We start from the raw sequence: 55699 nt of genomic DNA, 5'->3' as shown, positions 1-55699 counted from the left end.
TTCAACGGCACGTCTTCAGCGTCCAATTAGGGCGCTATGGCAATAAAATTACGTTAAAACAACAACTTAAGTATTTTCACCCTAATTCGTGCCAGAGATTGACACGACCCCAAACTGTCGCCAGACGCGCTGGCTCGGTTGTAGTCGCTTCCTCAACGGCCCATGTGCGCGATATGCGGGCACCGATACGTCCGGCCAGAGAATTCAAATCGTCGTACCGAATGTCGGCGGCGCCATCATTGAAGTCATCGAAGTTGATGGTTTGCCAGACGAGTTGCGCTTGCGGTTCGATTTGCCACTGGTTGCCGAGATCAAAGGGATAGCCGCCCTCAAGCGAGGCCGCAAAACCGAACCCTTTCACATCCTGATCGGGAAAGCCAAACTCCGTGGCCCTGTTCGAGCTGGTTGTCATGTTGTACCAGGTGCCTTGCAGGACGCCATCGAGATACCAGCCATTGTCTCCAAGACGCGTCCAGTAGCCACCGACGGAATATGCATCGAAATCATTGCGCCCTGCATCGCGCGTTTCGATCAGCCGGTTCTGGGTCACATCCATGCGTCCGTGACCATAAGCGAGATACATGCCGGCATGATCGGTAACGCCGTCTGCTTCGTGTCGATAGAAATCGAGCCCGGCCTGTATCGCGCCAAACCGGTAGTCGTATTCGGGCGCGCCATCGTAAATGCCATTGGTGTCGCCGTTACGGTGCCCCGAATGACCCAGTCCCCGAACCCAGTAGCCGTTGAACTTCGGGTCAGCGCCAATATCCGTGCGGCCTTTAAGTTGTTCCTCTTCGCCGACGCGCTCATGATAGGAGCCTATCAACTGCCTGCCATAAATCGCTCCCATCGAAGGGATCGCGGCATAAAGAGACACTTCAGGACGGTAATCCGGCGTCGGATCCGGGATTGGCGGCACCGGTGGACTTGGTGGGGCCGGAGGATTCGGAGGGGTGGGCGGCACTGGCGTGATTTCCGACCGGAGATACCAGTTCTCTTCGCCAGAAGCGTCAACGCTGCTTCGATAAAGCGAATATTCGTAAGGGCCTGCCACGACCGGTGCGATGAGATGGAACGCTCCGGCGCTGGTCGTTCCGTCGTTAACCGTATCGACAACGAGAATGCCGTTTCCCGTGGTAAGCGCCCCTTGTCCGCCAGCATTGGCGATCAGCAACCGGCTCGAACCGGATGCAGTGCCGCCATCAATAATCAGGCTGTCGGATGGAGAGCCGTCTGTATCAAGATAGGTATTGAGGCCAATCTGGCCCGCATTGCCGGTATAGTTGCCGACAGTCAGTGTCTTGTAAGTACTGCCGTCGGGCGCGCTGAACTGAATGAGACTATCAGTGTTGGTAAGTTCAGTGATGTTCGAGTTGCCAGTGACGTTCCATTTCGAATTATCGGACAAGGACAGGTTTGATGTGCTGCCGGCTTCTGTCTGGGCTGCTCCTGTCAGCTGAGAGTCGGATGCCGTTAAATCGAGACGCGCTTCACTGGCTACTTCGAGAACATTGGAATTTCCGGTGACGGACGACGAGGTCAGATCGAGGTCGAGAAATGCCGTACCGCCAAAGACGCGAATAGCTGTCGCATTGGCTGCTGTTATTTCAGCGCCCGAAATTTGCGCCGTGTTATTGCCTGCTGCGCCATAAAGCGCGCGCGCGCTGGTTCCTACTGTCGAAATCGAACCGCCGGTCATCGTCAGGTTGCTATTGCCACTCAGATAGATGCCAGAAGAAGATGCTCCTGTCGTGCTGACAGATGTGTCAGTCAAGGTGACGGTTGCGGAAGTGCCGGTTTGAATGCCTGTCAGACTGCTCTCGATAGACGAGTTGGTCAGTGAAAGAGTGCCTTGCAAGACGACAGCGCCGCGCTCGGCGCCAGAAATTACCGTCAGTCCGGTACCAGTTATGCTGGAGCCCGGAGCATCGATCCAAAGCGCGAGGCCGCTTCCTGTTTCGACCATACTGTCGATAAGTGTAATCTGACTGTCGGAAAAGGCTGCGACACCCGTCGCGATCAATGCATTGATGGTACTGTTACGCATCTCGATGCGGCCTGTAGTTCCAGCGATAATGCCGTAACCCACATTGTCGATCTGGATATCAGTCCCGTCGGCGGTGACAAGGCTACCGCCAGAGGAGACGATTCCATCGGCACCGCTGCCCGTCGTATGGATTGTTGTGCCGTTGTAGAGATTTATTTGAGAACTCCGCAGGGCCTGTGCGCCGATGGCATTGCCGCCGCCAGTCGTAATCGTGAGGGGTGAAAAGCTCTGAATATTGCCGCCGTTGCGCGACAGCAGCGCAATGCCATCGGTTCCGCCCGTCGTTCCTGTATCAATGGTGCCCGAGGCGGTGACGGTGACACCGTCGGCCAAAACCTGCTGAGCGATAGCTAGACGCGGTGAAAACGACAGCGTGCACAAGAAAGTCGCAGAAGAAAGCAGACTGACCAGCAGCCGACTGACAGACTTGTGTGGCATTACAGATGACAGGTTGAACATTCGCACCTCTCCGTCCCACTCGTCGGAGATTAGCTCATGATTCTTTAGGTGGAAAAAGCTTGTTACAGTAAAGTACGCTCGTTCTGACGCACATAAGATGGATAATTGTCCGGGTAACGGCGATCAACCTTGACTTTTTTCTTTGTTGGAAAGCGATGTATACTCATCAGAAAGAAAGTCGAGGAGCGCGCGAACGGAGGGGAGAAGACCCCGGCGTGACGGAAAAGCGGCGTGGATTATGCCGGTACGCGGCGCCCAACCGGGCAGGACGTCGACGAGTTGTCCGGCTTTCACATCCTCTTCAATCACCATCGTGGGAAACTGGCAAACGCCAATACCTTGAAGGGCGGCCAGTCGTAACGCCACCATGTCATCGGTGATCAGCGAGGGCTTGTAGGGGATTTCAACCGTTGCGCCGTTCGGGCCTTGTAGGTTCCATTCGAAGTTGTTTTTGGACGATCCCCAGGCAAGACTTGGCATATTGGCAAGGTCGGCTGGCGCTGGTCGGTGACCGTCCGTGAAAAATTTCGGACTTGCCACCAGTCGTTGGCGGCTGTCCGCCAATTTGCGGATGATGAGATCGCTATCGTCGAGCGGAGGAAACCGCACCCGAATGGCAAGATCGAAGCCCTCGCGGATGACATCCACCCGTCGATTAGTGCTTTCCAGCTCCACTTTCACTTTGGGATATTTCGCCATAAAACGCGCAATCATTTCTCCGACCTGAAAATAGATCACAGAGGCTGGGCAGCTCACACGCACCGTGCCTTTCGGTTCCACTTGCATGCGGGCAATAACGTCGAGAGCCGCATTGGCCTCCACCATCATGGCAAGGCAATGGCGATAAAACTCCTGACCGAGTTCGGTCACTGCGAACTGTCGGGTCGTTCGTTGGATGAGGCGGACGCGAAGATCTTCTTCCAACAGGCCGATCCGGCGGCTCAGACGAGAACGCGGTAGGCCAAGTTGTCTGGCTGCGGCTGAAAAGCCGCCAAGTTCCACGACTTTCACGAATAGGCGCAAATCATTGAGATCGGTCACGGCTGCTCTTTCATTGTCCTGTTTTCAGGACAGATTAACCCGAAATCCGATCTACAGGCCAGTTTGTTTCATTCCTATCTTGCTCTCAGACGATGAATTCAACGCTGTTCACACAGCAAACGAGTGAAAAGGAGAACCGAAATGAGCAGCCCAGCAAACTTCCATGGTGAGCGTCCGATAATCGATCCGAACGATGCAGTCATGCTTCTGATCGATCATCAAAGCGGTCTGTTTCAGACTGTTGCGGACATGCCAATGCCGGTCCTGCGTAATCATGCAACAGCGCTTGCCCGCATGGCGACGCTGACGAAGATGCCGGTCATCACGACGGCATCTGTGCCGCAGGGCCCCAATGGCCCGCTGATTCCCGAGATTCATGAGAACGCGCCCCATGCTCAATATGTGGCAAGGCGAGGCGAGATCAACGCTTGGGACAATTCCGAGTTCGTCAAGGCAGTTAAGGCGACCGGTCGCAAAACGCTTATTATCGCAGGTACAATTACCAGCGTTTGCATGGCGTTCCCGGCCATCAGCGCGGTTCAGGATGGATATAAAGTATTCGCTGTCGTCGACGCTTCCGGCACCTATTCCAAGATGGCGCAGGAAATCACGTTGGCACGCATTGTTCAGGCCGGAGTCGTGCCGATGGACACGGCCGCGGTGGCGTCGGAACTCCAGAAGACGTGGCATCGCGACGATGCGCAGGAATGGGCGAATGTCTATACGAAGATTTTCCCTCCCTACCAGCTTCTGATCGAGAGCTACATGAAGGCTCAGGACGTCGAAAAGAACAAAGAGCAGCTCGATTCACAGCGCAGCTGATCAGAACGAGAAGGGGCGGTAATCATTGCCGCCCTTTTTGCAATTGAAGCGTCTGGTTTGACTATATTCCTCTACGGCGCCTGCTTCGGATGGGGATTGCTTAAATTGATACGATCATATGAATTGGAGATGCATAATCAAACCATCATGTGATTGACGGTTGATCGCTATTCACGAAATTATAGCCCATCTACATAGCTTATATGCAAGGGAGGTTTGCATGTGGAGGGTTGGAATTGACGTTGGCGGTACTTTTACGGATTTGTTTGCCTGGGAGGAAAAGACCGGCAATCAGGTTACCGCTAAAGTCCTGACAACAAAGCAGGATCGTTCCATCGCAGTCCTTGAATCCATTGAAAAGGCCGGGATTGATATTTCGGATATTTCATATCTGATGCATGGCACAACGACTGCGACCAACGCGCTGATTGAGCGTAGCTATCCCGATGCTGCGTTCATCACGACCGATGGTTTTCGCGATACGATCGAAATAGGGCGCCAGCATCGTCAGTACCTATACGATCCCTACCAGACAAAGCCCAAGCCGGTTATTAAGCGGCGGTACCGGTACACGATCCCGGAGCGCGTGAATGTTCGCGGTGAATCCGAACGTCCGATGGATGTCGGCGCGGCGCGTGAGGTCGCTTCCAGAATTAAAGAGGCGGGCATTCAGTCTGTTGGTATCGGCTTTATCAACTCCTATGTCGATGCGCAGCATGAAGAACAAATGCGCGATATTCTGTTCGAATATTGCCCGGACATTCATGTTGTTCTCTCTGCGGAAACGCGTCCGATTTTCCGCGAACATGGCCGCTTTGTAACGACTGCCGTTCGTGCGGCCTGCATGCCGGTCATGGTCAAATATATGGACGATCTGGAGAACCGCCTTGGTCAACACGGCTTTGGTGGAAAACTCCTGATCCTGAAGAGCAGCGGCGGTGTCATGTCGGCTGGTGCAGCACGCCAGCATCCGGAAGACATGCTGGAATCCGGTCCGGCTGGCGGTGTGGCCTATGCCGGGTATCTTACCAAGCAGAGCGGCTTTGAGCGCATCTTGCACACCGACGTTGGCGGTACGAGCTTCGATGTTTCCATCGTCGAGAATGGCAAAGGTCTGATTACGCGCGATCACGAACTTGAATGGGAAGTGCCGATCGTCGTTCCCATGCTTGACATCCACAGCGTGGGTTCGGGTGGTGGCTCCATCGGCTGGGTTGATCAGGGTGGTTCCTTGCGCGTGGGTCCCAAAAGCGCGGGTTCCGAGCCGGGGCCGGTATGCTATGGCAGGGGCGGTACGCAGCCGACAATCACCGACGCCAATTTGATCCTTGGTCGTCTCGATCCGACGCTGAATGGCAAGTTTGATCTGGACGCAGTGGCTGCTGAAAAGGCTATTTCCGCACTTGCGGAGAAGATCGGACTGTCCACGCTTGCGACTGCCGAGGGCATGATCCGGATCGGTTGCGAATACATGGCTCAAGCCGTCAAAAAAGTTCTCGTTGCTCGTGGTCGTGATCCGCGTGATTTCGTCTATGCGAGCTTCGGTGGCGCAGGTGCGTTGCATGCCTGTATTGTGGCCAAGTCGATGAATATTCCAAAGGTCATCGTTCCGCCACATGCAGGTGTGGCCTCGGCATTTGGCGCAACAGCAATGGATCTGCGTCAGGATATTGAGCAGTTCTATTATTCGCCGGTCAAGGAAGCGGACCTTGGCAAAATCAATGCCATTTTTGCGGATTTGGAAGCGAAAGCCACACAAGCCTTGCTGGATCAGGGTTTCCAGAACAAGAGTGATATCGAACTCATCCGAACGGCCCAGATGCGTTATGTCGGGCAGTCCTATGAGGTGGAAACACCCTTGCCGCAAGGGGTGCTAACGGTCGAACAGTTACCTGATATCGAGAACGATTTCCATGCTGTTCACAAGCAGGAGTTTGGCGTCAGTTCTGAAGACTTTGCGCCGACTTTTGTTTCCTTCGGTGTTACGGCAATTGGCCGGATGGAGGATCCGCCAGCAGTCGAAATCGCGCAGTCTTCAGGCGAAGAGATTCTCAAAGGCCAACGCGATGTCTATTTCGATGGCGAATGGACCAGTTGCAACGTCTATGACGGTGAAGCGCTGGGTGCCCGACACGAGATCACCGGTCCGGCAATCATCGAATATGAGCATGCTTGTACGGTTCTGCCGCCAAAGACGCAGGCGCATGTCAACACGACAGGTTCGCTTGTCATCGACATTGAAATCTGAGGGAGGAGACAGTGATGGATAGCCAAACCACTCAACATGATGTCGATAACGACATTGATCCGATCACCTTTGAAGTCATGCGCAGCATCTTCGAGTTTGCCAGCGACCGCATGGCGACCGTGCTTCAACGATCATCCTTCTCGCCAATTCTGGCGGATATGCTTGATTTCTCCAATGCAATCTACGACGCCGACCTGCAATTGTTGAGCCAGGCTGCAAACTGTCCGGTGCATCTTGCGGCGATGAAGTTCAGCGCGGAGGAAGCCGTCAATAGCATCGGCAAGGAGAATGTTCTCGAAGGCGATGTGCTGGTTCTAAACGACCCGTATCGTGGTGGTACCCACATCAATGACATCACCTTCACCAAGCCGATCTTCTACAAAAAGCAACTGATTGGTTATGGGGTCAGCCGTGGTCATTGGATGGATCTGGGCGGCGGCGGTGCCGGCGATCAGTCTTTCAGTACCCATATTGCTGCTGAGGGTTTGCGCCTGCCGCCGTTGAAAATTTACTCGCAGGGAAAACTCAACGAAGATCTGATTGCGATTATCCTGAACAATACGCGCACGCCGCACTTCATCAAGGGCGATATTCAGGCGCATCTCGGTGCACTGTTGGCTGCCGAACAGGAAATGCAGCGCGCCTGTGATCGCTACGGCGTTGAAATTGTCCAGAAAGCCATGAAGAAAATACAGGCTTATACGGAAAAGATGGTTCGCGAGAGCATTCGCACGATCCCCAATGGTATCTATGAGGCGGAAGACTATGCCGACACAGATGGCATTAGCCAGCAACGTGTGAAGGTTAAGGTCAAGCTGGAAATTGGTGATACGTCGATCAAGGTCGATTTCACGGGAACCGACCCAATCTGCCAGGGTGCGATCAACTCTCCCCGTGCCAATACAATGTCTGCGGCGCTTTATTCCTTGCAGTTCTTCCTGGCGCCTGATGCTCCGCAAAATCAGGGCCTGTTCAACCCGATCGAAGTGGTGCTTCCAGAAGGTTGCTGGCTGAATGCCCAATGGCCAGCGCCGACTATCGGTTGTACCACGCTAACGGCATCCAAAATCACCAGTGCAATCTGGCAGGCCTTGGCAAAGGCCATTCCAGAACGGGTGACCGGGTCTACCTGTTCGGATGCGAACTGGTTCGTTGCAAGCTGCACTGACGGTCAGGGCAAGACGGATGTCTTTTCCGATCTTCCGGCAGGCGGCTGGGGTGGAACGCCTTACTCGGATGGCATGAACGTCACCATGGATCCGCTGGGCAACTGCATGAACATGGCTGCGGAAACGGCTGAACTGTTCTTCCCGATTGCCTATGAAGCTTTTGAGCTGAGAAGCGATTCAGCAGGCGCGGGTCGGTATCGCGGCGGATTGGGCGCCCGGTTCAAAGTGCGCTTCTTTGGCGGCGGCGAACTTGGCATGGAAACATCGCGCACTTTGGCTGGAAGTCCAGGCGCAGCTGGCGGTCTACCAAGCGTTGTGCAACGTGCGAGCCATATAGGAGCTGACGGTTCAGCTGCGGTGATTGGTGGTATCGATGGCGATGGTGTGTGGCATAATCCACTGTTGGCCTCGCATAAATTCGCAGCCGGCGAAACATTCATGTTCGAAAGCACTGGCGGTGGAGGTTGGGGCAACCCCAAGACGCGCGCAGTCAACGATGTGCTGGAAGATGTGCTGGATGAGTATATCACCGTGGACGCCGCCAAGGAACTTTATGGTGTGATCATCGATCCCAAGACGCTGAAGCTCGACGAAGCCGCTACTCTCGCCTTGAGAGCCTAGGCTACCGTATCAACCCGGCGAATAGCATGCGCGGCACCTTTGTGGTGCCGCGCGACGGGAAAACTTCGGCCGAAACCATCCTCCAGACCGGATCTGAGTGAGAAGGCAGAAATCATTATGAAATTCCGGTTCTCAAAGCCGCTTAAACGAAGCTACTGGCAGGAATCCATTGATCCTATCGCCCCTTGCGAGCCGTTGCAGGGGAACGAGCGGGCCGATATCGCGATTGTCGGTGGAGGCTTCGTTGGTCTGTGGACTGCGATTACTATCAAGCAACATGAGCCTGATTGCCGTGTTGTTGTTCTGGAAGCGGACGTGTGCGGCGGTGGCGCGTCTGGGAGAAACGGTGGCTTCGTCATGTCCTGGTGGCCGAAAATCGGCACGCTGAGGTCGTTCTGTAGCGAACAGGAAGCACTTTTTCTGGGTCAAAGCTCGGAAAAGGCGATCTACGAACTTGATGAGTTTTGCCAGGCCCACAACATCGATGCGCATTTTGTGCAGAAGGGATGGCTCTGGACTGCCACAACGCCAGCCCATGTCGATTCATGGAATGGAACCCTTGAGGCGTGCGAACGATTGGGAGTCAGGCCTTTTGAACGCCTCTCGAACGACGAGATCAGACGACGCACGGGTTCTACAAAGCATCTGTCCGGTGTTTTCGAAGCGTCCAATGCAACCGTACAGCCCGCAGCACTGGTGCGAGGCATGCGCCGCGTTGCGATGGAACTTGGCGTCATTATTCACGAGAATTCACCCGTTAATCAGATCGAGGCAGCTTCACCCCTTCAGCTGAAAACGGACCGGGGTGTGGTGTCAGCCGAAAAGATAGTGCTGGCGACAAATGCATGGTCTGCTTCTATACCCGAACTTGCCCGACTGATTACTCCGGTCAACAGTGCAATTGTGGTGACGCCACCGCTTGGCGCTGATCTTGACGAGCTTGGCTGGGTTGGGGGTGAATCGATTACGGACTCACAGCTGATGGTTGATTATTATCGTACCACGCGGGATGGGCGTATCGCTTTTGGTAAAGGCACAGGCGCGATCTCGTTTGGCGCGCAGATCAATGGTGTCTTCAGTGAAGACCAGAAAAGCATAGATCTCACCAAAGCGGATTTGCTCTCGACTTACCCGACTTTGGCTGGCCGCGCCGTCAGTCACAGCTGGTCTGGGCCGATTGATCGGACTTACGACAGCCTGCCTGTTTTCGGTGCTCTGAAGGGGCATCGAAGCATTTTCTACGGCATAGGCTGGAGCGGTAACGGCGTTGGTCCAAGCCGGATGGGTGGACGCATTCTTGCAAGTTTGGCGCTTGATCGTGATGACGAATGGAGCCGCTCATCCTTGGTTGGCCGCCAGTGCAGGGCGTTTCCGCCTGAGCCGCTACGTTATCTCGGCGGAAATCTGGTGCGAAACGCTGTTATTCGCAAAGAGCGGGCCGAGATGCGCGGTGTCAAGCCAGCTGTTATTGACAAGGTTCTGGCGGGACTTGCCCCTTCGGGCCTTGAAGACAAATCGTGAGGAGATGGTAATGTCGCCAGTTTTAATGCGCATTGACGATGAAGGCGCCTTTAGCGCTTACACGCCTGTTGGGACACCGACGAGCACCACGGTCGCGCAGGTGCGAACGGCTGGCGCCCTTCAAATCCCGGAAGGCACTTCTGGGATATGGGAATGTACGCCGGGGTGCTTTCGTCGCGGCGTCGCGCAAGCCGAGTTTAGCTATTTCATCGAAGGGTCTGGCTGCTTTCGCGGCGATGACGGTACGACGGTGGAGTTTCGCGCTGGCGATACCATCTATTTTGCCGCCAACACGAAAGGCGAGTGGGACATCCGGCAGACTGTGCGCAAAGCCTATGTTATTTTCGGCTAGGAGAGCTTATTGGGCAGAATGGCGGCAAACGATAACTGGCTTTAAAATTGTTTCAGAAATACAATTCAGTGAAACAGTAAGTCAGTAGAGTTGGTCCATGCCTTTGCGGATTGCAGACATTATTAATATGCCGGAACTGCGCACGCGCGCGGTCGGCGGTGAACAGGGTTTGGACCGCCTCGTCCGCTGGGCCCATGTCTGTGAATTGTCTGACCCTACCGAGTGGCTGGGTGATGGCGATTTGCTGATGACCACCGGAATTGGTATTCCCGCTGATCCCGATGCTCAAGTTAGATATATAGAGACGCTTTCGGAAGCGAGCCTGGCCGGCATGATGATCGGTGAGGATATGCAGGCTCCGGCTAACCTCGACGCTCTTAAGGAAACAGCAACACGGTTGGGCTTTCCATTGTTGTTGACCCATTATGGTGTGCCGTTCTCGAGTGTCACGAGAGCCGTGATTGATGCTGCTCGGGTGGAGGAATTTGAGCGACGCAATGCTATAGCGCGGGTGTGTGTCAGTGCGCGGGTGGCCATTGAAGGTCTGGGTCTTGAAGAACTCCTGCAGCGTTTGGGAAAAGATGTGCGTGCGGAATTGTCCTTATGGGACCCGCAGACCCATGAAGTATGGTTGCCCAAACAGACCGAGCTATCTGAAAAACTTCGTGAATTTCTCATTCAACAGAAGCCGGACGCCACAAATACCCAGCCGGTAGTCCGTAGACATGCAATGGAAGGCGGCGAAACCCTTGCCATCTCGATACCGTCTCGAAAGCGATGTGTCTTGCTGGCGCACCGCAATGGTCAGGACTATGTCGATTACAGCCTGTTGAACTATATGGCAGCGGTGCTTGGTATCGCGCTGGAGCGCTTGCATGTGGAGTGTGAGCGCAGCCTTCGTTCCGGAGCGGAACTCATGGAGGAGCTGTTTCAATTGCGCCTCTCTCGCCATCAGGCGAGCAAGCGCGTTGAGCAATTTGGGCTTCAGCTCGATGATGCACATCTCGTTGTTGTGCGGCGGGGTGCGATTCAATTTGTCGAACTGGCATCACTGTTTGAGAGAAGTGATGCAGCGGTGCTGCCCTATCCGTTGGGAGAAGAGCTGGTATTGATGACGCAGCGTGGCTTTGCGCCGCAGATTGCCAACATTCTTGAAGCGGAATTGGGTGTCGGTAATCCAATTGGAAACTGTGATCGCCTGCAAGAAGCGCTTCGCGAAGCACGACTTGCGCTTGCGCACGCCAACTCCACCCGACCTGCCGTGTTCTACGCGGAAGTCGCCGATAGATTACCTTGGCTGCCGCAGAATCTGGATGAAGCAATGCAGACCTTCCGCCAGGTTCTCGGGCGTCTCGCGGATCATGATGAAGAGTCACGGGCTTCATTGCTGCTCACATTGAAGATTTTTCTCGAACAGAACCGCTCCTGGCAGGCGTCGGCTGAAAAGCTCCATATTCACAAGGCAAGTTTGGTCTATCGAATTCGTCGCATCGAGGAATTAACCGGGCGGTCGCTTAGCAACACAGCCGATGTAACAGCCATGTGGTTGGCATTACAGGCTGCGGAGATTTTGGGACTTCCTCAAATGCGCGCAGCGAAACCTTGACCAAGCTATCGACCCGAATAGAGGGTCGGTTTCTTATCGAGAAAGTTCCTGACTGCGTCGCGAAAATCCTGAGTGTAGGTCGCCTCTATGAAAGCTGCCTGCTCTGCTTCCAGTTGCTCGGACAAGGTAAGGTCGTTGACCATAAGTCGTTTGAACAAGCCATAAGCATGGGTTGGCCCGCTCGCGATTTGGGTCACCAGTTCGCTAACCCTTGTGGTGAATTCATCATCGTTGATTATTTCATTGACGATGCCCAGCTCATAGGCCTGTGCGGCAGTGAGTTTCTGTCCCCGCAGCATAAAGGCGAATGCCGCCTGCCGCCCCAGCCTGTTCTTCAAAAACCATGTGCCGCCGCAGTCCGGTACGGTCGCCAGCTTGTCATAAGCGAGAACGAATTGGGCGGTTGTATTGGATATGACGTAATCGCAACCGAGAACCAGACTGAGGCCTGCGCCTGCCGCCGGGCCCTGAACCACCGCAATGACTGGAACGGGGCAAGCCTGCAACGCCAGAATTGCCGGATGCATGTGGCGCAAGAGTGCTTTCAACGCGAGATCAGCCTTTTCGGGATCAATGGCAAAAGCCACAATATCGCCGCCTGCGACGAAGGCGCGTCCAGCGCCGCGGAGCACAATGCAACGCAGACCCTTCGTCACAAGGGTTGCGTCGACGGCATTCTTGAACGCCTCTGCCATTGCTTCATTGAGCGCGTTCAACTTGTCTGGACGATTAAAGGTTATGGTTGCAACGCCAGTATCGGCGTTCTTATCTAGCAGGACTGGGCTCATGTACATCGTTCTCTTTTTGGGGTACCGGTTTCGATAAGTGTGTCTTAGCTCGGATTATTTGGGCCGTCTGATCGTCAGCGTTGTACTTGCCAGAATGATTGCGGTGCCAAGCAGGGTGCCGGTGCTTGGTGTGATCTGCCAGACAGCCCAAGTGACGACCATCGACCAGGGCAGGCTGGAATAAGCGAAGGGCGCTAGAAACGAGGGCGACGCCATGCGATAGGCGACTGCGCTGAGTCCGAGGGCGAGGCTGGAAAAACAGGCGGCGGCACAAAAAAGCAAGACATCGGAAGGTGCAACGGGCGTCCAATGCCGAAGCGCGATGGGCATGATGAGGAGCGCCGAGAACCCCGCGCCGTAAAAGGCGATCGACCAGATATTATCTTCGGGAGGAATATGACGCGAGCAGACCGCATTGATGGCGTATAGGAGGCTCGCCGCCACGACAAAAAGCATGGCCGGTTTGAATCCTGTTGTGCCCGGCTGAATGGCAACCACCACGCCGCCAAAGCAAAGCAATACGGCCGCCCAAGCCGAGAGGCTAATTTCCTCCTTAAGGACGGCCCAGGCGATGCAACTGATCATTACGGGTGAGAGAAACAGGATAACCGTTGCCTCCGAAACCGTCAGGTTCTCCAGTGAGCGAATGTAGAAGAATGCTGCTGTGAGGCCGATAACGCCCCGCAATGCGTGAACGTCTACTCGTTTTGTGCGGATGCTCGTTTGCTTGGTTGCGCAGCTATGGATCAGATAGAGCACGGGTAGTGCAATGAGACTGCGCACCATAATGATCGAAGATACATGGTAGCGATCAATCAGCAGTTTTGTGATTGTGTCGTTCAAAATGTAAGACAAGCTGCTAAAACAGATGAGAATTGCCGGGACTATTCGATGCAACGTCATGGCAGAAACTCTCCGGCGGGTGCTTTTCGATTGACGGTGCAGATAGATTCATTGCAACGGCGACTTGCGCTGTATCTCTTCCTCCAGGATGAACTCGATTTCTGCACAGTTTCCCCCATTTCTGACGCTATAATCGACTAAAGATAAATAAATTCAATATATTACAAAAAAGTTGGACGTTCAGCCAATATTTGTATTGACTTACAGTCTCAGAATTTGAAGATTTACTCAACAAGTTTTCCAGCAGGAGGGGATGGAGTGAGGACACGCGTTACCGAGCTTCTGAAGACGCGTTACCCAATCATCCAGGGAGGGATGCAGTGGGTAGGGAGAGCGGAGCTGGCGTCGGCAGTATCCAATGCCGGTGGGCTTGGCATTCTGACGGCGCTGACTCAGCCGACGCCAAAGGATCTGGCGCTTGAGATTGAGCGCTGCCGCCGGATGACCGAGCAGCCATTTGGTGTCAATCTCACGATCCTGCCGACGACGTCGCCTCCGCCTTATGAAGAATATCTGGATGTAGCACTGTCTTCTGGTGTCAAGATCATTGAGACTGCCGGACGAAGCCCTAAAGAGTTTATCGCCAAGATCAAATCCGCCGGCGCTATCGTGGTTCATAAGTGCACGGCGGTGCGTCATGCGCTTTCTGCTGAACGTGCAGGGGTTGATGCTGTATCCATCGATGGTTTTGAAGCTGCCGGACATCCCGGAGAAGACGATATCGGCGGCTTGATACTCTTCGCCGCTGCTGCACGACAGGTTCGGGTGCCATTGATCGCTTCGGGGGGTATTGGAGACGGTCGAGGTATGGCTGCGGCCTTGATGCTGGGCGCGGAAGGCGTGAACATGGGAACGCGCTTTTGCGCGACCAAAGAAGCGCCGATCCACGAGAACATCAAGCAGGCCTTGCTTTCCGCGAGTGAACGCGACACCAATCTTATTTTCCGCACTTTCCGTAATACGGGTCGTGTCCTGAAGAATACCATTTCTGATGAGGTTGTGACGATCGAACATCGTGCAGGAGGCGCGGAGTTTACTGATGTGCAACCACTTGTGTCGGGTAGCCGCGGACGAGCTGCGCTTTCAACAGGGACTATCGATGACGGCTTGATTTGGGCGAGTCAGGCTATTGGATTGATCGATGATATCCCGAGTTGCGGCGAGCTTATCGAGCGCATGGTATCTGATTGTCGTGCGGCGTTAGAGGGAGGGCTGGAACTCTTTTCCAATTGATGATGAAGGCCGCTCGAAACGCCTTGGAGGAGGAACGGTTCGGGTGAGCGCATAAAGCAAAATGATCTGGCAAGACAATTGCCGAAATGGGAGGAACAATGAAAACCAGGATTATGATTGCGACTGCTGTCGCGATGTTTGCCAGTGCTGCATATGCCAACGAGACCGTGAGCTATGCGTCCTATGGCGGGGCCTATCAGGAAGGCGTGCGCAAAGCCATTCTTGACCAACTGCCTGCGGATCACGGCATGACGGTGGTTGATTACGTGTTGGCTGGTGGTATACGCGACATCAGAACAAAGGTGCGCGCCAAGGCTGTCGATATCGACGTTGCGGAGCTTTATGGCGGTCTTTGCGATCTGGCCGGAACGGAAGATCTTCTCGTCCCGCTGGATTATTCCAAGATTCCCAACGCATCTGGTATTCCAGAGCATCTACGCAGCAAATACTGGGTTGGTTTTACTGCTTATACGACGGTTCTGGCCTATAACAAAAATGTCTATGGAGACAATCCACCCAAGAACTGGACCGACTTCTTCGATGTCAAAAAGTTCCCGGGTAGCCGTGCCATATCCGGCAATTCGCCCGCGACGAATATGGAAATCGCGCTCATGGCGGATGGCGTGGACAAGAAGGATATCTATCCGATCGATATGGATCGCGCGATGGCGAAGTGGCAAAAGCTGAAGCCCGACATCGCGGTCCAGTGGGCGACTGGCGCGCAGGCCACACAGCTTGCGACCTCTGAAGAGGTCGATATGCTCTCCATTTGGGCGGCCCGTATTGATGCGGCAATCAAAGAGGGCGCTCCTTACACCTATAAGCTTACCGATGCGGTGATGGATGTCGAGTGTCTTGTCATTCCAAAAAACTCGCCAAATCCTGAAGGCGCAATGCGTCTGATCAATCATTTGCTTGATCCGAAATATCAGGCGCGTCTGCCCGATTACATTTCATACGGTCCGATGAATCAGGACGCTTTTCGTCAGGGACTGGTATCACCTGAGAAGGCCGCCAGGATCATTACAAGCGGTGACAACCTGAAGCAGCAGCTCATTACCAATATGCCGTACTGGGCAAAGCACAGTGAAGAAGCCCAGACGAAGTGGGATTCAACCATGATGAAGTGACCGGTAGCCCAGGTGCGGGCGATTTGAGCCCGCACCATCTGCTGGTCCATTTCGGGTTCCCATTATTCTCACCGGTTCGACGCCCGGAATAGGCGGTGTCGTCAGATGGAACATATAGATGCCTCACTCACCGATCACGGCTCTACCGGTAACGATCCGGTCATTGTCAAAGCACTATGGATCAGTTCGCGCGGTTGATGATGTCTCATTCAACATTCAGGCGGGCGAATTCCTGACCCTGCTCGGTCCGTCGGGTTCCGGCAAGACCAGTCTTCTGATGATGATTGCAGGTTTTTCAAGGCCGACTACCGGATCGATCCGTATTGCCGATCAGGAGATCATTCACCTGCCGCCGCATAAGCGCAATATCGGCATGGTGTTTCAGAACTACGCTTTGTTTCCGCATATGTCGGTTCAGGAAAACGTCGCCTATCCGCTGCGCCTCCGCAAAGTGTCGAAGAGCGACGTCGAAACGCGCGTGAACCGGGTTCTGGATATGGTCCAGTTGTCCGGTTATGGCGCACGGCGGATCAATGAGTTGTCTGGCGGCCAGCGCCAGCGCATCGCACTAGCGCGCGCTATAATCTTTGAACCTCGCATTCTCCTCATGGATGAGCCTCTGTCCGCACTGGACAAACAGCTTCGCGAGACCATGCAGATCGAAATTCGGAAACTACATGATCGTCTTGGTATGACGACCATCTCCGTTACTCATGATCAGCGTGAGGCGCTGACCATGTCGGATCGGATTGCGGTGTTTTGCAACGGCAAACTGGCGCAGATTGCAACGCCGTCAGACCTCTATGAGAAGCCTGACAGCCGTTTCGTTGCTGAATTCATCGGCGAAACCAGCTTTTTGCCTTTGCACAAAACGCCTGATGGCTTCAGCTACGACAACAAGCCTGTGCGCTTTGCCGGAGACGTGTCCGGGCTCGGCGGTGATGCTCTGCTGTCGTTGCGTCCGGAACACCTTCGGATTGTCGTTGACGAACCGCGCGCTGAGCAGAACGGCGATAATATTTTCAAAGGGCTGGTCACCTCATCAATCTATCAAGGTGAGTGCCTCCTCTTCGAAATCATGCTGGATGGCGGCCACAAAGTCTTCACACGTGTCGCGAACCGGTCAGACAATCACGGCTCACTACCGCGCGCTGGCGAGCGTGTGACGCTCGGTGTTGAAAGGGCTGATACACGCTATGTACGGGCGGAGGCTTCGTCATGAAGGATGCAGTTATTGCAGCTCCGATAACGAGCAGCGAGCTTGATGAGAACAGTCGCCTCTTGAATAGGGAAAGACGGAACGAAATCTGGTCGATGTTGGGCCTGACAACGCCTGCGCTACTGATCGTTGGTGTCTTGATGGTGGCGCCACTGGTGTGGCTGCTTTCCATGTCTGTCATTGATGTGACCGGCCAAATGAGCTTCGAAAACTATCGGCTTTTTTTCTCGGAAGAAGCCTATGTTGAGATGTTTCTCAACACATTCCGGATTGCATTGATTGTCACGGTCATCTGTGTGCTTCTGGGCTATCCAGTCGCCTATCTGATCTCGATATTGCCGAGCAAATGGGCAGGCCTGCTGATGCTTCTGGTACTGGTTCCATTCTGGACATCGGGACTTGTACGCACCTTTGCCTGGCTCATCATTTTGCAGCGCAACGGCGTGGTCAACAAGACGCTTGCCTTCCTTGGCGTCATCGATCGGCCCCTCACGCTCGTGCACAACACGACAGGCACCGTCATCGGTATGGTGCATATCATGGTGCCGTTTCTGGTGCTGCCGCTCTATGCATCGATGAAGACAATTGATGCCAATCTGATGCGCGCTGCCGCGAATGTCGGCTCATCGCCGACCCATGCGTTCTTCCGTATATTCCTGCCTTTATCGATGCCTGGGCTTGTTGCGGGCACCGTCATGGTTTTCGTCATGTGCCTCGGCTTTTATATCACTCCGGCATTGCTGGGCGGCGGGAAGGTTAAGCTGATTGCGCAGCGTATCGAAGAGTCGATCTCGCTTTATCCAACTTGGGGACCCGCAGCAGCCCTTGCAGTACTTCTGCTTGCGATGACGGCGCTGTGCCTGTGGATCAGTCTGGTCCTTGTGCGCTGGCTCTCGTCCGGTCGTTAAGGTGAAATCATGGAATCTCACATCTCTCATCGGGATCGACTTTGGCTTTACATTCTGGTTGGCGCAGTCATCTTCTTCCTGATTGCACCCACACTGATTGTCATCCCTGTATCCTTTAGCTCCAGCACCGCACTGATATTTCCACCCGCTGGATGGTCGCTGCGCTGGTATGATGCCTTTCTTCATCAGGAGAAATGGATTGATGCGTTGTGGGTATCCTTGCGGGTTGCTTTGGGCACCATGGTGCTGGCCACGGTGACCGGCGTCGCAGCTTCCTATGCGCTCAATCAAGGCCGGTTTGGCCTGAAAAATCTCATCCGCACCACCTTGGTCGCGCCGCTCGCCGTGCCGTCGATACTAATCGCCATAGGAATATTCTTTGTCTATGCGAGCATTGGCGGAATACTCAACACGATCTGGGGCATGATATTGGGTCATTCGGTTGTGGCGATGCCTTTTGTCATCCTCACCATGACGGCCGGGTTCAGTGCCTATGACGAAAGTCAGGAAATGGTTGCGCGCAGCCTTGGCGCCAATCGGTTCAAGGCCTTTATGACCGTAACACTGCCGCAACTGAAACTATCAGTGATCACCTCCATGCTTCTGTCATTCCTGATATCCTTCGACGAGTTGATTATCTCTCTGATGGTGGCGTCCGGACCTATGTCCACACTACCGCGTGTCACATTTGCGACCTTGCGTGATGATGTCGACCCCACCCTTGCGGTGGTTTCAACAGTGATGTTGGTTGTGACTTCGGTGCCTCCATTGCTGCTGCATCTCTACAGTCTCAAGGCAGCAAAGAAGGGGGCTCAACCATGATTGATACCTTGAACGTCGAATTCGCTGGCTATCTTTCGTTGCAGCGTGAGGGATCCGTTCTCGTGATCCGCATGGTCAAACCGAAGGTCAATGCGATTTGCCGGACATTAAGCCGTCACCTGGAAAAGGCAGCATTATATCTTCAAAACGATCCGGAATTGCGCGTTGGTATTCTCACAAGCGGATCTGACAAAGCTTTTTCTGCTGGCCTCGATTTCAATGAGGCTGGTCGCGAAGATCAATCCGGTCCCGGCGCGCTGGAAGGCGGCTTTGGCGGCATTACAACCTTGTGGTCTTTGAAAAAGCCTCTTATTGCGGCCATCAATGGTCCAGCCGTTGGTGGGGGGCTGGAACTGGCCCTTGCTTGCGATATGCTTATCGCTGCGGAAAGCGCCTTTTTCCAGTTACCCGAACTGGAGCGCGGGCTTTTGCCAGATGGTGGCGGTCTTCAGCGTTTGCCGCGCCGTATTCCTTACCACGTCGCAACCGCGATGATCTGGACTGGCATGCCGATGAGTGCGCAGGAAGCCTTTCGTTGGGGGCTTGTCTATCGCGTGACGGCGAAAGAGGAACTCATGGCCGCAGCCATGTCGGTTGCCCAACACATTGCCGGAACAGCGCCACTGGCACAGCAAGCCTTGAAAGAGACCTTGCGAGCTGCGGACGGTCTTTCCGAGCGGGACGCCATGCATCTGCGCGCCGATGGAAGGGCAGATCTCGCGATATACGAAAAAATGCTGACATCGCAGGACATGATCGAAGGACAGCGCGCCTATCTCGAGAAACGCGCGCCGCAATGGAGCGGAAGCTAGAGGACCAATAACAACGGAACGTGCCCTCCAATCTAGGGCGGAAATGGGAAAAATGTTTAAGTTTATCAAAGTCGAACGGCATGGTGCCGTTGGAGTGATTGCGCTCGACCGTCCGGAAGCCCGAAATGCGCTTGCCATGGGCCTGACGATTGAATTGCGCAGGGCTCTTCGCGAAGCGGCATTGGACGCCGACATGCGCGCCTTGATCTTGACCGGTCGTGGTGGCGCATTTTCAGCTGGAGCCGACGTCAAGGAATGGGCAGCCGGCAAGACTGACTGGCCGGATATGAACTGGGTGGAAGAGTCGCTGCGTCTTGTCCAGCAGATCAACGACATGCCAAAGCCCGTGATCGCAATGATAGAAGGGGCGGCTGTCGGCGCGGGGCTCGATATGGCACTTGCCTGTGATTTTCGATATGCATCGACGAGCGCCAAGTTCATCTGTTCCTACACGAATGTCGGCTACAATCCCGACTGCGGTGGAACCTGGCTTTTGCCGAGAATTGTCGGGTTGGAGACAGCCAAACATTTCGTATATACCGGCGAATTATGGAATGCAGAAAAGGCGCTGGAGAACAGGCTGGTCAGTCATGTCAGTGCGCCTGAAAATCTTTGGGCCGAAACGCTCGCATTTGCACAAAAGCTCGCAAGCGGTCCGACGGTCGCAATCGCGCAAGCGAAGAAGCTTCTCAACGCATCCAATCTTCGCAGCCTGTCCGATCAACAGCTTGAGGAAGTACTGGCCGGGAAAATCTGCGCCAAGACGAAAGATCATGCAGAGGGTTTGGCGGCGGCCAATGAACGTCGCGCGCCGCATTTTATTGGCGCCTGAGGGGGATAGAATATGGATTTTTCACTGAGTTTCGAACAGCAGGCGCTCATCGATTCCCTGGAAGAGTTCTGCAAAAGAGAACTTTATCCGCATGAAAACATCGTTGAGGAGCTGCGTTATGTTCCCGACGAGATCAAGGACGAAATTAAACAGAAGGCGGAGGATGCCGGTTTTGCCGGCATGAATCTGCCCGAAGAATGGGGCGGTCCCGGTCTCGACAAGCAGACGAAAATGCAGGCGGAGCGCGTGCTCGGCAAGGTCAGTTCGGCGCTGACCATGTGCATGAATCGCGGGGTTACGGGTATTCTCTTCAAATGCAAGGGCGAGCAGATCGAGGAATATCTGAAGCCAGCAATCCGGGGCGAGCGCAAGGATGCTTTCGCATTGACGGAGCCGGGGGCTGGTTCCGACGCGCGGGGTATCACCACCAAAGCGGTAAAGGAAGGGGATCACTGGGTCATCAATGGGGTCAAACAATTTATCTCCCATGCTGACATCGCTGATTTCATCATTCTGATTGCCGTTACCGGCGTGGACGAGACACCGCGCGGGCGTCGGAAAAGGTTTACGTCATTCCTTATCGATAAGTCTTTGCCGGGTGTCCGTGTTGAGCCGATGAAATCGATCGTGACACGCGGTTACAATCCGACCATGGTGTATCTTGAAGATGTGCGCGTGCATGAAGACAAGATATTGGGCGAGGAAGGCAAAGGCTTTGATATGGCCAATGAATGGCTTTATGACGGTCGCGTTGCCTTGTCGGCACATTGTGTAGGGCGCGCTGAACGCATCTTCGAGATGAGCAAGGAATGGGCGGGTACGCGCAAGGCATTTGGTAAGACCATTGGCGAGTTTCAGGGCGTCGGTTTCAAGATAGCCAACATGGCTGTAGATGTTAGGCTGGGCGATCTGATGGTGAAGGAGGCGGCCTGGAAGATCGAAAATGGATTGATGAACCGGACGGAAGCCTCGATGGTCAATTACTATTGCTCTGAGATGGTTTTCCGGGTCGCGGACAATTCGGTTCAAATCTTTGGCGGCATGGGACTTATGGAAGAATTCCCGATACAGCGCTTCTGGCGTGATGCCCGTATCGAGCGCATATGGGAAGGAACGTCGGAAGTTCATCAGGATATCATCGCCAGGGATCTGCTGAGCCCTTATCGACAATAATTGACGCAGGATTCCGTATTTTAGAAGGTAGCTGATGAGAAGACAGAGCAAACCACGGCAGACGAATGAAATCAGGAAGCAGGAGCTGATCGTTGCTGCGTTGAATTCGATCATCAAGAACGGATATCTGAATTCGACGATTAACACGATCAGCGATGAATCCGGGTTCTCGCGCGGACTGATCAATCATTACTTTGCCAGCAAAGAGGATTTGCTGACGGCTGCTCATCGCTATTATCTTCAAAATGCGGATGATTTTTATCGTCATCTGATGACATCGACCACCACTGGTAACTTCCAACGGCTGATTTTTGCAGCCTCCGGCCCGTTTCTTCGCGATATCGGGTATCACCCGCTGCTGATCCACTACATGAGCGCAGCTTGGGTGGTGCCTGAGATACTCGCGCTCCATCGCAGTCTGTGGGGGAAGTATCGGTCGTTCATCGAACGACGGCTGCTGGCTGTTGCCCATGACAAGGGTATGGAGATTGACGTGCGGCTGGAAGCTATCACACTGACCCAGCTGGCAGACGGCTTGTGGCTTGGCCGTGTCATGGAGCAGACCTACACGGATGAGGAATGCTGCATCATTCTTCGCAAATGGCTTTGCGGTTTGTTCGGCGAAAAGCCGGAAGACTATCCGTTGAGGCCGGACTTCGGGGTGGATGAGTTTCCAACATCAGCGCCTTTGCCAAAGAGATTTAATACCTATCCCAACCAATCCGACGATCACTGATACGTCGCGGAGGCGATAGGGGAGCGTTCACGGGAGGAAAGAATGCTAAAAACCCATGCGCTTGCGCAGGATGGATTCGTGCGCCCAGCGTTGAGAGAGAATTTCAGGCGATTGCTGGCGCCAAAGACCATGGCTTTCATCGGGGGCGGTCAGGTTGAATCGACCCTGAAAACCTTGCGCGAGCAGGATTTCGCAGGCGAGGTTTATGTGGTCAATCCAAAGCGCAGCGAGATTGCTGGCTATCCATGCGTCGCATCGATAGCCGATCTGCCTGTTTCTCCCGATGCGGTCTTTCTGGCTGTGAATGCTGACGCAACGATTGTCGCGTTGCGGCAACTGGAAGCGCTCAAGGCCGGGGGTGTCGTTTGTTATGCTTCTGGCTTCTCAGAGATCGGCGAAGCAGGCATGGCACGTCATGAGGCTTTCATTGAAGCGTCTGGTGACATGGCTGTGGTTGGTCCCAATTGTTATGGCCTGGTCAACTACGTCAATCACGGCAGCATCTGGCCAGCTCTTTATCCGCAGCTTAAAGGCGGTCGCGGTGCAGCTGTCATTTCGCAAAGCGGCAATGTGACCGGGCATCTGGTGTCGAACAGCCGTTCGGTCCCTTATTCCTATCTTATCAGCGCGGGTAATCAGGCTGTCCTCGGGTTTGAAGACTATATTGACTGCCTGATCGATGATCCCAATGTCACCTGTCTTGGCCTGTTTATGGAAGGAATCCGCGATGTGGAAGCCTTTTCGCGGGCTTGCCTGCGAGCGCGGTCACACAAGATACCGGTGATTGTTTACAGGTCTGGCCGGTCGGAACTCGGCGCGGTTATGGCGGCTAGCCATACCAGCTCGCTGGCGGGGCAAAATGAGTATTATGAAGCGCTTTTCAAAAAGCTGGGCGTGCTGGAGACTGATACGGTTCCACAGTTCCTGGAGATGATGAAACTCGCTTCGATCTGCGAACCTTTGGGCGGCGATCGGGTCACGGTGTTCTCAAGTTCGGGCGGTGACAACGGCCTTGCAGCGGACTATTGCTCTTTCTCAGGCTTGAAATTGCTGCAGCCGGACAAGCATCAGGTCGATACGATCAAGCCGATGTTGCCGGATTTCGGGCATGTCTCCAATCCTCTCGATTTTACAGCCGGTTATTGGGGTAGCGAGCCGTTGCTCACTCCGATGTTTACAACCATGCTGGAGGGTGACGTCGACGCCGGGATTCTTGTGATCGATTATCCGCCCGTCGGATCACCCTACAAAGACAAATCAGCCCATCAGGCGATGGATCGCGCTTTGGCTGCGGCGGGACGTGCAACCGGCAAGCCGGTCTTTCATGCATCGGTCAATACTGAGAGTATCCCTCCGGAAGATGCCGCCATGCTTATCGAGCAGGGTATTGTGCCTTTGAACGGTCTGCATGACGCGGCTCGCATTATCGCATTGTGGGCAGGCTATTGCGCAATGATCGCGAAAGACACTGAGACCGGGTGCCACAAAATTTCGCTGCCGCCGCCTGTTGGCAGAAGGTTGTCGAATGCCGATGCTAGGGTTGTGCATGAAGCGGAATCCAAGCGGCGGCTGAGCGCCTTTGGGTTGCCCATACCGGCTGGGCGCGTCATTTCGCTTCCAGAAATACACACGCTCCCTGAACATTTCAAAAAGCCGGTCGTGTTGAAAGTGCTGCATGAAAAGCTGGCACACAAGACCGAAGTTGGCGGCGTTGCATTGAACATCAAGTCTCGCGCCGACGCGATTATCGCTGCCGAGAGGATGGTCGCATCCGTTGAACGTCACGATCCGTCGATCAGGCTTGAAAACTTCCTGCTTGAGCCGATGCAGTCTGCGCCTCTTGCCGAGCTGATTGTCGGCGTCAAAAAGGACCCGCTATTCGGTCAGGTTTTGGTGATTGGCGCAGGTGGCATTCTGGTGGAACTGCTCAAGGATGCGGCCACCTTGCTTCTCCCGGTCACACGGGATGAAGTGAGTTCGGCGCTCCGAAACCTGAAAAGCTTCAGTCTGCTTGACGGTTTCCGCGGGCAGCCAAAGGCCGATCTCGATGCGGTTGAGGATGCAATCATGGCAATCGCGAGCTATGCCGACGAGCATCATGAAACCTTGCTTGAACTCGACGTTAATCCGTTGATGGTGGGGCCTGATGGTGCTGTCGCGGTGGATGCGCTCATTGTTGAGACAGTCGGGGCTTGACCAAAGCCCCACGCTTTTGACGGGATACTGTAATCTGGGATTGGAGGACACATGACCGATAATAGCTTAACCGGAGCCGAGGCTCTCGTGCACACCCTCGTTGAGGGAAAAGTCGATACATGTTTTGCCAATCCCGGTACCAGCGAAATGCATTTTGTTGCCGCTCTCGATACCATTCCGGGTATCCGGTGTGTGCTGGGGCTGCAGGAGAACACGGTTACCGGTATGGCTGACGGCTATTATCGTGTGACCCAGCGGCCAGCCGTTACGCTTCTTCATTGTGGACCGGGTTATGCCAATGGCATCGCCAATATCCATAATGCAAAACGCGCGGGCAGCGGCATGCTGAATATCGTTGGCGATCACGCGATGGATCATGTCGCCTATGACAGCCCGCTGACTGCGAATGTCGAGGCGCTGGCAGGCGGTACATCGCAGTGGGTCCGCTTTGGAACCGATCCGGCGAAGATTGGTGACGACGCATTGGCAGGTTTGGCTGCCGCCTCGTCCGGGAATGGTAAAATCGCTTCGCTTGTGCTTCCGGCGGACGTCTCGTGGAGCAAAGGCGGTGTGATCGCTCGAGATTATACTGCCGGAAAACCTGAGCCATTTGTTAAGGAGGCCGTCGATCAGGTTGCCAAGGCCCTTGGCTCGGGAAAAAGGGCACTCATATTGCTCGGCACTGCGGGACTAAGTGCTGATCTCCATCCGCTGCTGCATGGAATTTCCGTCAAGAGTGGCGCCGCATTGATGGGAAGTCCGATGATTGCGCGACAACCCAAAGGACGGGGACGTCTGAACCTGCCAGCCGTACCCTACTCGGTCGCAGATGCTGTGCGCACTCTCGAACCGTATGACATCGTTATTCTGGTGGGATGTCCGCCGCCGGTCGGGTTCTTCCGCTATCCGGGCTTGCCAAGTCTCACTCATCGAGAAGATGCTGAAGTCTTGACGCTGTGCACGCCTGATGAAGATGCGCATAGCGCACTTGTGGCGCTCGCGTCTCGCATAAATGCCAGTCCCATAGACGTGCCCGTTGAAAGTCAACAATTGCTTAGCCCTGAAACGGGTCCGATATCGCCGGAGACTCTGGCTCAAATCGTCGCTTCGCAACTGCCGGACGATGCAATTGTTATTAATGAGGCGTTGACCTCCGGCGGTGGGTTTGAGGCGGTTATGTCGTCAGCCGCACCATGCGATTGGCTGTCGGTCACCGGTGGCGCAATCGGCGGCGGAATTCCCCTTGCTACGGGCGCAGCTATCGGCGCGCAAGCAATGGGAGAACCTGATCGGCGCGTGATCGCCTTGCAGGCGGATGGTTCCGCAGCCTATACATTGCAAGCCCTGTGGACACAGGCGCGCGAGAACCTGCCGGTCACAACGCTCCTTCTCAACAACCGGTCCTATGCGATCCTGCTCGGTGAATATGCCAAAGTTGGCGCAAAGCCCGGCGAGACGGCGCGGGATATGATGAGCCTCGACAAGCCCGAACTTGACTGGGTTTCTCTGGCCCGTGGTTTTGGCGTGGACGCCGTATCGGTTTCAGACAATGCTGCTCTCGCAGCGGCGCTGAAAACGGCTTTGTCCAAAGACGGACCAATGCTGATCGATGTTCGTTTGTGACGCGAAAACCTGGAGGTCTGGCCCGATATCCGCCTCACAGAAATATGAACGCAGTGCGCGGATTTACTGAAGCCAGCCTGATGACGTTCGGACGACGCAAGATTTCGCCAGAATAAACAATATTTACATATGCATTTTGAAAGCGCGCTAGCTGCTTTTAACTAGCAAGACTTCGGTTGCGGGGCCAGAGCAACCGAAGTCCGGTTGCCAAAAAACCATAATTGCTCCACATAGATTGAAATCAATTATTTTCGCGCTGAACAACAGGTCAACTCTTGAGACGTCTAAAATTTGGTTCCCTTTGCCTCTTTCTGGCAACCGTTTCACCTGCACTCGCTTTGGAGGCTGCCTCGCCGCCAGCGCTCGAGCCGCAACCGCAGCAGGTTGAGGCCGCGCATCTGACCGCAGAATTTCTGACGCGTTTTCATTATAAGCCTGTGCCGCTTAACGACGCTCTGTCGGCCAAGATCATGGACCGGTTTATCAAATCGCTCGACCCGGATCGGCTTATCTTCCTTAAATCGGACGTTGATGGCTTCATGGCCGACAAGGCCAAGATCGACGACGCGATCAAGCAGGAAAACCTGAGCATCCCGTTTTCTATCTTCAACATCTATGAAAAGCGCATCACCGACCGCATGACCTACGCGCGTAGTCTGCTCAGCACGAAGTTTGATTTCACTGAGCAGGAAACCTATCCGCTTATGCGTGACAAGGCGCCGTGGCCCGCGACCGATGAGGAAAGCAAGGATCTCTGGCGCAAGCGGGTCAAGAATGACTGGTTGCGCCTGAAACTGGCAGGCAAAGACGATGCCTCCATCCGTGAGACGCTGGAAAAGCGCTATCAGAACTCGCTTGAACGTATTTACAAATATAAAAGCGACGATGTTTTCCAGATGTTTATGGCCGCCTATACGACGTCCGTTGATCCTCACACGGATTATTTCGGCGCCAGTGCATCGGCCGAATTCGATATATCGATGAAGCTTTCTCTTGTTGGTATCGGCGCGGTGCTGCAGGAGAGGGACGATTACATCACGATCCGCGAGCTTGTTGCCGGGGGACCGGCTCAGGTTTCGGGAAAGATTGCTGTCGGCGATCGGATCACGGGCGTCGGTCAAGATGAAACCGGGCCGATGAAGGAAGTGGTCGGCCAGCGCCTTGATGAAGTTGTGCAGTTGATCCGTGGCGCCAAGGGTTCAACGGTGCGTTTGGATATCTTGCCAGCCAATGCCGGTCCGGACGCGAAGCATCAGATCATCAGTCTGGTGCGCGACAAGATCAGCCTTGAAAAGCAGGCTGCGCAAAAATCGGTTCTTGATGTCAAAGACGGCAACGCTACCCGCAAAATCGGCGTTATTACTTTGCCCGCTTTCTATGAGGATATCGAAGCTCGGAGAAAAGGTGACAAAGATTATCGCAGCGCCAGCCGCGATGTCGCAAAGCTCATCACGGAGTTGAAAGAGGATAAAGTCGACGGCATCCTGTTCGATCTTCGTAACAACGGCGGCGGCTCGTTGTCGGAAGCCATTGAACTGACGGGTCTCTTCGTCGGGAAGGGACCAGTGGTCCAGCAGCGCAACGCAAACGGCAAGGTCAAGGTTGAAAGCGACGATCTTCCGACGCCTGCATGGCAAGGGCCGCTTGGCGTATTGATCAATCGCGGCTCAGCATCAGCATCCGAAATTTTTGCCGCTGCGATCCAGGATTATGGTCGGGGCGTGATTATCGGCGAACCGAGCTTTGGCAAAGGCACAGTGCAAACTGTGGTTAATCTTGACGAGGTTGCGCATAATCCTGAACCGAAATTCGGTGAGCTGAAACTGACGATCGCCCAGTTCTTCCGGGTGAACGGAGGCACGACGCAGTTGCGTGGTGTCACGCCGGATATCAGCCTGCCGGGGCTCTTCGATCTCAAGACTGTTGGCGAGTCGAGCTTCGACAATGCCTTGCCGTGGAGTGAAGTCAAACCCGCCAAATACAAGCGTCTTGGTGATATCAAGTCGGTATTACCACAGCTGCAGAGCCTTCATGATGCCCGCGTAAAGGATGATCCTGAGTTTCAGCAGTTTGTGGAAGATATCGCGGTGCTGAAAACCCAGCGCGAAAAGACTGAGCTTTCTCTCAATGAAACCGAACGCCGCAATGAAATGACGGCGGAGGAAAACCGTCTGAAGTCGCGCAAGAAGTCCGATGACGGCTTGAGCAGCAGCCCCGATGACGGGCTTCAGTCCAATGAGCGGAGCCTGAGCGCGGATATTGCCATTGAGAAGACCCGCAAGAACGCCAAGGATGTTCTGCAAACCGAAGCGGCTGGGATTGTTGCCAATCTTTCCGATCTGCAGGCTGGGGCCAAGGCAGCGTCGAAATAGTCCTGACAAACATCACCATTATGCGGAATGCGCCGCATAATGGTGCTGTCGAATATTGGTCCGGGGCCGTTCAGGCCCCAGTGGCTACAACTCTACTGTCCGATCTTGATGACCAGCTTTCCAAAATGCCCCGCGCCTTGGAGCGCATTATAAGCGTCTTCAGCTTGGCTGAACGGATAGACCTTGTCGATCTGTGGCTTGATACCGGTGCGAACAAGGGATGCAAGTGTCGATACCGGACCGACATAAATGCCTTGCAAGGTGATCCGCTTTTCGAGGATTGCGACCGTTTCAATGGGGCCATCGAACCCGGTCAGGACACCCATAAGCGATATGCGTCCATCAAAGCGGGTTGCCTTGAGGGTCTTGTTCAGCGTTGCCGGACCCGCTGGGTCGACGGCCAGATCAACGCCCATATTGCCCGTCAGCCGCAGGACTTCATTTTCCCAATCCGGAAATGTTTGATAGTTGATGACGTGGTCAGCGCCGAGCTTTTTGGCCCGCTCCAGTTTTTCGTCTGAACTCGATGTAATAATGACCCGAGCGCCAGCCATTTTGGCGAGCTGCAAGGCAAAGATCGCCACGCCGCCTGTGCCGAGGAGCAATACGGTTTCACCGGGCTGAACCGGTCTTCTTTCAAAAAGCGCCGACCATGCCGTGACACCCGCACATGGGAGCGTTGAGGCTTCTTCAAATGTCATCGAGTCCGGTATCCGCACGACTCCGGTTGCCGGTACGACGATGCGCTCGCTCAACACGCCATCGACAATATTCCCGCCAAGGCTTGAGGCCTTCTTGGCCTCAGAAAAGGGGCCTTCCACCCATTCAGGCATGAAGCCGATGACCACGCGATCACCGATGGCGTAATCGGTCACGCCTTCTCCGATGGCCGACACCACGCCCGCTCCATCGGACAAGGGAATGCTGTCTTTGGTACGCTTCGCGACAATGAGATCGCGATAGTTCAACGATGCAGCGCGCAAATCGACTGCAATCTCTCCGCGACCGGGTTTGCGATCCTGCTTTTCAACCAGTTTGAGGCGTGGATTTTCGTTTCCAGTTAGAATGTAACTTTGCACGGCATTGTCTCCTTTAATGCCGGAACAAATAGGCCTATATTGATCTTTGAAAAAGTACGTACAAATTTGGCATGTAGTATCATGGATGATAGTGTCAGGGCGCGCGGCAAGCGTCGCAATGTCAGCAAAACAGGCTGCGCGGTAGAAGCAACGCTGTCGGTTATTGGCGGCGTGTGGAAGCCGGTTATCCTCTTCCATCTGCTGAAAGGAAAGCTGCGCTTCAATGCGCTTTGCAGGCTTGTCCCGGCGGCGACGCCGCGGATGCTGACTTTGCAACTCCGGGAACTGGAGGCCGATGGAATCATAAATCGCACGGTTTTTCCGGAAGTGCCGCCGAAGGTGGAATATGAGCTAACTGGCCTTGGCCACTCTCTGGCGCCTATATTGATCAGTATGCGTGACTGGGGAGAGCGTATGCAAGGCGAGCAAGCACAGCCGGAAGCAAAGTGCTGAGTTGGCATTCGGGGCGACTTCATCCTTGACGGGCAGCCACTTGCGCGTTTAAGCGGAAGGGCAGACGGAACCAACAGCGGAAGCCTCTGCCAATGAGCACTTTGCGCATTCTCCCCAGCGCTGATATCCCGGAACTGCCGAACCGCTACAACGGCAAGGTTCGTGAGAACTACGACCTGCCAGACGGCAGCCGTATCATCATTTCGACTGATCGGCTGAGCGCCTTCGATGTCATTTTGACGTCGATCCCGTTCAAAGGTCAGGTTTTGACGCAGACTGCGTCCTACTGGTTCAAGGAAACGGCTGATATCTGCCCGAACCATGTTCTGGCTTATCCCGATCCGAATGTCGTCATCGGCACGCGGTTGAACATTCTGCCGGTTGAGGTGGTTGTCCGCGGTTATCTTGCTGGAACGACCAGCACATCGATCCTGACGAAATACCGCAAGGGTGAGCGCCAGATGTATGGCGTTACATTACCCGATGGTCTCAGGGACAATGAAAAGCTGCCGCATCCGATCATCACGCCGACAAGCAAGGCCTTCGACGGCGGACATGATGAGCCCCTTTCCGGTGAGGAAATCCTTGAACAGGGTCTGCTGACGGCCGAACAGTGGGAAACAGTGTCGCGTTATGCGCTGGCGCTTTTCGAGCGCGGACAGGCGCGTGCGGCTGAGCGCGGGTTGATCCTCGTCGACACCAAATACGAGTTCGGGACAGACGCCAACGGTCGCATCATTCTTGCGGATGAAATTCATACGCCGGATTCAAGCCGATACTGGATTGCCGACAGCTATGAAGAGAGCTTTGCGGCGGGCAACCGTCCGGCAAGCTTTGACAAGGATTTTGTGCGCGCCTGGGTCACCGAGCGTTGCGATCCTTACAAGGACCCGATCCCGGAAATTCCGCTTGATCTGATCGAACAGACGTCGAAGGTCTATATTCAGGCCTACGAACAGATCACCGGCAAGACTTTCGAGCCTGATCTGACTGGTGAGACAGTTCTGGATCGCATTCGCGCCAATCTCAAGCCGTACTTCGTAGAGAAGTCTGCGGGAGCCAAGCCAAAAACACGCAAGAAGGCTGAGCCCAAAGCGAAGGTTGCAAAGCCAGTTGCGAAGGCAACCAAGGCGGATGTAACTGCCGCAACGCCTATCGCTGGCACGAGGAAGAGATATTCTCCGGCTGAACGCACTTCCATTCTCGCTTCTGTCGCAAAGGCGATGAAGAGCGGCGAGACCACACTGAAAGCCGTTTTGCAGCAGGCCGAAGTCAGCGAACAGACCTATTACAACTGGAAAAACGCCGCTGGAAAGACCGCGGCACCCGCAACGGTCCAGCCATCTGTGGGCGACGACTTGAAAGCGCTTGTGGCGCTGGAAGCTGAAAACTTGAAGCTGCGCAAGGAGCTGGCTGCAAAGCTTCGCGCCGAGAATGCCGAATTGCGTAAGCGTCTCGGCAAGGCATAAGATTAGCCTACCTCGTAGCCTGCCATCCTGTGCGGTGACACTGAGAAGTTATGCAAGCAGGCGCTCTGAGTTCAGGGCGCCTGTTTGGCGTTTATGTTTAAGTCTGTATCAGGCAGATCAGCCGGTCGGACATATCCGATCAAACGATTGCATGAAGTGGTCGTTCTCTTCCGGGCTACCGATGCTGACGCGAATAAAGTTCGTGTACCCCTGCTGCTTCCACGGCTTGACGATAACCCCGTCTTGTAGAAGCTTCTCAGCAAAAGTGACGGAGTCCGACTTCACGTCGATGAACAGGAAATTGCCTTTCGAGGGGGCGAAGCGGACTTTCCGTGTCGTGAGAAATTCAGCCACCCGTTCCCGTTCACGCAATGCAAGTGCTACGCCTGATGCAAGATGTTCGGTATCACTGCGAGCAATCAATCCCGTCGCCTGCGCGATCGCATTGGCATTGAAGGGTGTGCGTGCGCGGTCGAGATATCCGCGTAAGGCGCTGTCGCTGGTAAGGCCAAAGCCAAGGCGTGCCCCTGCTAGCCCGTAAGCCTTGGAGAAAGTCCGAAGCACCACCCAGCTGAGATCGGTATTGCGCAGCAGGTCGATGGCAGATGGATAATCATCGCCCGCCGCATATTCCGCATAGGCCTCATCCAGCACAAGCAAGGTGTCCGACGCGACAGCTTCTATGATCCGTTGCAGCGCTTCGGGATCAAACCAGCTTCCTACCGGATTGAGCGGATTTGCGAACATGACAAGGCGAGGGCCTTTCGCGATTGCTTCCACCAATGCGTCGACATCCGCCTCCAGCGATTGCTTGACTTCGACCCGCTCGACGGTTGCGCCCATCAAGGTTGAATAGTCTTCATGCAAAGGAAAGGACGGATAAAGCGTCACGACGCGATCGCCCGGGCGAAGAACAGAACGGCAGATCACCCCGATCAGATCTTCTGATCCATTGCCCAGAATGACCTGATCTTCGGAACACTGAAATTCTCGTGCTATCTCCAGCGCCAACGCCCGGCCAGAAGGATCTGGATAGAGCCGCAGCAAATCATGCACCGAGGCAAATAGCTCTTTTATCTTTGGGGATGGACCTAATGGATTCTCGTTTGAGCCGAGTTTTGCGATCTGCGCGGGGTGATATCGGTCTTCAACTTCGGCAATCGTCAGTCCCGCATTATAAGGGCTAAGCGCACGTATTTCCGGACGAATCAGATTGCTAAGCGGTGCTTCATCATTGGCCATTTGCGTTCTCCTCTGATGGCGCGCTCTTGGATGCGGCGCGTCCTTCATAAAGAGAGTTCTAAGACTAAACTCTTATTTTGTATATATATGTATAGACAAGTTGCTAAAAAGATGCCTTTATGTCGGGGAGACCATAAAAAATTGCTAAACATTACTCGCAGAATGATTAGAAGTTCTGGCGATGTTAGTTCAGGCAAGGTCCATAGGGGAACATGATGCAGGTTTTATCGCTTTTCGACCTTAGCGGGCGTAAGGCGCTGGTCACTGGTGCAAGCCGGGGTCTGGGACAGGCTATTGCCGAAGCATTGGCATCGGCGGGGGCCGACGTCGCCATAACAGCGCGCAAGTCCGACGATCTGACCGAAACGGCTTCTCGTATCGCCGCCCTTGGGCGCGTCTGCGTGCCGCTCTCGCTTGATGTGCGCGATGTTGATGCTTGTGCTGACGTGACTGCGCGGGCCGCCGCAGAACTGGGCGGTCTCGATATTCTCGTCAACAATGCAGGCTATGAAGAAATACGGCCTTCGCTCGATGTTGATGAAGCGCTTTGGGATCGCATTGTCTCGACCAATCTGAAAGGCGCATTCTTCTGCGCTCAGGCTGCCGCGCGTCACATGACGCATACCAAAAGCAGCGGCGCAATCATCAATCTTTGTTCACTCACATCTTATGTCGGCGTGCCGACGGCTGCGCCTTATGGTTCGTCGAAATCCGGCCTCATGGGCATGACGCATGCGCTTGCAACGGAATGGGCCCCGCACGGCATTCGGGTCAACGGCATCGCACCTGGCTATTTCCGCACATCAATGACGGACGTCTTCTATGAGAACGACGAGTGGCAAAAATCCATGCTGGATAAGATTCCGCAAGGTCGGTTTGGCCGAATGGAAGACGTTGCAGGCGCCGTGGTGTTCCTGGCGAGCAAAGCTTCGGCTTATGTGACGGGGCAGGTTATTCCAATCGATGGCGGCTATCTGGCATCGATTTAAGTGTTTCGACGCTTAGAAACACGATTTGAGACAATTCTATCTGGCGTTTTCAAACGCTTCTGAATGAAACGGGAAACATCGATGAAAACCACCGGAAACGGAACTGGCCCTACTGCCAAGAACGGACCGGCTGCCGTCTCGGCCAAGAATGTCAGCATGATCTATAACGGTTTCCATGCCGTCCGGTCGGCTTCATTTGATCTCGAACAGGGGCGTTTCCTGACTATTCTCGGGCCGTCCGGTTCAGGCAAGACGACTTTGCTGCGGCTGATTGCCGGTTTCCAGCGTCCAAGTGTCGGCGAAATCTTCATCAATGGTCAGGCTGTCAGTGCGGTCCCGTCGCACAAGCGTTCCATCGGCATGGTGTTTCAGAAACTCGCCTTGTTTCCGCATATGACGGCAGCGCAAAACGTCGCCTTTCCACTCAAGATGCGCCGGTTTGATGCCCGGACCATTCCCGAACGAGTCGAGCGCTATCTCGATCTGGTTCGTCTTGGTGGATTGGGCAACAGGCGTGTTCACGAACTTTCCGGTGGTCAGCAACAGCGTGTCGCCATTGCACGCGCCCTTGTCTTTGAACCTGACCTTCTGTTGCTCGATGAACCTCTCGCCGCGCTTGATCGCAAGCTTCGTGAAGAAATGCAGCTTGAGTTTCGCCGCATCCAGCGCGAACTGGGCGTCACGACCATCAACGTCACCCATGATCAGCGTGAAGCTCTGGTCGTATCGGATGAGATCATCGTTATGGATGGCGGCGAAATACAACAGATGGCGCGACCATCAGAAACCTATCGCAATCCGTCCAACGCTTTTGTCGCGAACTTCATCGGTGTGACCAATTTCATCACCGGTAAGGCTTCCTCCGTCGACGGCAGCGTTGTGCAGGTTGATGCAGGGCCAAAGCTTGCTGGTGTCGCGGTTGATGGTCATAAGCCCGTTGCAGCAGGCAATACCGTTTCTTGTGCCATTCGCGCTGAACAAATCCGTATTGGTACCAATGCTGAAAGCGGTGCAGGGCTTGATACGAAACTCGAAGGCGTGGTGACCGACGCGATTTTTGAAGGTGAGCGCATTGTATACGAGTTGCGCGTGCCGGCATTGGGCAACGCCTTGATGCGCGTGTTTGATCACGATCCTGTCGGACACAGCCAGTTTGAAGAGGGGGTGACCGTTCCCATTGGCTGGAATGCCCGCGATCTCATCGTTTTTGCAGCATGAACTGAACACCAGATTACAGACAAAACCCTAGAGGAGAGAACATTATGAGCGCTCTGAAGAAGCCCTTTTTGATACTCGACCGCCGCCGCTTCCTGCAAAGCGCAGGCGCTCTGGCAGCAGCAGCCGGAACCACGTCGCTTGGCCTGTCGCGCGCCTTTGCAGAAGAGCCTGCAAAGCCGAAAGAACTGATCGTTCGCGCCTGGGGCGGTAGCTGGGTGGACTCGCTGAAAGCGGGCGTTTCCGACCCCTTCACCGCTAAGACCGGCATTTCAATTCGCCACGATCTGACCGAAGACAACGAAATCCAGCCGAAGCTTTGGGCAGCGGTGGCGCAGAAGCGCATTCCACCGATCCATGTCAACTGGGATACGACGACCAATGCGACCAAGTCGGCATTGCGTGGCGTGACGGAAGACCTGTCGGATCTGTCCAACCTCAAGAACACCACCGATCTTGCCAAGCCGGTCGGCCTCGACGGTTATCCGATCGTCAATACCTATGGCTATGTCTATGTGCTGGCCTATCGTCCGGAAGCCTTTCCAGATGGTCCACCGAAGTCGTGGCATGCGCTGCTTGATCCCAAGTTCAAGGGACGCATCGCGCTTTACAATGACGGCATTGGCTTCCACTTCCCGGCGCAGGTTGCCGGTGGCGGCAAGCTCGAAGACATCCCGGCCAACATGCAGCCAGCCTGGGATTTCATCGCCAAGGTGAAACAGCAGCAGCCGCTTCTCGGTGAAGATCCGGATTTCACTACCTGGTTCCAGAAGGGTGAAATCGATCTGGCCTGCACCATCTCCACCAATGCGCGCGAAGCGCAGAAGAACGGGGTCAAGATCGACTGGACCGTTCCGGAAGAGGGCGCGAAGTTCGACACGGATGGTCTTTGGGTTCCAAAGGGCCTGCCAGAGAATGAGCTTTATTGGGCCAAGGAGTATGTCAACTTCGCCTTGACCAAGGATGCACAGCAGGTCTGGCTCGATGGTCTTGGTTTGCCCGGCGTGGTTCCGGGTTTGACGCCACCTGCCGATCTGGTGAACGATCCTGCTTATCCGACGACGGAAGAGGATTTCAAACATCTCATCCGCATCTCGGCCAAGGTACAGGTTGAGAACGAGAGCGAGTGGTTCTCCAAGTTCAAGGCGATTATGCAGGGCTGATCCAGTCCTCTAAACAACAAGGATCGCCCTTTTTGGGCGATCCTATGCCCGATATCTCAAGGCAAATATTCAGGAATTGAAACATGCGAGCGGCACGCACTGCCTATCCCATGACATGGCGCATCATGGATGCGCTGGAAGCAATCGCAGCCTTTTTATGGCCCGCGCGGTTTAACCGTGCTGTGCCCTATCTGATGCTGCTTCCGGCGATTGTTCTGGTCGGATTGCTGGTGCTGGGCCTGATCCAGATCGCAGATACCAGCCTGCGCACGCTGGATACGTCGACCTTCCTGATGTCTGACTATTATACGCTGGCAAACTACAAGCGTGCTCTGACGGAATCCCTATTTGCGACGGTCGCCTGGCGCAGTCTTCTGGGATCGTTCGTCGTGACCTTTTTCACGCTCGTTCTGGCATTTCCTTATGCTTATCTGATGGTCAGAACGCCTTCAGCGGCGCTACGCAAATTTCTGCTGATCGCGCTTTTCCTGCCGTTTTTCATCGGGCAGGTGGTGCGCGCTTATGGGTGGCTCATCATTCTGGGCAATCAGGGCATGGTAAACGAGGCGCTTGGCCTCGTCGGTATCGCGCCTTTGCGTCTGCTTTATAACTACCCGGCGGTGCTGTTCGGACTTGTGCAATATATGCTGCCATTCGCAGTCTTGATGCTGGCCCCGGCGTTGACGGCAATACCTGAAGAAATGGAAGCGGCGGCAAGCTCGCTCGGCGCGAACTGGGTGCGAACATTTGCGCATGTTGTGCTACCCATGGCGCGCCCCGGCCTGATTGGCGCGGGGCTGGTGGTCATGACGCTGTCGCTCACTGATTTTGCTATTCCCGCAATCCTTGGCGGCGGTTCTCAGGATTTTATCGCCAACGCGATTTATGACCAGTTCTTCCGCACCTCCGATCAGGGACTGGGCGCGACATTGGCGCTGCTTTTAGTCGGTGTCGGCTCCATCCTTGTCGGGCTCGTTTTCACGCTGTTCGGTGCTGGAACACTTGCCATGGGGAGGGCACGCAAATGACCGCTCCATTGTCCAAGTCTGTTGTCATCTGGACCTTTGTGATTGCCGTGCTGGTCCTGCTTTCGGCGCCGACCATCGTGGTTCTCGGTGCTTCCTTTACCTCGGGCAATATGATCACCTTTCCCCCGGAAGGGTTTTCATTGAAGTGGTATCAGAAGATCGTCGGGACGAGCGACTTGTGGGACGCATTCCTGCGTTCGCTCTACGTCTCCTTCATCTGCACCATTGCGGCCATTCCGATCGGGACGCTCGCCGGTATTGCTCTGGCCAAATATGCGGTTCGCTTTGAAAAGACGATCCAGATCTATCTGCTTCTGCCCTTTACGATCCCGCTGATCGGTTCAGGCATCGGTTTGATGCTGATCTTCGGTCATGCAGGCATTTTGGGTCAGCTGTGGCCGGTGGGGATTGCAGCCTGCGTCATCAATCTCCCATTCATGATCTGGGCGGTGACGGCAAGCGCCGCCAATCTCGATGCCGATCTTGAGCTGGCGGCGGCCAATTGCGGGGCAGGGCCCATATCGACATTTTTCTTTGTCACACTGCCCGTTGTCGTGCCGGGTGTGATCAGCGGTTCATTGCTGATGTTCATTCTGGCACTCAACGAATTTCTGGTGAGCTTGCTGTTGGTTGATGCTCGCATCGTCACCCTGCCGGTGCAGATTTACAATTCGATCCGGTCCATCATCACACCCGATCTTGCAGCGATCTCCGTTGTTTTCATCGCCTGCGCTGCGTTTGCCATTTTCCTGCTCGACCGGTTGGTCGGGCTCGACATTTTCCTCAAATCGAAATGACCAGCTGCGTCCCCATGGCAGCAAGCAAGGAGCCGACTATGTCCGATGTTACCTTTCATGAACTGGCAAAACTGGATGATGCTGGACGTGCGGAGCTTCTGAAGCGTTCGGAAACAGATCTTTCCGGCTTTATCGAGAAAGTAAAGCCGATCATCGAAGCGGTGCGCACGGAAGGCGACGCTGCACTGGTGCGGTTTGCGCGCGATCTGGACAAGGCCGACGTTGATCCGGCGAATATCAAGGCAACCGAGGCGGAGTTTGACGCGGCTTTCGACAAGGTCGAAAAAGACGTCATCGAAGCCATTCAGTTTGGCATCGACAATATCCGTCATTTCCACGAAGAGCAGAAGCCGGAAGCGATGTGGCTGAAGGAAATGCGGCCTGGCGCTTTTGCTGGTGACCGTTTCACACCGATCCGCTCTGTGGCGCTTTATATTCCGCGCGGGAAAGGCGCATTTCCGTCTGTCACCATGATGACAGCCGTTCCCGCTGTCGTCGCCGGTGTGCCGGAACTGGCCATTGTGACCCCGCCGACGCCGGATGGCTCGGTTGATGCCGCAACGCTTGTCGCGGCACGTCTTGCTGGTGTGGAAACTGTCTATAAGGTGGGCGGCGCACAGGCTGTTGCAGCGGTTGCTTATGGCACGGAGACGGTTAAGCCCGCGCTCAAGATCGTTGGTCCGGGCAGCCCGTGGGTTGTCGCTGCAAAGCGCCTTCTGGGTGGCGTCATCGATCCGGGTCTTCCCGCAGGTCCTTCCGAAGCGGTGATTTTTGCCGACGATACCGTCAAGGGCGGTCTTGCCGCGCTCGACCTTCTGATCGAAGCCGAACATGGCCCGGATTCATCAGCCTGGCTGGTCACGCATAGCCGTCGCGTGGTTGAGGAAGCACTTGCCGCTCTCCCCGATCATTGGGCACGCATGACGGAACAGCGCGTCGGCTTCTCCAAGACTGTGCTGACCGGCAAATATGGCGGCATCGTTCTGACGTCGTCAGTCGAGGAAAGCTATCGCTTTATCAACGATTACGCGCCGGAACATCTGGAGCTGCTTTCGACCGATCCGTTTGCGCATCTTGGCCACATCACAGAGGCGGCCGAAATTCTGATGGGGCCGCATACGCCAGTCGTTATCGGCAATTTCGGCCTTGGCCCCAATGCTGTTCTACCGACTAGCCGCTGGGCGCGCACCTATGGCCCGCTTTCCGTCACCGATTTCGTGAAGCGCTCTTCCATCGGCTATGTGACGGCTTCCGCCTATCCGGAATTCGCCAAGCACGCCCGCACGCTTGCCCGTTATGAGGGCTTTTCCTCTCATGAAAATGCCGTTTCGGAAATCCGTAAAGACTATCTCTGAACAAGGTGGGTTCCATGAAAGCGGTTCGGCTTTATGCGGCCAAGGATTTGCGGGTCGAGAATATCGACCCGCCAGCGGCACTTGAACCGGGCTGGGTTCGACTGAAAGTGTCAGCGGCTGGAATTTGCGGTTCTGACCTGCACAACTTCTCGACAGGACAGTGGATCACCCGCTCGCCATCGGTCGCGGGGCATGAATTTGCTGGTGTCGTGACCGAGATTGGTGCCGGGGTCAGCGGGTTCAAGCCGGGTGATACGGTGATCGCCGATTCCAGATATTGGTGCGGCGAGTGCCCGGCCTGTGCGAGCGGTCGGCACAATGTCTGTTCCACGCTTGGATTTATCGGTGAAGTCTGTGACGGTGGCTTTGCCGAAGAGACGGCGCTGCCTGCCCGTTTGCTTGTCCCCTATGCTGCCAACATCAACCCTGTTGTGGCCGCGATGGGCGAGCCGCTTTCGGTTGCGTTGCACGCCATTCGCAAACAGCGTGTGCCGTCAGGCGAGGCGGTTCTGGTTGTCGGTTGCGGACCGATTGGCGGGCTTGCCGCTCTGTTGCTGTCGCGCTTGCACGACGGGCCGGTGCTGGTCTGCGACCGTAATGAACAGCGGGCAGAACTTGTTGCAAGGGTAACCGGCGCGACCAGTGTTCAACTCGACAATAATGCGTTGGAAGCGGCACTTTCGGGAAAGACTTTGCGTTACGCAATCGATGCGACTGGCAATATAGCCGTTTTGAATGCGATAATCGACGTCCTGTCAGGTGGCGGTTCTCTGGCGCTCGTCGGGATTTCGCACGGCAAGATTGAGCTTGATCCGAATGTTCTGGTCGAACGTGAAATCAGTCTGATCGGCTGCCATGCCTATCAGGATGAACTTGCGGAAATCGCGGCCTTGCTCCCCGAACTAGAAGCATCGCTTGTCGAATTGATTGATCGAGAAATTTCGCTTGATGACGTACCAGAAGCTTACGACCGCTTGCTTGCAGGGCAGGCCGAGGGTCTGAAAACGATCATACGGATAGGAGCGTAGTTTAATCATGGGCTCTACCGGCAAATCGGATAGTGATCACGCATCAGCGATGGAATTGCCCGAGACAGCAGGGCCGCTTTACGAAAAGGTCAAAGCCCAGGTTCTGGAAAATATCCGGTCTGGACGTTGGCCTGGAAATTTTCGCCTGCCATCTGAACATGAGCTTGTCGATGCGCTCGGCATTTCCCGCATGACCGTCAATCGGGCGCTACGCGAACTCACCGATCAGGGTATTTTGAAACGTATTCAGGGTGTCGGCACCTTCGTTTCCCCACCAAAGCCCGAAACGACATTGATCGAAGTGGTCAACATTGCCAATGAAATCGCGGCGCGTGGCGGCACGCATCGTGCGCAGGTGGTGGCACTCGATATAGTGCAGCCGGATGCAGCACTGTTGAATGCTTTTGAACTGCAAAGCCCTATAGATGTTGCGCATTCAATAATCGTGCATTTCGAAAACAATGTGCCCGTGCAGTTGGAAGAACGCTTCGTCAATACGCAACTGGTGCAGGACTATGAGCTGCAGGATTTCCACACCATCACGACCTACGATTATCTGCAAAAGAGCACACCGATGACGGAAGTCGAACAGGTGATCTCCGCCGTTACTGCCGATGCCCACATTGCAGCTTTGCTGCAAATTGAGGTCGATGCGGCTTGCCTTCATCTCGACCGCCGTACATGGACCAGAGATACGGTCGCGACCGTCAACAAGCTGATCTATGCCGGTGATCGATATCGTTTGGGTAGTCGCTACAAGCCAGAAATTTACAGGTAGCGATTACTCGGTGCCAATTCTCAGCGGGTACGAACCATCTCGACATTGCTGTGTTGAATGCGCGCTTTGAGCAGGTCCTGCCGCGAGACGAGGCCAACCACCTTATTGGATTGCGGGTCGAGAATGGGGATGCGTGGAATGCCGCTCATGACCATAAGATCGGCAACTTCACCGAGTGGCGTTGATGTAAAAGCAGTTGGCTGCGAGGCATCGGAGAGCGTTTCAGCAAGCGAGGTTGCTACCGGAGCGCCCGAAACCTGCCATTGCAAGACTTCTGATCGTGAAACGAGACCGAGCAAGCGCCCGTCATCGTCCAGAACCGGATAGGCTCTGTGACGCGCGTCTTTGGTGAAGAATGCAATTGTGGCATCAATCGACTGCTTGCCCGACAGGCATTCGGGGCTGGGTGTCATCACGTGAGCGGCCTGAAGGAATGCAAACGGGTCCACGGAATATTCCTGCAAGATGTGCCGTCCCCGACGCGCAATTTTCTCCGTCAGAATTGAACGATTGAGAATGAGCACGCTGACGGCATAGGCGGAGGCCGACGCAGCAATTGTCTCGGGCAAGGCGGCAAAATGGCCTGTAAGCTCAACCGCAAAGATTGCACTTGTCAGCGGGGCCCTCATCGCGCCGCTCAATATCCCGGCCATGCCGATCATCGCCCAGAAACCTGCGCCCCCGGGCAGAAACTGTCCAATCAATGCGCCCAGAGCGCCGCCGAGCAAAAGAAGCGGCGCAAGCACACCGCCGGAAGTGCCAGACCCCAGCGCGATCAGCCAGACCGCCGCCTTGACCACCAGCAGTAATGCAATTGCCTTCAGCGTCATTGAGCCATCCAGCAATTGCTGAATGCTGGCATAGCCCGCACCAAGGACATGCGGATCAATCAATCCGCCGATACCGACCGCAATGGCGCCAAGAGCTGGCCACCACATCCAGTGAACCGGCAGCCGGTGAAACATGTCTTCAATGCGATAAAGGCCGGTTGAGAGCAACACGCTCTGGATGCCGACAATAGCGCCGAGGATCAGCGCAAACAAAAGAGGCATTCCACCGCTGGCGTCGATGCTCATGAAGGGGAAAAGCGGTCCTGAACTGATCAGAAAGGGCCGCCAGGCTGTTGAGACCAGAACGGTGACAACAACGGGTATGAAACTGCGCGGCTTCCATTCGAAGAGCAATACTTCCAATGCAAGCAGGATAGCTGCCATGGGTGTGCCGAATATCGCCGTCATGCCTGCTGTAGCGCCTGAGACGAGCAGGGTTTTGCGCTCCGCTGCACTCAGTTCAAAAAGCTGTGCGAATAAAGAGCCGATGGCTCCGCCCGTCATGATGATTGGTCCCTCGGCACCGAACGGACCACCGCTGCCGATGGAGATTGCAGAAGACAACGGCTTCAACACCGCAACTTTGAGCGAAAGACGGCTTTCGCCAAACAGGATCGCTTCAATCGCTTCCGGAATTCCGTGACCGCGGATTTTTTCCGAACCATATCGCGCCATCAATCCGATAATGAGACTACCGATAACGGGTATGACAAGCGCCAGCCAGCCCAGTTGATTGGCGATGATTTCGGTACTGGCGAATGAAAACCGGCCAAACCAGAAAAGATTGGTCGAAAGGGCAATGAGTTTCAGCAACAACCATGCCCCGAACGCGCCACCTGTGCCAACCACGATAGCTGCAAGCGCGAGCATCAACATACGGCGATCGGTCGTATGGTCGCGCAATCTTGGAAGATTTGGTATGGCTGAAGGCGTGGACATAATAGCTCCGGACTTGATGAGATCGAAAGCGAATTATATCGTAATGCGATATAATTCAAGAAGGTAAAAATGGCTTCGAGAAAAATGACTGATGACGATTATGCGGTGCTGGCGGATTTTCGCTATTCGTTGCGAAACTTCATGGCTTTCAGTGAAACCAAGGCCGGAGAGTGTAATCTGACACCGCAGCAGCATCAGGCGCTGTTGGCCATTCGTGCTGCAACGGATGGTAAGGCGACGGTCGGTTATGTTGCGGAACGTTTGGTTTTGAAGCCGCATAGCGCCAGCGGATTGATCGCGCGTCTGGAAGCACTGGGTCTTCTCAAACGTTTACCGGGAACGGACGATAAACGGCAAACTGTGCTCGCTCTGACCGATGAGGCGGAAAGAATATTGGCCGAACTGAGCCTGACCCACCGCGAAGAAATCCGCCGGTTGCGCCCCTTGCTGCTCGACCTGCTCGCGCGAATAGAGAGTGAATCCTAGACTGCATGTCTCTGATCTCAGCCAGCCGTGGCATGTCTAGCCGATGGGCAGGCCAATTTCGGACTTCATCGTGCGCAAGGCGATTTCCGATTGCACGCGGGCGACCTGCGGGTGCGGCAGCAATACGAGATGTATGAAATCAGCAAAGGCCGAAAGATCCTTTGCAACGATGATCAGCACATAATCCGCATCGCCCGAAACCGAATAGGCTTCGCGCACTTCTTCATGTCTTGCGAGAAAGCTGACAAAGGATTCATCAGTGCGTTCGTTGTGCGTCGATAGATTGATGCGTGTGATAGCCCGCAGGCCGTACCCCAGTCGTGCGGCATCGAGACGGGCAGAATAGCCTTGAATAATGCCTTCCTGTTCCAACCGTGTGCGGCGACGCGAGCATTGGGATTGGGACAGATTGACGAGTTCGGAAAGCTCGGCATTGGTCAATGATGCATCCCGCTGCAATGTTTGCAGAATTGCACGATCAAAGGAATCCAGGGTAATTTCGTGCATGAAATGTCCTTAAGGCTCACAGTTTTTGCAAATCTTCTCCGAGGTCGCGCGACATTGCAAGCACTTCGCGCAATGCTTCTCATAGAATTCCTCTTAATCACGATAAGGAGGATTCAAAATGGGACCATTTCCGCACGACGCGCCGAAAGCCGAAATCAACGAAGCAAATCCCGCCGGGACGGATGGCTTTGAATTTGTCGAATTCGCGCATCCCGAGCCCGAAAAGCTCGACATTCTGTTCCGCCAGATGGGGTTTCGACCTGTCGCCAAACATCGCAAGAAGGACATTGTTCTCTACCGTCAGGGCGATATCAATTATCTTCTGAACCGTGAGCCCAACAGCCATGCCGCGGCGTTTGTTGCAGACCACGGCCCCTGTGCGCCGGCCATGGCATGGCGTGTGGTGGATGCCGGCCATGCGCTCCGGCGTGCAGTGGAACTGGGTGCGGAAGAATATCGCGGCGACGGCAAGTCGCTCGATGTTCCCGCTGTCATCGGCATTGGCGGCTCGCTACTTTACTTCGTGGATACATATGGCGACGATGGTTCGTGCTATTCAGCCGAGTTCAAATGGCTTGGCGAAGTCGACCCGAAACCGGAGGGTTTTGGCTTCTACTACCTCGACCATCTCACGCATAATGTGGTGCGCGGGAATATGAACACTTGGTACAAATTCTACCACGACACATTCAACTTCCGTGAGATCCGCTATTTCGATATTGCCGGGAAAATGACCGGGCTGACCAGTCGCGCACTGACGTCTCCTGACGGGAAAATCCGCATTCCAATCAATGAAAGTGCGGATGATCATAGCCAGATCGAAGAATATCTTCGCGCATATAAGGGCGAGGGCATCCAGCATATAGCAATCGCCAGCAATGATATTTATGGCGGCACGGATGCAATTGCGGCGCAGGGTCTGGAATTCATGCCCGGTCCTCCAGACGTCTATTATGAAAAGTCCAAGGCGCGTGTCAAAGACCACAACGAGCCGCTCGACAAGTTGAAGAAGCGTGGAATCCTCATCGATGGCGAAGGTGTTCTGGGCGGTGGCGAAACGCGCATCCTTCTGCAGATTTTCTCAAAGACCGTAATTGGGCCGATCTTCTTCGAGTTTATTCAACGAAAGGGCGATGACGGCTTTGGCGAGGGCAATTTCAAGGCCTTGTTCGAGTCCATTGAGGAAGATCAGATCCAGCGCGGTGTGTTGGGCAATGTGCAGCCGAAATCCAAGAGCGCCCAACTGGCTGGCAATCGTGCATGAGTGAAGCGTGGCGCTCGTATTCCGGAGCACCTGAGAGCGGTACGGTTCTATGTCCGTCGGCAGACGTAGCCGACGGACATACAAAATGTTTGGTCCTGCGTAGCGACGGGAAGGAGTTTCCACTTCTTCTTATCAGGCGGGACGGAATCGTGCGCGGTTTCGTCAATGCTTGTCCGCATCAATATCTCCCATTAAACTACCGGTCAGACGAGATACTCTCGCCCGATGGTACGCGTCTCCTCTGCACAGCTCACGATGCGATGTTCGACGCCGAGAGCGGCACCTGTCTGTCGGCCGGGCTGGACGGACTTGATGCGGTCCCTGTGGTGGATGACGGAAACGGGAATGTTGTCATCCACGAGCGGGAGTAATCAAGCAATGGGAGGAAGTCATGCCGAGTACAATTCGCCTGCATTGTGTCATTGCCGCAAAGCCTGAAAAGATTTTCCGGGCATTTATCGAGCCAGACGCAATAGCGAGCTGGTTGCCACCCTATGGATATCTTTGCACCGTTCACGAACTGGATGCGAAGGTTGGCGGCAGTCATAAAATGTCGTTTCGCAATTTCACGACGGGCCATGGCCACGGCTTTGGCGGGACATATCTCGAATTCGTTCCCGGTGAGCGTCTTGTCTATACGGATAAGTTCGACGATGCGAACCTGCCGGGTGAGATGAAGGTTACGGTTGTTCTGAAAGCCGTTTCTGTCGGAACGGAAGTCACCATCACACAGGAAGGCGTGCCGGACATTATTCCTGCGGAAGCCTGCTATCTGGGCTGGCAAGACTCGCTTCACAAACTCACCAAGCTGGTTGTGCCTGAAATTAACGAGTAGCTGTCGCTGCTATGTATAAGCATGTGAGCAGCTTTGGTGACCGTTCGCCGCGGTCATCTCGCGGGTTGTAACGCGACAACTATTGCAGCTGGTTCTTTTCGGAGCAGGGTGCGTTATTCTGATGGTTAGCTTGCGAAAGATTTCTTCCTTAATCTCGTAGAACTATCGAGATTAGCCATCGTGTATGCTTATTTTATAGCACTCTAATTTTTCTTGGCGACTTTGCTTGCCTTAAAGCAACTGCGCCCTACTCTCCTTACCTGTCCGATTGTGGCTTGGAGGGCAGTATGCAGTGGCTTCAGTCCGTATTTGAGCAGGCACCGGAGATAGCATTATTTCTATCTCTGGCTGGTGGCTACGCGCTGGGAAAAATACATTTTGGGAAGTTCCAGCTGGGTGGCGTGGCTGGCTCGCTGCTCGTGGCAGTTGTGATCAGCCAGGTGGGTGTTCACATAGATAATGGGGTGAAGGCTGTGCTCTTCGCCCTTTTCATTTATGCCGTCGGTTTTGAAAGCGGGCCGCAATTCTTTCGGTCGCTTGGGCGTCAATCTCTTCGCGAGATTGCGATGGCCGCAGTGCTGGCCATCAGCGGATTGGTGACGGTTGTTGTCCTGGCGCGAATATTCGGCCTCGACAAAGGTCTTGCAGCCGGCATTGCCGCAGGGGGCCTGACACAGTCAGCCATCATTGGCACCGCCAGTTCGGCGATTTCGAAACTTGGCCTTGCCGCCGACGAAGTTCAGCGATTGCAGGCCAATGTCGCGGTGGGGTACGCGGTTACCTATATTTTCGGTTCTTTTGGCGCGATCCTCGTTTGCGTCAATCTGTTGCCGAAATTCATGGGACGGACCATTCGTGACGACGCTATCAAGGCTGAAGCGGAACTCTTGGCCGGTATAAGGTTGCTCGGCCCCAATGAGCAGGAAGCTGCGCCTGACCTTGTCGGGCGTATTTATCAGGTGGACAAGGCTGCCGGAAAAACCGTCGCTGAAATCGAGGCCAAGACCTCAATCGACAACTCCATCACGGTCGAGCGCGTCAAACGCGCAAACAAGATCATCGGTGTGTCACCGGATTTGAAGCTGGAAGCCAACGATATCGTGCTGATTGTAGGGCGCCGTACTGGTGTTGTTACATTGGGCAATGAAGTTGGCTCCGAGCTGCAATCATCCGATGGCATGGATGTGATCGTCGCTATACGGGATGTGACGATCACCGCTCCGGAGTTCGTCGGCAAGTCAGTCGCAGACATCAAGCAGCATATCAGCTCGGAACTTCGTCACGGCATTTACGTGATCGGCGTCAAGCGAGCCGATAAGCCACTTCCACTCAAAGCCGACACCGTTATTGCTGCTGGGGACGTCGTTTCCCTTTACGGAACGGATCAGGACTTGCAGCGTGTTGCCAGCTCTATCGGGCCGGTTATCGTTGTCAGCGACAAGACGGATTTTGTCTTCCATGGTCTTGGAATTGCTGTCGGTCTTTTGATCGGTCTCGCTGTCATTCGTCTGGGCTCCATTCCGTTGACGCTCGGAAGCGGGGGCGGGGCCCTTTTGTCAGGTCTGCTGTTCGGCTGGTATCGTAGTCGCAACATGGCTATCGGCAATATGCCAACCGCAGCTTCGACGCTTCTCCGCGATCTCGGTCTTGCCGGTTTCGTGGCCGTTGTTGGTCTCCAGTCGGGGTTGCAAGCGGTTCAGACGATCGTCAGCAGCGGCCTGTCGATTTTCCTGATCGGCGTTGTCGTGACCATTCTCCCGCTCATCATTACCATGCTGTTTGGCCGCTATGTTCTCAAATACGACAACGTAGCCGTCTTTGCCGGTGCGCTGTCCGGTTCGCGCAGCGCAAACCCGGCCTTTGGCGAGATATTGGACAAAGCCGGTAACTCGATACCAACCACCCCTTTCGCAATCACCTATGCACTTGCCAACGTGTTCCTGACCTTGCTCGGGCCACTGGTAGTCGCGTTTTCCTGAGGAATAGATCATGGCGAAGAATGAATATAGCAAATATGCCAAGCTGAGCCCGTTTGAGCTGAAGGATGCCCTTATCGAACTCGCTTCCAGCAAAGCAAACCATGCCATGCTCAATGCCGGTCGTGGCAATCCGAATTTCCTGGCCACTATACCGCGCCGGGCATTTCTGCGTCTGGGCCTGTTTGCCGTTGCAGAAGCAGAATTGTCTTATTCCTATCTCTCAACGGGTGTTGGTGGACTTCCGAAGATTGAAGGCATTGAAGGCCGGTTCCAGCGTTTTATTTCCGACAATAGCGATCAGCCCGGTGTTCAGTTCCTCGGACGTTCGCTTTCCTACGTGCGCGATCAGCTCGGGCTTTCGCCGTCCGAATATCTGCACGAAATGGTGGAGGGCATTCTCGGTTGTAACTATCCGGTTCCGCCGCGCATGCTGAAAATCAGCGAAGAGATTGTGAAACACTATCTCGTCCGGGAAATGATCGGCGGCTATATGAGCTCCGATAAGGTCGATCTGTTTGCGGTCGAAGGCGGAACCGCCGCCATGACCTATATTTTCGATACGCTGAAGCAGAACAAGATTCTTACAGAAGGCGATACGGTTGCTATAGGCATGCCCGCTTTCACGCCCTATATCGAAATTCCGGAACTGAATAATTATCGGCTCAAAGAGGTGCATATCAACGCGGACCCTAAACAGGGTTGGCAATATCCAGAGGCCGAGCTGAACAAGCTGCTCGATAAATCGGTCAAGGTGTTCTTCCTGATCAATCCGAGCAACCCGCCATCGGTGAAGGTGGATCAACGCGGGCTGGACCAGATCGCCAAAATCGTCAAGGAAAAGCGCCCCGACCTCATCATCCTGACCGATGATGTTTACGGGACATTCGCTGACGATTTCAAATCGATCTTCGCAATATGCCCGTACAACACGATGCTCGTTTATTCGTTCTCGAAATATTTTGGTGCGACCGGCTGGCGTCTGGGTGCAATCGCCATGCAGAAGGAAAATGTTCTGGATGCAAAGCTGAAAGACTTGCCGGGTTCGGCGAAAAAGGAACTGGATCAGCGTTATTCATCGCTGGTGCCCAATGTTTCAAAGCTGAAATTCATTGACCGTCTTGTCGCGGATAGCCGCACCGTCGCCCTCAACCACACTGCAGGTCTTTCCACGCCGCAGCAGGTCCAGATGGTTTTGTTCTCCCTGTTCGGTCTGATGGATGAAAAGGATGCCTATAAGGCCGAACTGAAGAAGCTCATCCGTAATCGTGAGGCAGCGCTGTATCGCGAACTGGGCCTTCCGCCGCAAACCGATAGCAATGAAGTCGATTACTACACCTTGCTCGATCTGGAAGACATTGCGCGCCGTCTCTATGGAGACGAGTTTGCAGCCTGGGTGAAGAAGAACATATCGCCGACCGAGCTGTTGTTCCGGATTGCTGATGAAACCGGCATCGTTCTCTTGCCGGGTACAGGATTTGGCACGCAGCAACCGGCTGGCCGCGCATCGCTCGCCAATCTCAACGAGTATGAATATGCAGCCATCGGGCGCGCATTGCGGACCATGGCTGACGAAGTCTATCAAAAGGAATTCAAATCCAAGAAATGATCAGGTGCGGCTTGGCCTTGAGCCAGCGCTGCCTTTTGAAACAAAAACGCCGATCTGTTTCACGCAGATCGGCGTTTGCATGAGGTGCCTTTAACTTGTCATACAAATTGCGAAGAAATAGACGATAACACCGATAACTCGTATCACCTGACTTGTGAGCGCTCCGCGGGCCTGCTACCACAGGATTACGGAAAACAATGTGCAGGACCGCGATGATGGCAACAAGAAGCAATGAAACATCCGCCCGTCCTGCGGGCAATCTCGTTGTCAAAGTCAGTGGCGAGCTAAAAAAACTGATCCAGTCCGGTGAGTTCAAGCCGGGAATGAAACTGCCTAGCGAAGCAAAGCTGACTGAAGCCTATGGGGTTAGCCGCACGGTTATTCGCGAGGCGGTGGCCGCCCTGCGTGCCGACGGGCTCGTCGAAGCCCGGCAGGGAGCCGGGGTTTTTGTGCTTGAGGCGCAATCCGCTGAAACCCTGCCATTTCACAACCTCGATTATGACCGAGTTTCATCGGTTATTGAGCTGCTCGAGCTGCGCACAGGCGTAGAAGTAGAGGCTGCAGGACTTGCAGCACTGCGTCGCTCTCCCCAGCAGGAAGAGGCTATCATTAATTGCCATCGGCAAGTACTCACTTGCCTGGAAGCTGGACAGCCGACAGCGGAGGCGGATTTCGCATTGCATCTGGCGATTGCTGATGCGGCCAACAATCCTCGCTTTCGCGAGTTTCTGACGATGATTGGTAGCGGTGTTATTCCGCGTGCGGCTTTACAGTCCCAGTCAGATACGAATTCTGCCGATTATATCGCGCGTATTCATGATGAACACTCCCAGATCATCGAGGCCATTTCCAATGGCGATGAAGAGGCTGCACGGTCGGCAATGCGGCGGCATTTGAAGGGAAGCCAGATGCGATACCGCAGCATTCTCAGACAAGTTCGCTCTTACTTATAATATAAGTTGTTGACATATAATATCTGACTGCGCTAGGTCATATGCAGACATCAAAAAAGGGGTCAACATATGGAACCGCAGCAGATCAAGGAAAAGCTTGGAGCAGGATTGCTCTCCTTCCCGGTAACGCATTTCGATGCCGAGGGGCAGTTTGCGCCGGAAAGCTATAAAGCCCATGTAGAATGGCTTTCGGGCTTCGATGCACCGGTATTGTTCGCCGCCGGCGGCACCGGCGAGTTCTTTTCTCTGCGCCCGAGTGAAATTCCGGCCATCGTGTCTGCGGCAAAGGAGGCCGTTGGCAACAGCGGCACAGCGATTGTTTCGGGCTGCGGCTATGGGACGGAAATGGCGATAGAAATTGCCAAGTCAGCTGAAAAGGCTGGAGCGGACGGGATATTGCTTCTGCCACATTATCTGATCGATGCGCCTCAGCAGGGTCTCTACGAACATGTCAAGCGCATCTGCCAGTCAATTGGCATCGGCGTCATGGTCTATAATCGTGATAATGCCGTTCTTCAGGCCGACACGCTGGTTCGCTTGTGTGATGAGTGCCCCAATCTTGTCGGTTTCAAGGATGGTGTGGGTGATATCGGGCTCGTTCGCCAGATTACGGCCAAGATGGGGGATCGTCTGACCTATCTGGGCGGAATGCCGACGGCGGAACTCTTCGCCGAAGCCTATCTGGGCGCCGGGTTCACGACCTATTCTTCAGCCGTTTTCAACTTCGTTCCTGGTCTGGCGGTGGAATTCTATCGTGCGCTGAGGGCAGGTGAACGCGCCACATGCGAGCGGATTCTCAACGAGTTCTTCTATCCGTTCATGGCAATTCGCAACCGCCAGAAGGGCTATGCCGTGGCAGCCATCAAGGCAGGCGTGCGTCTTCAGGGCTTCAATGCCGGGAAGGTTCGTTCTCCACTTTGCGATCTGACCAGAGAGGAAGAAGGCCTTCTCGAAGCGCTCATCGGCAAGTACAGCCGCAAACAGGCGGCTTGAGCGATCAAAAGGAAAAACCGCGGGTCCATCACCCGCGGTTTCTTTATAAGATGCAATAAAGGCCGCGTTTATAGTGACGCGGCCATTTTTTTCAGGCGTTCACAGGCCTTGGTCAGTTCTGCTTCAGAAGCGGCAATGGACAAGCGGATGAAGCCGGGCGCGCCAAAAGCGATACCAGGCACGCTGGATACGCCAAAATCATTGAGCAGATATCCTGCAACATCAGTGTCGCTTTCTAACGTCGCGCCGGCGGGGGTCGTTTTGCCAATCAGTCTGCTGACACCGATGAACGCATAAAACGCGCCGTCCGGCTGGCGGAAGTCAATATTGGGTATTTCCGACAGATAGGTCGCGACAAGATCGGCGCGACGGCGAAACGTCTGGGCTGCTTCCTGCACGAAACTCTGGTCGCCATCGAGTGCGGCTTTTGCGGCCGCCTGCGCAATGCTGCAAACGGATGTGACGCTTTGCGACTGCATCTTGTTGATTGCTGCAATGAGCGCCTTTGGACCTGCCGCATAGCCAACTCGCCAGCCCGTCATCGCGTAGGCTTTTGAGACACCGTTGACGATGAGAGTTCGTTCCCGCAATTGCGGGCAGACGCTGCCGAAGGAAACGAAGGGATGGTCGCGTAGCAAGATGTGCTCGTAAATCTCATCGGAAAGGATGAGAATACCAGGGTGTTTTTCCAGCGCTGTCGCAAGCGCCTGATATTCTGTAGCGCTGTAGATCGCGCCGGTGGGATTGGATGGCGAGTTCAGCATCAGCCAGCGCGTGCGTGGTGTGATGGCCTTTTCCAGTAGTTGGACCGTCAGTTTGAAATCATCTTGTGGTCCGCATTCAACATAGACCGGCGTGCCACCATGCAAGGAAACGATATCGCCATAAGAAACCCAGCAAGGTGTGGGGATAACCACTTCGTCGCCCGGTTCGAGGGTGGCGAGGAACGCATCGAACAAGATCTGTTTTGCGCCATTGGCGACGGTCAGCTCTTCCTGTGAAAAATCTAGACCGTTGTCACGCTTGAACTTGGCAATAATCGCGGCGCGAAGCGCTTCGGTTCCAGCTGCTGCTCCGTAACGAACACCGCCAGCTTTGACTGCTGTGCAGGCAGCATCCAGAACATGGTGCGGCGGTTCAAAATCCGGCTCGCCCAACGACAAATCGATAATGTCTCGCCCCTCGGCACGCAGCTTTTTGGCGGCCATCGAAACAGCCATGCTCGGCGATGACTGGATGCCCGCCGATCTTCTATTTTCATATTGCATTGGAATGCTCTTGTTTGTGGATCGGGAAAAAGGAGAAGCCGCCCTAAAGGCGGCTTCTGACAGGATCTGATGGTCAACCATTCACGACATAATCAAATTCTTTGTCGCGCTGTTTGGCATCCAGGCACCGTTCATCCGCAGCGCCATAGCCGCCGCCGCCCGGCAATTGCAGGATCAGCCTGCGTCCTGCTGGGACATGCTGACGGCCCTTGGCGTTGAGCACCGAACCATCATCGAGCAGGACCGCGCCCGGCGCGCCGTTCTCGCCACCTTCACGCCCGCGCGGCGGGTGTTTGATGCGATCGAACATGGCATTGAAGTAGATCTCATGTCCATCAGTCGGTGCAATCTCGACAACCTGACCAAGCCCGCCACGGAATTTTCCGGCGCCGCCGGAACCGTCGCGCAATTCCTTGCGCCAGAAGATTACCGGGCCAACATGTTCCGTCGCCTCGATGGACATCGAATGAACACCGCTTGGAAAAGCGGTGGCGCTCAGCCCGTCGAGATGCGACCGGGCACCGGCTCCACCGCTGTTGAACAGAAGAACCTCGGCGCGCTGGCCCCCATCTTTTGGGGCCTTGTCGCCGGAAAGCGGACGCGCACTAACATGAAGGTTCCAAAGCGCGCCTGAGCCTTCCGCCGGTACTCGACCGGGCAGCATCTTATGGACAGCACCAAGCACTGCATCGGGCACCAGATGGCCGAGCACGTGGCGGACCGAAACAGGGGCAGGGTGCTGCGCGTTCAAGATGCAATCTTTCGGAGCAATCACCTTGAAGGGAAGAAGCGATGCGTGATTGTTCGGGATTTCCGGCGCAATTGAGCATTTCAGGCCGTAACAGGCATAGGCAGCTGAATAAATCAGCGGACAATTGATGCCTTTAGGGCTAGGCGCAGATGTGCCGTTGAAGTCCGCAAGTATGTGATCGGCATGGACATCGATCCGCACCGCGATATCGATAGGATCGCCGTAACCGTCAACCCGCATCACGTTGGAATAAGTGCCGTGCGGCAATGCCGCCAGCTTCTCAAGCGTCGCGTCATAGCTACGTTTGAAGATAAATTCGGCCAGCTCTTCCAGATCGTCGAGTCGGAACTCATCCATCATGTCCATCAGACGGCGATGACCGATTTCGTTGCAGGCGGCGAGGGAATAGACGTCGCCGACGACCTGATGGCTTTCGCGAACATTGTTGCGCAAAATGTTCACGAGATCTTTGTTGACCACCCCGCGTTCAGCGAATTTCATGATCGGCACAAAGATGCCTTCTTCATAAACTTCGTTTGCATCGGGGCCAAAGCCACGTCCGCCCACATCCACCACATGGGCGGTGCAAGCGAAGAAGCCTGTCAGCGCGCCATCGCGAAAGCTTGGCGAGACGACGGTGAAATCGTGCAGGTGACCGGTGCCTTTCCATGGGTCGTTGGTGATGTAGACATCACCTTCGAAGATATTCTCCCGCCCGATATCGTTGATGAAATGTCCAACGGCTTCCGCCATCGCATTCACATGGCCGGGCGTGCCGGTCACGGCCTGCGCGATCATCTGTCCGGCGCGATTGAACACGCCAGCTGAAAGATCACCGGATTCACGCACACTGGTGCTGAAGGCTGTACGAATGAGCGTTACGGCCTGTTCTTCAACGACCGAGATCAGGCGGTTCCACATGATCTGCATGTGGACATCGGAAATAGGTTTCACTGACATGGGTAAACTCCTTCAGGCAGCCTTGGCGCGCAGCAACAGGCAACCATCGGCCTGCATGATAGCTTCGCGGCTTGAGGTCACGATGGTCGATGTCTCGCGTTCCGTGATGACCGCTGGCCCGGCGATCCAGTCACCCGGTTTCATATCGCTGCGATCAACCACGCTGGCATCAAGGAAACGCTCTTCGAGAACGTCGAACACCTTGCGCTGGCCGGATACTGTTGCGGTTGATTGTTTCGTCACAGGTTTGGCAGGGGTTGGTGCTGCGGCATCTGCGCTGGCGCGCAGCGACCAGCTGACAATTTCGACATCCAGCCCATCGATCACGCGACCGAAGAAGCGTTCATAGCACTCATCGAAAAGCGAGCTGAAAAGTGAGGCATCCGCTTGGGTATACTCACGAACCTCAATGGTGACCGGTACTTCCCATCCCTGACCGACATAGCGCATATAAGCGGTGCATTCGAGTGAAGGGTTGGCGTTGGGTGCGCCCGAGCGCACGAAGGAGGTTGCTTCCTGTACCAGCTCGGCAATCACAGTATTGATCGCATTGGCGTCGAAGCGGCTGATGCGGCTATAAGCGCTGCGGACCGATTCAAAACCAAAAGGCGCACGCAGGAAGCCGATTGCAGAGCCGACACCGGCACCAGGCGGGATCAGCAGATCGTTGACACCAAGCTTTTCGCAAAGCCGCGCGGCATGAACAGGAGCCGCGCCGCCAAAGGCGATCATGGTGAACTCGGAAAGCTCCTTGCCATTTTCAACCGCATGCATACGCGCGGCGTTGCTCATGTTTTCATCGACAACTTCGCTAAGGCCATAAGCCGAGGTTGCGATATCCGAACCCAGCTTGCTGCCAATATCTGCATCCATGGCGCTTTCGGATGCCGAGCGCGACAGTTTCATCGACCCGCCGGCAAAGCTGTCGGGATCAAGGCGACCAAGGATGACATCGGCGTCGGTCACGGTTGGGTTGACACCGCCCCGATCATAGCAAGCCGGTCCCGGTTCCGAACCTGCGCTATGAGGACCAACGCGGATCTGGCGCATGGAATCGACGTTTGCAATCGAGCCGCCGCCCGCGCCAATCTCGACCATT

The 55699-nt window shown here is 54.8% G+C and carries 47 protein-coding genes and 1 pseudogene (1 of these 48 only partly in view); 37 read left to right on the top strand and 11 right to left on the bottom strand.

Annotated elements, in window-relative coordinates:
- Positions 1-76: 76 nt before the first annotated feature.
- Positions 77-2506 (bottom strand): autotransporter family protein, encoded by a 2430-nt coding sequence (locus FHW00_RS12725; RefSeq protein ID WP_078337223.1) that lies wholly within the window; start codon positions 2504-2506, stop codon positions 77-79.
- 123 nt (positions 2507-2629) lie between these two features.
- Positions 2630-3547 carry a LysR family transcriptional regulator gene (locus FHW00_RS12720; protein WP_078337222.1) on the bottom strand — a complete coding sequence of 306 codons (918 nt, stop codon included), beginning with the start codon at positions 3545-3547 and terminating at the stop codon, positions 2630-2632.
- 141 nt (positions 3548-3688) lie between these two features.
- Here FHW00_RS12720 and FHW00_RS12715 point away from each other — a divergent pair, with 141 nt between their 5' ends.
- The 6 genes from FHW00_RS12715 to FHW00_RS12690 all read left to right on the top strand — a co-directional run bounded on the left by FHW00_RS12715 (position 3689) and on the right by FHW00_RS12690 (position 11886).
- A complete protein-coding gene (locus FHW00_RS12715; RefSeq protein ID WP_078337221.1) occupies positions 3689-4369 on the top strand; it encodes a hydrolase in 681 nt (226 codons plus the stop codon).
- 220 nt (positions 4370-4589) lie between these two features.
- Positions 4590-6617 carry a hydantoinase/oxoprolinase family protein gene (locus FHW00_RS12710; protein ID WP_078337220.1) on the top strand — a complete coding sequence of 676 codons (2028 nt, stop codon included), beginning with the start codon at positions 4590-4592 and terminating at the stop codon, positions 6615-6617.
- Between the two features lie 14 nt (positions 6618-6631).
- A complete protein-coding gene (locus FHW00_RS12705; RefSeq protein ID WP_078337219.1) occupies positions 6632-8407 on the top strand; it encodes a hydantoinase B/oxoprolinase family protein in 1776 nt (591 codons plus the stop codon).
- A gap of 117 nt (positions 8408-8524) precedes the next feature.
- The gene (locus FHW00_RS12700; RefSeq protein WP_078337218.1) at positions 8525-9928 is read left to right on the top strand and encodes an NAD(P)/FAD-dependent oxidoreductase; all 1404 of its coding nucleotides are present in this window, start codon (positions 8525-8527) and stop codon (positions 9926-9928) included.
- A 10-nt stretch (positions 9929-9938) separates the two neighbouring features.
- Positions 9939-10280 carry a cupin domain-containing protein gene (locus FHW00_RS12695; protein WP_078337217.1) on the top strand — a complete coding sequence of 114 codons (342 nt, stop codon included), beginning with the start codon at positions 9939-9941 and terminating at the stop codon, positions 10278-10280.
- A 97-nt stretch (positions 10281-10377) separates the two neighbouring features.
- On the top strand, positions 10378-11886 hold the full coding sequence (locus tag FHW00_RS12690; RefSeq protein WP_078337216.1) for a PucR family transcriptional regulator: 1509 nt from the start codon (positions 10378-10380) through the stop codon (positions 11884-11886).
- 5 nt (positions 11887-11891) lie between these two features.
- On the opposite strand, the gene FHW00_RS12685 is transcribed toward FHW00_RS12690, so the two are convergent.
- Complete coding sequence (locus tag FHW00_RS12685) at positions 11892-12674, bottom strand: enoyl-CoA hydratase-related protein (RefSeq protein ID WP_078337215.1); 783 nt, start codon at positions 12672-12674, stop codon at positions 11892-11894.
- A 54-nt stretch (positions 12675-12728) separates the two neighbouring features.
- Positions 12729-13577 (bottom strand): DMT family transporter, encoded by an 849-nt coding sequence (locus tag FHW00_RS12680; protein WP_078337214.1) that lies wholly within the window; start codon positions 13575-13577, stop codon positions 12729-12731.
- A 258-nt stretch (positions 13578-13835) separates the two neighbouring features.
- Between FHW00_RS12680 and FHW00_RS12675 the strand changes: the two genes are divergently transcribed.
- The 12 genes from FHW00_RS12675 (at position 13836) to FHW00_RS12620 (ending at position 28633) form a co-directional block, all read left to right on the top strand.
- Positions 13836-14810, top strand: a complete 975-nt coding sequence (locus tag FHW00_RS12675) for an NAD(P)H-dependent flavin oxidoreductase (RefSeq protein ID WP_078337213.1) — start codon at positions 13836-13838, stop codon at positions 14808-14810.
- 98 nt (positions 14811-14908) lie between these two features.
- On the top strand, positions 14909-15940 hold the full coding sequence (locus FHW00_RS12670) for an ABC transporter substrate-binding protein (protein WP_078337212.1): 1032 nt from the start codon (positions 14909-14911) through the stop codon (positions 15938-15940).
- A 118-nt stretch (positions 15941-16058) separates the two neighbouring features.
- Positions 16059-17162 (top strand): ABC transporter ATP-binding protein, encoded by a 1104-nt coding sequence (locus FHW00_RS12665; RefSeq protein ID WP_078337211.1) that lies wholly within the window; start codon positions 16059-16061, stop codon positions 17160-17162.
- Positions 17159-18067, top strand: a complete 909-nt coding sequence (locus FHW00_RS12660) for an ABC transporter permease (RefSeq protein WP_078337210.1) — start codon at positions 17159-17161, stop codon at positions 18065-18067. Before FHW00_RS12665 ends, FHW00_RS12660 begins: the two co-directional genes overlap by 4 nt.
- A gap of 9 nt (positions 18068-18076) precedes the next feature.
- Positions 18077-18889, top strand: coding sequence for an ABC transporter permease (locus FHW00_RS12655; RefSeq protein WP_078337209.1), 813 nt, complete (start codon positions 18077-18079; stop codon positions 18887-18889).
- Positions 18886-19701: an enoyl-CoA hydratase-related protein gene (locus FHW00_RS12650; RefSeq protein WP_078337208.1), complete on the top strand. Its 816-nt coding sequence runs from the start codon at positions 18886-18888 to the stop codon at positions 19699-19701. Before FHW00_RS12655 ends, FHW00_RS12650 begins: the two co-directional genes overlap by 4 nt.
- Positions 19702-19753: 52 nt before the next feature.
- Entirely contained in the window at positions 19754-20533 is a 780-nt protein-coding gene (locus FHW00_RS12645) for an enoyl-CoA hydratase/isomerase family protein (protein WP_078337207.1), read from the top strand.
- 12 nt (positions 20534-20545) lie between these two features.
- Positions 20546-21706, top strand: a complete 1161-nt coding sequence (locus tag FHW00_RS12640) for an acyl-CoA dehydrogenase family protein (protein WP_078337206.1) — start codon at positions 20546-20548, stop codon at positions 21704-21706.
- 34 nt (positions 21707-21740) lie between these two features.
- Positions 21741-22442 (top strand): TetR/AcrR family transcriptional regulator, encoded by a 702-nt coding sequence (locus FHW00_RS12635; RefSeq protein WP_078337205.1) that lies wholly within the window; start codon positions 21741-21743, stop codon positions 22440-22442.
- Between the two features lie 42 nt (positions 22443-22484).
- Positions 22485-24638, top strand: a complete 2154-nt coding sequence (locus FHW00_RS12630; RefSeq protein ID WP_078337204.1) for an acetate--CoA ligase family protein — start codon at positions 22485-22487, stop codon at positions 24636-24638.
- A gap of 51 nt (positions 24639-24689) precedes the next feature.
- A complete protein-coding gene (locus FHW00_RS12625) occupies positions 24690-26261 on the top strand; it encodes an acetolactate synthase large subunit (RefSeq protein WP_078337203.1) in 1572 nt (523 codons plus the stop codon).
- A gap of 275 nt (positions 26262-26536) precedes the next feature.
- Positions 26537-28633: a carboxy terminal-processing peptidase gene (locus FHW00_RS12620; RefSeq protein ID WP_078337202.1), complete on the top strand. Its 2097-nt coding sequence runs from the start codon at positions 26537-26539 to the stop codon at positions 28631-28633.
- A gap of 92 nt (positions 28634-28725) precedes the next feature.
- On the opposite strand, the gene FHW00_RS12615 is transcribed toward FHW00_RS12620, so the two are convergent.
- Entirely contained in the window at positions 28726-29712 is a 987-nt protein-coding gene (locus tag FHW00_RS12615; protein WP_078337201.1) for a zinc-dependent alcohol dehydrogenase family protein, read from the bottom strand.
- Between FHW00_RS12615 and FHW00_RS12610 the strand changes: the two genes are divergently transcribed.
- The 3 genes and pseudogenes from FHW00_RS12610 (at position 29707) to FHW00_RS24540 (ending at position 31634) form a co-directional block, all read left to right on the top strand.
- Positions 29707-30165: a winged helix-turn-helix transcriptional regulator gene (locus tag FHW00_RS12610; protein WP_445557867.1), complete on the top strand. Its 459-nt coding sequence runs from the start codon at positions 29707-29709 to the stop codon at positions 30163-30165. The two genes, FHW00_RS12615 and FHW00_RS12610, sit on opposite strands and share 6 nt — an antisense overlap.
- A 101-nt stretch (positions 30166-30266) precedes the next feature.
- Positions 30267-31205: pseudogene (locus tag FHW00_RS12605) on the top strand (phosphoribosylaminoimidazolesuccinocarboxamide synthase); the annotation flags it as partial.
- Positions 31179-31634 (top strand): transposase, encoded by a 456-nt coding sequence (locus FHW00_RS24540; RefSeq protein ID WP_445557881.1) that lies wholly within the window; start codon positions 31179-31181, stop codon positions 31632-31634. The pseudogene FHW00_RS12605 and the gene FHW00_RS24540, both read left to right, overlap by 27 nt.
- Positions 31635-31751: 117 nt before the next feature.
- On the opposite strand, the gene FHW00_RS12600 is transcribed toward FHW00_RS24540, so the two are convergent.
- Positions 31752-32876 carry a histidinol-phosphate transaminase gene (locus tag FHW00_RS12600; RefSeq protein WP_078337198.1) on the bottom strand — a complete coding sequence of 375 codons (1125 nt, stop codon included), beginning with the start codon at positions 32874-32876 and terminating at the stop codon, positions 31752-31754.
- Between the two features lie 215 nt (positions 32877-33091).
- Between FHW00_RS12600 and FHW00_RS12595 the strand changes: the two genes are divergently transcribed.
- The 8 genes from FHW00_RS12595 (at position 33092) to hutC (ending at position 41229) form a co-directional block, all read left to right on the top strand.
- Positions 33092-33865 carry an SDR family NAD(P)-dependent oxidoreductase gene (locus tag FHW00_RS12595; protein WP_078337197.1) on the top strand — a complete coding sequence of 258 codons (774 nt, stop codon included), beginning with the start codon at positions 33092-33094 and terminating at the stop codon, positions 33863-33865.
- Positions 33866-33946: 81 nt separating this feature from the next.
- Positions 33947-35083 (top strand): ABC transporter ATP-binding protein, encoded by a 1137-nt coding sequence (locus FHW00_RS12590; protein WP_078337196.1) that lies wholly within the window; start codon positions 33947-33949, stop codon positions 35081-35083.
- 44 nt (positions 35084-35127) lie between these two features.
- Entirely contained in the window at positions 35128-36243 is a 1116-nt protein-coding gene (locus tag FHW00_RS12585) for an ABC transporter substrate-binding protein (protein WP_078337195.1), read from the top strand.
- A gap of 83 nt (positions 36244-36326) precedes the next feature.
- On the top strand, positions 36327-37271 hold the full coding sequence (locus FHW00_RS12580) for an ABC transporter permease (RefSeq protein WP_078337194.1): 945 nt from the start codon (positions 36327-36329) through the stop codon (positions 37269-37271).
- Positions 37268-38068 (top strand): ABC transporter permease, encoded by an 801-nt coding sequence (locus FHW00_RS12575; RefSeq protein WP_078337193.1) that lies wholly within the window; start codon positions 37268-37270, stop codon positions 38066-38068. Before FHW00_RS12580 ends, FHW00_RS12575 begins: the two co-directional genes overlap by 4 nt.
- Positions 38069-38106: 38 nt before the next feature.
- A complete protein-coding gene (gene hisD, locus FHW00_RS12570; RefSeq protein ID WP_078337481.1) occupies positions 38107-39423 on the top strand; it encodes a histidinol dehydrogenase in 1317 nt (438 codons plus the stop codon).
- A 14-nt stretch (positions 39424-39437) separates the two neighbouring features.
- A complete protein-coding gene (locus FHW00_RS12565; RefSeq protein WP_078337192.1) occupies positions 39438-40451 on the top strand; it encodes a zinc-dependent alcohol dehydrogenase in 1014 nt (337 codons plus the stop codon).
- Between the two features lie 7 nt (positions 40452-40458).
- Entirely contained in the window at positions 40459-41229 is a 771-nt protein-coding gene (gene hutC / locus FHW00_RS12560; RefSeq protein ID WP_078337191.1) for a histidine utilization repressor, read from the top strand.
- 20 nt (positions 41230-41249) lie between these two features.
- Here hutC and FHW00_RS12555 read toward each other — a convergent pair whose 3' ends face one another.
- Positions 41250-42998 carry a chloride channel protein gene (locus FHW00_RS12555; protein WP_210189464.1) on the bottom strand — a complete coding sequence of 583 codons (1749 nt, stop codon included), beginning with the start codon at positions 42996-42998 and terminating at the stop codon, positions 41250-41252.
- Positions 42999-43067: 69 nt separating this feature from the next.
- Between FHW00_RS12555 and FHW00_RS12550 the strand changes: the two genes are divergently transcribed.
- Positions 43068-43484: a MarR family winged helix-turn-helix transcriptional regulator gene (locus FHW00_RS12550; RefSeq protein WP_445557866.1), complete on the top strand. Its 417-nt coding sequence runs from the start codon at positions 43068-43070 to the stop codon at positions 43482-43484.
- Between the two features lie 36 nt (positions 43485-43520).
- Here FHW00_RS12550 and FHW00_RS12545 read toward each other — a convergent pair whose 3' ends face one another.
- Entirely contained in the window at positions 43521-43991 is a 471-nt protein-coding gene (locus FHW00_RS12545) for an Lrp/AsnC family transcriptional regulator (protein ID WP_078337189.1), read from the bottom strand.
- A gap of 118 nt (positions 43992-44109) precedes the next feature.
- Between FHW00_RS12545 and hppD the strand changes: the two genes are divergently transcribed.
- The 7 genes from hppD to kdgD all read left to right on the top strand — a co-directional run bounded on the left by hppD (position 44110) and on the right by kdgD (position 51621).
- On the top strand, positions 44110-45255 hold the full coding sequence (gene hppD, locus FHW00_RS12540; protein WP_078337188.1) for a 4-hydroxyphenylpyruvate dioxygenase: 1146 nt from the start codon (positions 44110-44112) through the stop codon (positions 45253-45255).
- Positions 45252-45626, top strand: a complete 375-nt coding sequence (locus FHW00_RS12535; protein WP_078337187.1) for a Rieske (2Fe-2S) protein — start codon at positions 45252-45254, stop codon at positions 45624-45626. The genes hppD and FHW00_RS12535 overlap by 4 nt, the downstream gene beginning before the upstream one ends.
- 20 nt (positions 45627-45646) lie before the next feature.
- A complete protein-coding gene (locus tag FHW00_RS12530; protein ID WP_078337186.1) occupies positions 45647-46090 on the top strand; it encodes an SRPBCC family protein in 444 nt (147 codons plus the stop codon).
- 287 nt (positions 46091-46377) lie between these two features.
- Complete coding sequence (gene aspT, locus FHW00_RS12525) at positions 46378-48069, top strand: aspartate-alanine antiporter (protein ID WP_078337185.1); 1692 nt, start codon at positions 46378-46380, stop codon at positions 48067-48069.
- A gap of 10 nt (positions 48070-48079) precedes the next feature.
- Entirely contained in the window at positions 48080-49675 is a 1596-nt protein-coding gene (locus FHW00_RS12520) for a bifunctional aspartate transaminase/aspartate 4-decarboxylase (protein WP_078337184.1), read from the top strand.
- 212 nt (positions 49676-49887) lie between these two features.
- Positions 49888-50628: a FadR/GntR family transcriptional regulator gene (locus FHW00_RS12515; protein WP_445557865.1), complete on the top strand. Its 741-nt coding sequence runs from the start codon at positions 49888-49890 to the stop codon at positions 50626-50628.
- Positions 50629-50697: 69 nt separating this feature from the next.
- Complete coding sequence (gene kdgD, locus FHW00_RS12510; protein WP_078337183.1) at positions 50698-51621, top strand: 5-dehydro-4-deoxyglucarate dehydratase; 924 nt, start codon at positions 50698-50700, stop codon at positions 51619-51621.
- A 68-nt stretch (positions 51622-51689) separates the two neighbouring features.
- Here the strand turns inward: kdgD and FHW00_RS12505 are convergent, their stop codons facing one another.
- The 3 genes from FHW00_RS12505 to FHW00_RS12495 form a co-directional block, all read right to left on the bottom strand.
- A complete protein-coding gene (locus FHW00_RS12505) occupies positions 51690-52889 on the bottom strand; it encodes a pyridoxal phosphate-dependent aminotransferase (protein WP_078337182.1) in 1200 nt (399 codons plus the stop codon).
- A gap of 73 nt (positions 52890-52962) precedes the next feature.
- Positions 52963-54600 (bottom strand): hydantoinase B/oxoprolinase family protein, encoded by a 1638-nt coding sequence (locus FHW00_RS12500; RefSeq protein WP_182514660.1) that lies wholly within the window; start codon positions 54598-54600, stop codon positions 52963-52965.
- Between the two features lie 12 nt (positions 54601-54612).
- On the bottom strand, positions 54613-55699 hold the 3' portion of the coding sequence (locus FHW00_RS12495) for a hydantoinase/oxoprolinase family protein (RefSeq protein WP_078337181.1). Its footprint extends 1001 nt past the window's final position; the window shows 1087 of its 2088 coding nt (coding positions 1002-2088); the start codon falls outside the window, past its right edge; it ends in the stop codon at positions 54613-54615.

It is taken from the genome of Ochrobactrum sp. P6BSIII, assembly GCF_014138065.1.
GTDB lineage: Bacteria > Pseudomonadota > Alphaproteobacteria > Rhizobiales > Rhizobiaceae > Brucella.
The sequence above is the reverse complement of the archived record's forward strand: the minus strand, read 5'-3'. Positions and strand labels throughout refer to the sequence as shown.

Coding starts and splice junctions, on each gene's coding strand:
- FHW00_RS12725 (WP_078337223.1), bottom strand. CDS start 2,506: ATGTTCAACCTGTCATCTGTAATGCCACACAAGTCTGTCAGTCGGCTG.
- FHW00_RS12715 (WP_078337221.1), top strand. CDS start 3,689: ATGAGCAGCCCAGCAAACTTCCATGGTGAGCGTCCGATAATCGATCCG.
- FHW00_RS12710 (WP_078337220.1), top strand. CDS start 4,590: ATGTGGAGGGTTGGAATTGACGTTGGCGGTACTTTTACGGATTTGTTT.
- FHW00_RS12705 (WP_078337219.1), top strand. CDS start 6,632: ATGGATAGCCAAACCACTCAACATGATGTCGATAACGACATTGATCCG.
- FHW00_RS12700 (WP_078337218.1), top strand. CDS start 8,525: ATGAAATTCCGGTTCTCAAAGCCGCTTAAACGAAGCTACTGGCAGGAA.
- FHW00_RS12695 (WP_078337217.1), top strand. CDS start 9,939: ATGTCGCCAGTTTTAATGCGCATTGACGATGAAGGCGCCTTTAGCGCT.
- FHW00_RS12690 (WP_078337216.1), top strand. CDS start 10,378: ATGCCTTTGCGGATTGCAGACATTATTAATATGCCGGAACTGCGCACG.
- FHW00_RS12685 (WP_078337215.1), bottom strand. CDS start 12,674: ATGAGCCCAGTCCTGCTAGATAAGAACGCCGATACTGGCGTTGCAACC.
- FHW00_RS12680 (WP_078337214.1), bottom strand. CDS start 13,577: ATGACGTTGCATCGAATAGTCCCGGCAATTCTCATCTGTTTTAGCAGC.
- FHW00_RS12670 (WP_078337212.1), top strand. CDS start 14,909: ATGAAAACCAGGATTATGATTGCGACTGCTGTCGCGATGTTTGCCAGT.
- FHW00_RS12665 (WP_078337211.1), top strand. CDS start 16,059: ATGCCTCACTCACCGATCACGGCTCTACCGGTAACGATCCGGTCATTG.
- FHW00_RS12660 (WP_078337210.1), top strand. CDS start 17,159: ATGAAGGATGCAGTTATTGCAGCTCCGATAACGAGCAGCGAGCTTGAT.
- FHW00_RS12655 (WP_078337209.1), top strand. CDS start 18,077: ATGGAATCTCACATCTCTCATCGGGATCGACTTTGGCTTTACATTCTG.
- FHW00_RS12650 (WP_078337208.1), top strand. CDS start 18,886: ATGATTGATACCTTGAACGTCGAATTCGCTGGCTATCTTTCGTTGCAG.
- FHW00_RS12645 (WP_078337207.1), top strand. CDS start 19,754: ATGTTTAAGTTTATCAAAGTCGAACGGCATGGTGCCGTTGGAGTGATT.
- FHW00_RS12640 (WP_078337206.1), top strand. CDS start 20,546: ATGGATTTTTCACTGAGTTTCGAACAGCAGGCGCTCATCGATTCCCTG.
- FHW00_RS12635 (WP_078337205.1), top strand. CDS start 21,741: ATGAGAAGACAGAGCAAACCACGGCAGACGAATGAAATCAGGAAGCAG.
- FHW00_RS12630 (WP_078337204.1), top strand. CDS start 22,485: ATGCTAAAAACCCATGCGCTTGCGCAGGATGGATTCGTGCGCCCAGCG.
- FHW00_RS12625 (WP_078337203.1), top strand. CDS start 24,690: ATGACCGATAATAGCTTAACCGGAGCCGAGGCTCTCGTGCACACCCTC.
- FHW00_RS12600 (WP_078337198.1), bottom strand. CDS start 32,876: ATGGCCAATGATGAAGCACCGCTTAGCAATCTGATTCGTCCGGAAATA.
- FHW00_RS12595 (WP_078337197.1), top strand. CDS start 33,092: ATGCAGGTTTTATCGCTTTTCGACCTTAGCGGGCGTAAGGCGCTGGTC.
- FHW00_RS12590 (WP_078337196.1), top strand. CDS start 33,947: ATGAAAACCACCGGAAACGGAACTGGCCCTACTGCCAAGAACGGACCG.
- FHW00_RS12585 (WP_078337195.1), top strand. CDS start 35,128: ATGAGCGCTCTGAAGAAGCCCTTTTTGATACTCGACCGCCGCCGCTTC.
- FHW00_RS12580 (WP_078337194.1), top strand. CDS start 36,327: ATGCGAGCGGCACGCACTGCCTATCCCATGACATGGCGCATCATGGAT.
- FHW00_RS12575 (WP_078337193.1), top strand. CDS start 37,268: ATGACCGCTCCATTGTCCAAGTCTGTTGTCATCTGGACCTTTGTGATT.
- hisD (WP_078337481.1), top strand. CDS start 38,107: ATGTCCGATGTTACCTTTCATGAACTGGCAAAACTGGATGATGCTGGA.
- FHW00_RS12565 (WP_078337192.1), top strand. CDS start 39,438: ATGAAAGCGGTTCGGCTTTATGCGGCCAAGGATTTGCGGGTCGAGAAT.
- hutC (WP_078337191.1), top strand. CDS start 40,459: ATGGGCTCTACCGGCAAATCGGATAGTGATCACGCATCAGCGATGGAA.
- FHW00_RS12555 (WP_210189464.1), bottom strand. CDS start 42,998: ATGTCCACGCCTTCAGCCATACCAAATCTTCCAAGATTGCGCGACCAT.
- FHW00_RS12550 (WP_445557866.1), top strand. CDS start 43,068: ATGGCTTCGAGAAAAATGACTGATGACGATTATGCGGTGCTGGCGGAT.
- FHW00_RS12545 (WP_078337189.1), bottom strand. CDS start 43,991: ATGCACGAAATTACCCTGGATTCCTTTGATCGTGCAATTCTGCAAACA.
- hppD (WP_078337188.1), top strand. CDS start 44,110: ATGGGACCATTTCCGCACGACGCGCCGAAAGCCGAAATCAACGAAGCA.
- FHW00_RS12535 (WP_078337187.1), top strand. CDS start 45,252: ATGAGTGAAGCGTGGCGCTCGTATTCCGGAGCACCTGAGAGCGGTACG.
- FHW00_RS12530 (WP_078337186.1), top strand. CDS start 45,647: ATGCCGAGTACAATTCGCCTGCATTGTGTCATTGCCGCAAAGCCTGAA.
- aspT (WP_078337185.1), top strand. CDS start 46,378: ATGCAGTGGCTTCAGTCCGTATTTGAGCAGGCACCGGAGATAGCATTA.
- FHW00_RS12520 (WP_078337184.1), top strand. CDS start 48,080: ATGGCGAAGAATGAATATAGCAAATATGCCAAGCTGAGCCCGTTTGAG.
- FHW00_RS12515 (WP_445557865.1), top strand. CDS start 49,888: ATGATGGCAACAAGAAGCAATGAAACATCCGCCCGTCCTGCGGGCAAT.
- kdgD (WP_078337183.1), top strand. CDS start 50,698: ATGGAACCGCAGCAGATCAAGGAAAAGCTTGGAGCAGGATTGCTCTCC.
- FHW00_RS12505 (WP_078337182.1), bottom strand. CDS start 52,889: ATGCAATATGAAAATAGAAGATCGGCGGGCATCCAGTCATCGCCGAGC.
- FHW00_RS12500 (WP_182514660.1), bottom strand. CDS start 54,600: ATGTCAGTGAAACCTATTTCCGATGTCCACATGCAGATCATGTGGAAC.